Source organism: Veillonella sp. LMAG:90 (assembly GCF_008679445.1).
GTDB lineage: Bacteria > Bacillota > Negativicutes > Veillonellales > Veillonellaceae > Veillonella_A.
The window spans coordinates 807,401-865,071 of the sequence record NZ_NAND01000001.1; the positions used below are offsets into that span (position 1 = coordinate 807,401).

The following is a 57,671-nucleotide window of genomic DNA, read 5'->3' on the forward strand; positions in this document are numbered from 1 at the left end:
ATAAAGAAGGCGGTTTGATTGTAGATTACGTTGGTATTGCATCGGCATTAAAAGCGGCCATGAAAGAATATACTAAGCGTGATCAGTCTAAATATGGCGATATGGATATTGCTAAAGAAGCATATCCAAAATTCCAAGAGAAGTTGCAAGTATGTAAAGACTTATTGCATGGATTTGACTTTAGTGATTTTATTAATGGCTCACCACTTGTGAAAGCCAGACTTATATCTGGTGGTGTAAATTTTGTCCTAGATCCACATGAACCTGAGAGAGTAGATTTATTTTTGAAAGAAGCTTTGTTACTGAAACAAGCACATTCGCTTTGCTCCAGTATGACTCTTGAAAGGGAACGCGCAGAGGCTGCATATATGGAAGCCATTCGTTCGACTGTAATTAAAATTAAGCATGGTGGGGATGGCGGAAGAACATTGTCACTTAATGAAATTAATGCACAAATCAATGAATTGTTAAAGGCAGCCATTCAATGTAATGGAGTTATTAGTTTGTTTGATAGTAGCAAGGCTAAAGGTGAGATTTTTAGCCTGTTTGATCCGAAAGTTTTGGATGAGATTTCAAAAATGAAGGAGAAAAATATAGCTGTTGAAATGTTGAAAAAGTTGATGTTGGATCAAGTTAGTGTTTATAAGTCAACTAACGTTGTACAGTCTGAAAAATTCTCTGAAAAAATCACTAAATTAATGAATTCTTATTATAATGGCTTAATTACTAATGAAGAAGTTATAAAAGAACTTTTGAAAACAGCCGAGGAAATTAAGAATCTTTATAAAAATGGTGAGAAATTGGACCTTTCACAGGAAGAACTTGCTTTCTATGATGCGTTAACTAAACCGGAAAATATTAAAGATTTTTATGAAAATGACGAATTAGTAGCTTTGACTAAAGAGCTTACTGAGCAGCTGCGTAAGAATAGAACAATTGATTGGCAAAAGAAAGAAACAGCAAGGGCTTCTATGAGAAAAATGGTTAAGCGATTGTTAAAGAAATACAAATATCCTCCAGAGGACTATGATTTTGCCATTAGTACGGTAATCAGCCAATGTGAACTCTGGACTGATAAATCAGAAATATCACAACAGAGTAATGTTTTAGCATATCCAATGAATAATGATGGGTTACAAGCAGTTGCGGATAGAACAAATCAATTCCCGAAACACTAGGGCATAATATTTGTAACATAAAGAGAAAATTAGTTTAATACAAGGAGCCCCCCATGCACCCACGTGACCTATCCAAATTCATCGACTCCTGCTACACGTTCTCAGACTATATTCTCCGCATCAAGCAACTCAATCTTGATGGCGAACTGAAAGAAAAATTTGCCAATGCGATGAATCGATTTGCCTATGTCTATCACTTAATCATAGAAGATGCGATTCAAACTCAAACGAGATTGGTTCAGTCGGTTGAAGCAGAACTTTTAGAAATCGGCTTTAACATGTCCGAAGAGGCTCGTGAGCTAAATGCTCTTGAGAGTCAGGAGCGAATCATCAAAGATACACAGCTCTATATCTATTTCTTTTTTCCGGAAATTGACATTGAAACACTCGATTTGGCGACTTTTTGCCAACGAGGAAAGAGCCGCTACTCCTAGCTATCTAGTTGTCAGGGCAGCTGATTGTCAGGTTGTTAGGTTGTTAGGTCGTTAAATCATCAAGTCATCAGGTCGTTAGAGCATTAAGTCATCAGATTGTTAGCATTTGAAAGATGCGCTCCAAAATGATAAATAAGTAAATATTGTCTCTGATGCAAATAGAGCCGGCTACAAACAAGCCGGCTCTATTTTTACCTGAAATTCAATTAAATCAATCATAATGTATACAAAATACCTAGGAATTATGACTTGAAATCTGCATATTATTGACGTAATATAAGTATATAGAAAACATTAGATGTTTTCTGATAAGCATTATTCGTTAATAACTCGATAATTATAAGGAGGTAGGATTATGTCATTGAACTTAAAGAAGGAATACGGTTTATTTATTAATAATAAATGGGTACCGGCCAGTGATGGTGGCACCTATGAAGTACATAGTCCGGCCAACGGTGAATTGTTGGCTATAGCGGCGGAAGCGACTAAAGAAGACGTTGACGCAGCAGTAACCGCAGCAAGTGTTGCTTTTGAAACTTGGAAAAAAACAAGTCCTCAGGAACGTTCAGAATATTTATTAAAAATTGCAGATAAATTAGAAGCACAGGCAGAGCATTTTGCCATGGTTGAGTCCTACGATAATGGGAAACCGATTCGTGAAACGCGCGCTGTGGATGTGCCGTTCGCAGTTGATCATTTCCGTTATTTTGCCGGTGCTATTCGTGCCGAAGAAGGCTCGGCCAATATGCTGGATGAAAACACCTTAGCCCTTATTTTAAATGAACCAATCGGCGTGGTAGGCCAGGTTATTCCTTGGAACTTCCCGTTCCTCATGGCTGCTTGGAAAATTGCGCCGGCTTTGGCTGCAGGCTGTACGATTGTTATCAAACCATCCAATCATACATCCCTTAGTCTCTTGGAATTTGCCAATATTTTCCAAGAAATCCTACCACCGGGGGTAGTTAATATTATCACCGGTAAAGGCTCTAAATCGGGTCAATATATTTTGGATCATCCGGGCTTTAGCAAATTGGCCTTCACCGGTTCTACGGAAGTGGGTCTCAATGTATATAAAGCCGCCTCGGAACGTCTCATTCCGGCAACTTTGGAATTGGGCGGTAAATCGGCCAACATTTTCTTTGAAGATGCCAAATGGGATATGGCCTTAGATGGCGCTTTGCTCGGTATTTTGTTCAATCAGGGCCAGGTATGTTGTGCCGGCGCCCGTATTTTTGTCCAAGATACCATCTATGATAAATTTGTTGCCGACTTGGCCAAACTTTTTGACAAAGTTAAGGTCGGTATGCCTTGGGATGACACCACCGAATTGGGCGCTCAGATTTACGAAGAACAAGTTAAAAAGATTCTTGATTATGTGGAAATCGCGAAAGAGGAAGGGGCTCGCATTGCGGCCGGTGGTGTTCGCATAGTGGATGGTGAGTTTGCCAAAGGCTGCTTTGTTCGGCCAACTTTGATTGTGGATGCTACTAATGATATGCGCGTAGCACGGGAAGAAATTTTCGGACCGGTAGCCGTTGTGATTAAATTCCACAGCGAAGAAGAAGTAATTAAGATGGCCAACGACAGCATTTATGGTCTCGGCGGCGGTGTTTGGACACGCGATATCAACCGTGCCGTGCGTGTTGCACGAGCTATTGAAACCGGCCGTATGTGGGTGAATACATATAACGCGATTCCGGCAGGCGCACCGTTTGGTGGCTACAAACAATCCGGTATCGGCCGTGAAACCCATAAAGTTATCTTGGATCACTACAGCCAGAAGAAGAGTATTATCATTAACCTGGGTGAAAAGCCATCGGGTCTTTATAACTTAGATACTAAATAAAAGTCCATAGGATAGTCAATGAATATAATTTGAAAGTGAACCCTATTAACAATCGTCAAGTGGTTGTTAATAGGGTTCTTTTACGTCTTGAAAAAAATAAATGGTTAATTATCAGGGTAGATTGTATAATTAAATGAAGAGTATGATGTTCTATAAATTGTGAGTACGATGTTCCATACATTGTGTGTTTAAATATATTCCTGAACTAACAAGAAGCGATTCTTTATTTAATTCAAGTGAGGCCTTATGTTAACCAAAAACGAACTTTTAGAGTTGTTGCATAAAGATGTAGTACCGGCGCTTGGTTGTACGGAGCCGGTCTGCGTGGCTCTTTGTGCCGCTACAGCAAGTGCTGAATTAACGGACCCGATAGTACGGATTGAGGTAGAAGTCAGTCCCGGCCTTTATAAGAACGGCATGTCAGCCGGTATCCCGAATTGTGAGCACGTAGGCTTGCAGTATGCCGCGGCTCTTGGGGCTTTTTTAAAAAATCCGAATAAACGCATGGAATTATTTGAGGATATTACGCCGGATGTATTAAACGAGGTAGACGAACTCTGTAATAATGATGGTGTAATCGTTCAAATTAATTCGGAAGAAAGCGGTATATTTTTAAAATGCACTGTTTGGACTGCAGCGGAGCAAGCAACGTGTATTATTAAAAATGCTCATACGAATATTGTTTTTTTGCAAAAAAATAATGAAACAATCTTAGATTGTCGAGGCGGTCAACGTCTAAAACAAGACGATATATTGGTTGAAAAGCTAAAAGCCATGACCATTGCCCAAATGAGAAATTTGGTTGACACCGTGTCCGAAGATGAGTTGTTATTTTTGCTGGACGGCGTTGTGATGAATGAAACGCTGGCGGCCTATTCCAAATCCAATAAGATTGGTGTAGGCTTAGCAGATTCTATGCGAACAGGGGCAGGCCAAAAGTTGTTGTCAAATGATATAATGTCACGAATTATGGTGAAAGTTACCTCGGCAGCGGAAAGCCGTTTGGATGGCTGTTCTATGCCGACTATGAGTAGTTCGGGGGCCGGCACCAAAGGCTTGGTGGTTATTTACCGGTGAACGAAATGGCTGATGAATTGCAAGTTTCCGTATTAAAACGCGTGCGTGCCCTGGCGTTGGCGCATTTGGTAAATCGGTATATTAATGCTCAGATTGGTAAATTATCACCCATGTGTGCTTGTGTATTGGCATCGGCTACGGCCGCGTCAGTGGGAATGACATATTTACTGGAGGGTACGAATGAAGAGCTCGGCTATGCTGTACGCAATATGACGGGAACTGTCACCGGCATGATTTGCGATGGCGGCAAGGTTGGTTGTGCCTTGAAGGTAGCCAGTGGTTCAGTGGCGGCCTTTATGAGTACTATGGCTGCGATTAATGAGGCCCCGTTGCGAGTGAGTGACGGTATATGTGCCGAAACGCCGGAGGATTGTATTCGCAATATGGCACGTATTGGGCAGGAGGGCATGAACCGAGTCGATGCGACCATTTTAGATATTATGAGAGAAAAATAGAGTAACGATAGGAATTTTTTTCAAAAGAAGGAAAAAGCCCCCTTTTTGCCGAATCTGTTGAATATAATTGTATTGTATGGGTAAAGGAGTTTGGGATGAAAAAAGTATTAGTTGTTTCCGCGCATGATACCGTAGTAGATTCAGTAGCGAATAAGTATATTTTGGAAGATTTGAAGGCAAATTGCCGAATGCTGTGTTTGATGATTTAGATGCACAGTACGCCGATTTTAATTTTGATATTAAAGCGGAACAGGCTAAATTGGAAGCCGCTGATATCATCGTGTTGCAGTACCCGTTCTATTGGTACTCTATGCCGGGGTTAATGCATCGTTGGATGGAACAGGTTTTCCAACACGGTTGGTCTCACGGTACATCCGGCCACGCGTTGGAAGGTAAAACATGGATTGCATCGTTTACAACCGGCGCGCCTGCTTTTGCCTATAGCCGTGAGGGCATGATGCGTTTTGAACTGGAAGATTATTTGGCACCATTTAAATCTATGTGTATTTTGACCGGTATGCACTGGGGCGGCTTTGTGGCGACGACCGGCGTGTCTTATGGCGACCGCAAACCGGAAAATGAAGCGGCTACGCGTGCTAAATTGGCGTCTCACACTGAAAAGTTGATGGCTTTATTGGCTAAAGCGTAGGTAGAATAATTACATGTCCTATCACCCAATTATATCTTTTGAATATAGAGGCAACGTGGCAACATGTGCCTCTTTTTTCTTGGGATATAAGAGTTTTCTTCTATAACCCTGTGCATTATTTAATCCAAAGTAAAATCTGTTTTCGTAGGAGAAGAAAAAAATTTTGCTTGAGTGGACAAATTTTGTCAATTTTTGTTTGAAGTTGGCCTTAATTCTTATTATAATATATTTATGAGATAGAAATTATTTCCGGTACATTTCATGTTAGCCGGAAGGGATGCCGTAATTCTAGTATAATCATGTAAAGCGAGGGATTATTATGCATGATGCAGAACATTTGATACAACTGTTAAAAACTAGACGGAGTGTTCGTAGTTTTAAGTCGGATGCGGTGCCTGCGGAATTAATAGATCAGATTATTGAAGCAGGTTTGTATGCGCCTAGTAGTATGGGGAAACAATCGGCCATTATTGTGGCTGTAACGAATAAAGAAGTTCGGGACCGCTTATCGGCGATGAATGCCAAGATTTTCGGTACCGAAAGTGATCCGTTTTACAATGCACCGGTAGTGCTGGTGGTTTTGGCGTCAAAAGAACGGCCACCTTATGTATGTGACGGTTCGCTGGTTATGCAAAACCTCATGCTCGCTGCTCATGCGTTAGGTCTCGGCAGTTGCTGGATTCATCGTGCCAAAGAAGAGTTTGAGTCACCGGAGGGGAAGGAACTTTTGAAGTCGCTTGGGATTGAAGGGGATTACGAAGGCATCGGTCATTGTGTCCTCGGTTACATTGACGGTGACACGCCAAAAGCGGCACCACGCAGAGAAAATCGGGTATATTACGTAAAATAAAGTTAAAGGATAAAATATATGGAATTTTTAGAGTTAGCTACATGGATTATGATTGGCAAAATTATCGTGGTCGATGTTTTGCTGGCCGGCGATAATGCCGTGGTTATTGGCATGGCCGTAAGTAAGTTGGAAGATAAGTATCGTGAAAAAGCCATCATGTGGGGCACCTTCGGGGCCATTGCGATGCGTCTTATTTTTGCCACCCTCTTGGTAGAGGCGTTGGAATACATTCCGGGTCTCCATTTCGTAGGTGGTCTCGTGCTCTTGTGGATTGCATTCCATCTCCTTGTCGGCGATGATGAAGCTGAGAACATTGAAAGTAAGGACTCCCTGCGCGGTGCTATTATTACGATTATCGTAGCCGATGCGATGATGAGTATCGACAATGTTATCGGCGTTGTCGGTGCCGCCAAAGGCCATTTGGAACTCGTTATCGTAGGGATGTTAATTACCGTTCCGCTTTTGATTTATGGTTCCCGTTTGTTGGCGCGTATCATCAACAAATATCCGATTATCTTGTGGGCCGGCGGCAGCTTGCTCGCGTGGGTAGCCGCTGAAATGGTAACGGCTGAACCATTGTTACAGCCTTATATCACAGGGTATGAACGGTTGATTGAAATTGCCGGCGTTATCTTGGTTGTGGCTGCGGCACTTATTTGGAAACGTCGTCGTAAAGCAACGGCTCCGGATGAAGAAGCATAAAGACCTTAATTGCTGAAGAAGAGCAACGGTTTTTCTATTGAAAGGCGTAAAAAATAATAATTGCCCCTGAGGGGAAGAAGGATGAATTCGGTTATGCCGGGTTCATCTTTTTTTGTTCTCATAGGGTTGGTAATACCGCTGAAAACCGCGTAAAGATAGGCGTTTCCGGATTAGAGAAAATGATTTGGCGAAGACGATTCAACGACTTTACAAAAAATTTTCAAAAATTTAAAGTGTAATGCTTGACATTACAACTAAAAGGTTGTAACATGAACATGTAAGGAAAAATATTACAAGAAAGTCATTAAGAATTAAGTTTTAAAAGTTAGGCATTAAGTATTAAGAATTCAGTATTAAAGAGTTCAGTATTAAAGCATTCAGTATTACAGAGTTCAGCGTTACGTATTAAGCATTAAGGATTCAAAAGTTAAATTTTTAACAGTCATTTATTCCCGGTGCGGGAGAAAGTAGAGGTTCAATTATGAAAATTGCAGTTGTAAGTTCGAATGGTAAAGTAGGTCGTTTGGTAGTAGCAGAAGCATTTCGTCGTGGTTTTGACGTAACCGGTTTTGCCCGTAGCGAAAATAAATCGGACACTACTAAATTTGTTCAAAAAGATATTATGGATATCACGAAAGAAGATTTGGCCGGTTTTGATGCAGTAGTTGATGCATTTGGTACATTTGCGCCGGATACCTTGGATCTTCACACTAAACCGTTGATGCATTTGTCCGATGCCGTAGCCAATACGGATACTCGTTTATTGGTTGTAGGTGGTGCCGGCAGCTTGTTCGTAGATAAAGAACATACGACACAGCTTCTCGATACACCGGAATTTCCAAAAGAATTCTATGCCTCGCTAAAGCTCAGGCTGATGAATTGGCAGAACTTCGCAAACGCAATGATGTAAAATGGACCTTCGTAAGCCCTGCTGCGATTTTTGATCCGGAAGGTGCTCGTACCGGTGAATACATTTTGGCCGGTGAAGAATTCACTGTTAACGACCGTGGTGAAAGTGTGGTAAGTTATGCCGACTACGCCCTTGCTATGGTGGATGAAATCGAAAAAGGTAACCACATTCAGCAGCGTATCAGCGTGGTGGGTAAATAATTATACATCTTTATTTTGGGCGTCGTTATAGTAAAAACGGTGGATTCGTGATATAATCTGTAATGTAATAGTGTATATTACAATTTATTAGGAGGCATGCCCATGCAAATATCCAGTCGTTTTACTATAGCGGTTCATATTTTTACTTGTATCGCTATTGCAGAAAAGAAATATAAAGTAACCAGCAAGTTTTTGGCCGGTAGTATCAACGTAAATCCGGTTATTATTCGTAACATCGTGCTCATGTTGAAGGCTCATGGTCTGATTGATTCTCGTCAGGGCACGTCCGGCATCAAGATTGCCAAATGTCCGTCGGACATCACCTTGTTAGATATTTTCAACGCCGTGGAATCCCTCGATAACGGTCAGCTGTTCAGTTTTCATGAAAACCCGGCTCAGGATTGTCCGGTCGGCAGTCACATTCATTGTGTGCTGGATGGCCGTTTGGAGCAGATTCAGAGTGCCCTTGAAAAAGAGTTGCAAAGTATTACGTTAGCATCGATTATTGAAGATGCGGAAACGCAAATTGCTAACGATGAAGCCGCGGCCAATGCCGATTGTTCGGCGCTGGTATAAAAACTATGCTCGGAGCTGGTATAAAAAACTAAATAGTTGAAATGAGAACCCCCTGTCTCGGTTATGTAAGAGCTTATCCTTGAGGAAAGTTACGTATCATGACCAAGCGGGGTTCTTTTATATTGGCACTGATGTTTTTCAAAAGTTTATTGACTAAATTTAATTAAATAATCGTAAAATTTTTGAAAAATATCGATGTTGTATTGCGGTCTTTTGGAGGCAGTGTGATATAATTAAATATATGAGACAGATATTCAAGATTATTTATTTTTCAAAAATATTGATAGCGAACTAATAAGGAGGTAAAAGATGAAATCGTATGACGTAATTGTGATTGGTTTCGGTAAAGCCGGCAAAACTTTGGCCGGTAAATTAGCAAAATCCGGCAAAAAAGTAGCGTTAATTGAAAAAGACGCTTTTATGTATGGCGGTACTTGTATTAATGTAGGTTGTATTCCTTCAAAACGTTTGATTACAGATGCGGCGTTGTCCCCTGATGCATCTTTTGAAGAAAAAGCGGCTTATTTTAAAAAATCTATTGAAGGTAAACGTCAATTGACCGCTGCGTTAAATCAGGCCAACTATAATAAAGTAGCTCAAGCAGGTGCTGAAATTATTGATGGCGTAGCATCCTTTGTTGATGCTAAGACTATCAACGTTAAAACTGCTGATGGCGATTTGACGTTGACCGCGGAACAGTTCTTGATTAACACCGGTTCCACGCCGGTAATTCCTAATATTGAAGGCGTACGTGATCCAGCGACCGGTGAACTTCAGGCAGGCAATAAACTTTACACATCCCAGACGCTCATGGATTTGGATGAACTTCCTGAACGCCTTACTATCGTAGGCGGCGGCTATATCGGTTTGGAATTCGCGTCCATGTTTGCCGAATTCGGCAGCAAAGTTACGATTATTCAAGATTCGGATGTATTTTTACCGCGTGAAGACGAAGACATTGTCGAAGTAATTCGCGAAGTTATCAGCGCTAAAGGCGTTGAAGTGATTACCGGTGCGGCTATTAGCGCTATTAAAGACGGCGTAGTAACTTACACAGCTGACGGCGCTACTAAAGAATTAGCCGGCGATGCTGTTTTGATTGCTACCGGTCGTCGTCCAAACACCGACGAGCTTCAAGCTGAAAAAGCGGGTATCAAAATGACGAACCGTGGCGCTGTTGAAACAGATGAACACTTACGCACCAGCGTGCCTAACATCTGGGCTGCCGGCGACGTTGTTGGTAAATTGCAGTTCACCTACATTTCCTTAGATGATTACCGCATCGTTTTGGATGACATGATGGGCAACCGTCAACGTACCACTGAAAACCGTGGTGCTTTCGCATACTCCGTATTCATTGAACCTCCGTTCTCTCGCGTTGGTTTGAATGAAAAAGAAGCTAAAGCTCAAGGCCTCGAATATCGTGTTCTTAAAATGCCGGCTAACGCCATTCCAAAAGCTAAAGTACTTCGCGAAACTGAAGGCGTGTTAAAAGCTTTGGTAGCTCCAAACGGCAAAATCTTGGGTGCACAACTCTTCTGTGCCGAATCCCATGAAATGATTAATATGATTAAACTCGCTATGGATCATGACTTGGGCTATGAAGTACTCCGCGACTTCATCTATAACCACCCAACCATGTCTGAAAGCTTGAACGATTTGTTTGCGTTATAAGATGCTCTTTATGAATAGTATCGAATTATAAACATAATGTAATAAAACAGCAAAACTCCTTAATATATCAATGTATTATCGATATATTAAGGAGTTTTTTGTAATTTATACATGTTAGAAGAAAATTTGACAATTTTAAGACCTTACAGGAATAAAATAACTACAATATATCAAGTGTGTAGTTAAGCAAGGTATAAATACGGAGGAAAGGAGACAGGAAGGTTGATGGATTCATGATTTAACAATCAAGTGGAGAGGTGAGAGGTATGAATAAGTACTCCATCGAGAGTAAGTTACAGTTCATTATTTACAGTATTTTAGGCATTATTATATTCTTTGTACCGGTTACAATTGGCGGAAAATCGACGATTCCGCTGGATCACATTGTTACGTATATTTTAAAAATCCCGTACTTCCAGCCGGTATATGGTGCTTTGTTTGTTATTCTAGGGGCGGTCTTGCCGTTTATCAACAAGACGTGGAATAAGAATACGACAACAACTGTGTTCTCTTTGCTGAATATATTGGGGATTCCATTTATTATTATGGCTCTCATGAATGTGGGACCGGAATTTTTAATGAATAAGAGTACGATTCCGTTTATTTATTCTAAAATCGTAGTGCCGGTTATTACGATCGTGCCGATTGGGGCTGTATTCTTGGCTTTGCTTATTAACTATGGTCTCATGGAATTCGTCGGAGTTTTCATGCGTCCTGTTATGAGACCACTGTGGCAAACGCCGGGGCGCTCCGCTATTGATGCGGTAGCATCCTTTGTAGGCAGTTACTCGGTAGCCCTTTTAATTACGAACCGTGTTTTCAAAGAAGGTCGTTATACTATTAAAGAAGCCGTTGTTATTGCCACCGGTTTCTCCACGGTATCAGCTACCTTTATGATTATTGTGGCCAAAACTCTTAATTTATTGGATGTATGGAACTTATATTTCTGGGCCACCGTTGTTGTTACCTTCCTTGTTACGGCTGTGACGGCGCGTATTTATCCAATCAGTAAAAAGCCGGATACTTATTACAACGATGTACAGGGGGAAGTGGAACGCGTTGTTGTGCATGATAAATTCAAAGTCGCTTTTGAAGAAGCCATGGAAGCCAGTTCCAAAGCGGACGGTATTGTGACCGGTACCTTTCATCATCTCCGTGACGGCCTCGTGTTGGCCTTAAAAATTGCACCGTCCCTCATGTCGATTGGTGTACTGGGTATTGTTATCGCCAATAATACGCCGGTGTTTAACATTTTGGCCTATACATTGTATCCGTTTACCTGGATTACGGGCTTTGAAGAACCGTTTTTAGTAGCTAAAGCGTTATCCCTCGGTATTGCGGAAATGTTCCTGCCCGCCGTTTTGGTTACGAAATTGAGCTTTGAAGTTCGTATGTTGGTTGCTATTACCTGCGTTTCCGAGGTATTGTTCTTCTCCGCATCCATTCCATGTATGATGGCTACGGAAATCCCGATTAAACTCAAAGATTATTTCATTATTTGGTTTGAACGTGTGGTCTTATCTATTTTGATTTCTGTACCAGTTATTTATGCGATTAAGTGGTTAATGTAGTGTTCCGTAATTATTTCTGATGATACGTAAATAATGCAGTAGTGTTGCATTTGGAGCGGTCAGACGGCTATAAGCGTCCTGTGAATTCAAATTGTGAATTATCGAAATAGATTAACAAACAAAATTAATAAATATTCCCTGATAAATTATATATCAGAAATCATAAGATAATATTCCTGTTGGTTGCCTAATAGATAACTCCTTGAACTTTTTGGGAGTTATCTTTTTTTGTTCCTTAAAACATTTAGTATAGTAACTTTGGTCACTGAAACCTACTGAGGTTGCAATTTCGGCGATAGATAAATTGGTATCTCTGATTAAGTCGATACTTTTGTTTATCCGATAGAGTATTAAGTAATTGAACAACGATTCTCCGGTGACTTTTTTAAAAAAGCGACTACATTCGCTTTTGCTGATGGAAACAGATTTTGCAATTTCCTCCAGCGTTATTTTTTCTTGAAAGTGATTTTGTATAAAGGAAAGAATTTGTTTTAACCGATCATTTTCATAGTAGCTTTGCGGGACTTCATCGCTGTCTTGTGAATTAGATTTTAGCAATAAATATGTTTCTTTAAAAATTTCCAATATATCAATTTCTACATCAACTTCAAATAGTTCCGGTGTTTCTTTTATTAATTGCTGAATGTTAATTATTTTATTTAGGATATTTTTTGAGTTGGACTCATTACCGGATAATTTTAAGGCTGCTGGAATAGGTGACTTAAGAATCGGGTTTATATATCGAGAATAAATTCGTCCGTGATTATCGTGGGCGATAAAAGATGGTGGAATATCTAAACAGATGTAAGACGCGGTTGAAACACTTTTATTTTGTTTAATGAGATGTATCTGCTGATAGTTAATAAAAAAACCGTCTCCTTTTTTTATTGAATATGTCTGTCGGGGAAGTTTTATATCAATGATACCTTCTGTTACATAACAATATTGAAATGCTTGATGCCAATGCCAATTAATGAACTCATAGGTATGGGGCGAAAATGTAGTTGTAAAAATTGAAATATTAAAACCGGGGAAAATAGGTTTTATTAATTCTTGTTTTGAATGATCAAAGGTAATTTTTTTCTCTTTCATTCTTACGACCTCAATATTTTTATAAAATTAAGATTTTTAGTGATATAACCATAAATTAATAAATGGTATAGTGAGTATAACAATAAATCATTGAAAAGGGAAGTGATGAGATGCGTATTTTTAGCAATGATGTTATGGAAGTGCTGATTAATAAGGGTTTAAGAGAATTTAGAAGTGATGGTTGTTTTGACTATAATGAAGCTTTAGCGGCTAAAAAATCACATGAGTCATTAGAGGCTTATCAAAAAACACCTTTGGTTCACCTTGATGGATTAGCAAAAAAATTACAAATTTCCAATATCATGGTTAAAGATGAATCGAAACGATTCAGTCTTAATGCATTTAAAGGTTTAGGTGGCAGTTATGCTATGTTTCGTATTATCTGTGAAGTTCTAGGTTTAGATTATCAAACAGCACAACTTAAAGATTTATTACAAGATAAATTTAAAGCGACCTTACAAGCGATTGAGTTTGTTACGGCAACTGATGGGAATCATGGTAAAGGTGTTTCATGGGCAGCCGGAATTTTTGGTTGTAAAGCACATGTCTATATGCCAGCCGGTTCTCAGGAAGTTCGGGCCGAGGCCATTAGAAATGCGGGCCCTGCCGATGTTGAGATTACAAAGTTTAATTATGATGATACTGTTAGATTTGCAAAGAGCCAAAGTGAAGCAAACGGTTGGTATCTTATTCAAGATACTGCTTGGGACGGTTATGAAAAAATCCCAACTTGGATTATACAAGGTTATTTAACTATGATTCTTGAAACGGTTGAAGAGTTGGGAACTAAAAAAATTAAACCAACCCATGTTTTTTTACAAGCCGGGGTCGGGGCTATGGCTGGCGGTGTAGTAGGCTTTTTAAGTGATTATTATAAAACAGATAAACCGATAATTGTAATCGTCGAACCGCAAGTAGCTGACTGTATTTATAGATCTAAGCTGATTGATGATGGCGCGATGCATTCTATTGAAGGCTCGCCTTTTACGATTATGGCCGGCTTGAACTGCGGTACACCGTGCAAAGTAACCTGGGGTGAACTAAGTAATCTGCCTGACTTTTACGTATCTTGTGCTGATAGTGTAGCAGCTTGTGGAATGAGAACATACCATAAACCGCTTTCCGGTGATGCTCAAATTATTTCAGGCGAATCAGGAGCAGTAACAATGGGGGTTGTAAAAACTATTTTAGCGGATGAACGTTACAAGTCATTGAAGGAAAGTATGCAATTAAATTCGGATTCTAAAATTTTACTCATAAATACTGAAGGTGATACGGATCCAGAGAATTATGAGGCTATTATTTCCGGAAAATTATTCAAAGAAAACTGTTAGATCTTCTTATAATAGGTTGGTTAATAGATAGAGGGATAGGTATGAATACGATGAAACGGGAGTTGACTTTTTCGTATGCCGCATTTGTAATGGGCGTATGTTTTGCTTTCATTATGATTCCGGCTGCTGTGTTTGGAGTTAAAATTCATGTTATGTTTGTACTATCGTGGCTAATTGCGATTCCACTTTGTATGAGATTGGGCTATACCTATAAAGAGTTACAAAGTGGGATGTTGGACTTTATTCCTAAATGCATTATGCCGGTTCTTTTAATATTAATTATTGGTGGATTAATTGGTGCTTGGTGTGCCAGTGGTACCATTGCTTATATTACGGCTCTAGGGTTAAAAATGATAAATCCTCAATATTTTTTAGCAACAGCGTTTGCGATTACCTTTATTTGTGCTTGTTTTACGGGTACAAGTTTCGGTACCTGTGGGACAATTGGGGTGGCCCTTATGGGGGTTGCGGCCGGCATGGGAATTGATACCTATTGGGCCGCCAGTGCTATTCTTTGTGCTGCCGTTATTGGTGATGGATTGTCACCTTTATCTGATACTCCTAATGTTATTGCCGGTGCAACGAATGTAGATGTTTTTAAAAGTGTAATTTTTCAGTTGCCTATGACAATTCCGGTTATTCTTATATCCTTCGCATTTTATGCGTTTATGGGGGTGTTTGGGGATGTACCGATGGCTGATACATCGACTATAAGCAATTTAGTTATTGCCATCGAAGATAGCTACAATTTAGGTGTATGGTGTCTTATACCGGTGATTTTGGTGTTTGGCTTGTTGATTTTTGAATTTCCGGCGATACCGGCCATTTTAATTGGTATTCTAAGTGCTATAGGTGTGGCTGTAGTATTTCAAGGGCAAAGTATCGTAAATACTGTTAGTGCGGTATGGGGCGGCTATCACTTAGTTTCGGATAATAAATTAATTGAAACTTTATTCAGTCGAGGCGGCATTTCGAGTATGACGGGAACAGCAGTTTTAATTATCTTCTCATTTGGTTTATTTGGAATACTAAAGCTATGTAATGTACTGGATGTATTGGTAGTTCCACTAACTAAGAAAATTAAATGTCGTTTAAGTGGAGTTGTATGCGTAATTGTATTGGGATTTTTGGCAAATTTCTCATCTTCGGCCAGTTTCTCTGAAGTTTTTACAGGCAATATTATGACAACTGTTTATGATAAAGCAGGTTTGAATCGCTTGGATTTAACACGGGCTGCCACTGTTGGATGTTTAGTGTTCTCTATGTTCGTACCGTTTACAGTAATGTGTGCTACCGTTACCGGCTTTTTAGGTGTAGATCCGGTTGCGATGTTTAAATATTATGTCAGTATGCCACTTTATTTAATCGTTATATTGTTGATTACAGGGTTTAATTTGGATAAATCTTTATTGGCTAAGATGAGTAAAAGTTAGGTATAGCAACAGGTATTAATTTCGATTGGGTATTTGACAGTCTGTTCTTGGGAGGTAATTTATCATGGAAAATCAATTAGCGAAAATCTTTACATTTATTGATGAACATAAGGAAGACATGGTACAGGATTTAAGAACGTTTGCTGATTTAGAGGGGCACTTTGAAGAAAAAGATAATGTATTAAAAGCCAGAACGTGGTTGCAACAGCAGTTGGAAAAAGAAGGTTTTGCGTGTAGATTCAGAGAGGTTGCCGATGACCGTTGTGGTATTATGATTGCCGAGTTAGGGATGGATCGACCGGGGAAACCGATTATATTTTCCGGCCATTGTGATACAGTACATTATACCGGTAGCTTTGGCGGTGAAAATCCGACTGTCATTAAAGACGGGAAAATTTTTGGACCCGGTGTGCTTGATATGAAAGGCGGTTTAATTATTGCATTATATGTTGCAAAAGCGTTAAACTTTATACAGTATAAGGAGCACCCGATTAAACTTATTGTTGTAGGTGAAGAAGAATCCGATCATGTCGGTAATGACGGCAATAAAATACTAACGGCTGAATCAAAAGGGGCACTCTGTTGTTTTAACATGGAAACCGGTCAAATGAATAATAGTTTATGTACTCAGAAGAAAAGTCAATTTACCTATTATTTGAGTGTTGACGGGGTAGGTGGTCATGCCGGTAATGATTTTTTGAAAGGTCGTAATGCAATTAATGAAGCCGTGTATAAGATTCAGAAAATTATTGAACTCACTGACTTATCCGTAGGAACTACGGTTACAACGGCAGTTATAAAGGGTGGTGGGCACACCAGTGGCATTGCAGATCATTGTGAAGTCGTGTTCGATGTGCGAGTGACAAATGAAAATGAAGCAAAACGTATTATGGACTCTATGTATGAAATTACTGATGAAACGTTTATTGAAGGAACAAAGTCAAAGTTAACGTATTACCGCGCTAAATTATTGCCACTTCAAGAAACCAAAGAAGCGATTCGTTTACTAGACTTTGTTAATACAGTTGCCAAAGATAACGGTTTTGATGAATTTGGGAAAGTGCATTTAGGCGGAGCATCCGATGCCGGAAATATGGCGGCAGCCGGTATTCCGGTTTTAGATAACTGCGGTATCATCGGTCAATATGCACATAATAAAAAAGAATATGGCATAATTGATTCCTTATACTCTAGAGCTAAAATATTTGCAGGCACTGTTTTGAAAATTAAGGAGTTGTAGTTGTGGAACTTTCAACGGATATACGTTTTTGGTTACCGGCGTTAGTACCCATTGTATTTCTTTTAGTAGCGATTATTAAACTGCGGTGGCGGATTGCGAAGGCGTCGGTAGTCAGTATGAGCTTGGCATTGCTGATTGCCGGGTTGCTTTTCGGATCATCACCGTTAGCTTTATTATTTGAAACCGGTAAGGGCGTTTGGAACGCTGCCACCATATTGCTCGTGATTTGGCCGGCTATTTATTTATATGAAATAACTTGTGAAGTTAAGGCGGTTGAGGCGATTCGTACAGGTATTCAACGGATTACAAAACACGAACTATTGCAGATTTTAATATTAGGATGGGTGTTCCCCAGTTTCTTACAGGGGATAACCGGCTTTGGTGTTGCTGTGGCGGTGGGAGCGCCGCTGTTATTGAGTATTGGCGTAAGGCCGCTGTACAGTATTGTCATTGTACTGCTGGGCCATTCTTGGGGCGCTACGTTTGGGACCTTGGCGCTTGCTTGGGAGGCCTTGGTTCAGCAATCCTCGATGAATGGCAACGAACAAGTGTATGCCGCCTTTTTGGCGGCGGCTATGATTTGGATTTTTAACTTTTTAGCGGTGCTATATATTTGTTGGTTATATGGACGAATGAGGGCAATACAATCTGTTTGGCCGGTAGTAGTTGGCTTGTCGCTTGTCATGGGTGGTGGCGAATTATGGCTTGCCACCATTAATCCAACAATTTCCTGCTTTTTACCAACCGCTATCGGTATGGGCTTAGTGTTTGTGGTGAGTAAAATTCCAAAGTATAAGCAACGATGGTATAATACGGACAGTCCAATTATGATGCGGCTTAATCAAACTGAAAGAGCACCGTTGAATGACACGCCGGCAAAGGTCACTTCCGGACGTACCATGTCGTTTAATCAAGCTTTTTTGCCATACTATCTGTTGATTGGCATTACCGTATTATGCTTGTTAGTGCCACCGATTTACAATGCTCTCAGTGTCTGGAAAGTGGCGCTCACGTTTCCTGAGACGGCGACTGCTTTTGGCTATATGACTAAGGCGGAGCCTTATTTCAGCCCTGTGCAACCCTTAACGTATGCAGGTACGTTCTTACTTTTGTCAGCGCTAAGTAGTCTTTGGTACTATGAAAAAAAGAAATTTTTACCTAAATCAGCGGTAACGGCTATTAATAAACGTACTTTTGAAAAATGTAAGGCGCCTACCATAGCGATTACCTGTTTGATTGTCATGGCTAAATATATGGGCAGTAGCGGGCAAATTTATGTGCTTTCAACGGGGATTGTTGAATTGCTCGGTATTTACTATGTTATCGTATCGCCGTTACTGGGCATGATCGGGTCCTTTTTGACGGGCAGTAATATGTCGTCCAATATATTATTCGGCAATTTACAAATGCTGGCGGCTAAGGCGCTGGGCATAAATCCGGCTATTACGGCAGCGTTGCAAACTACCGGCGGCGTGCTTGGCAATTCCTTTTCGCCGGGCTGTGTGATTATGGGTATTGTCACAACCGGTTTTAACGAAGGTGAAGATAAAATATTGAAACTTATGATGCCGTTTACTATTGCGCTGGCTGTTATATTTGGTTTGTTAGGCTTTATGCAGTTATTGTTGTAAGTTTTGTCCTATAACCCTATAACCCTATAATCCTATAATCCTAAGCTTTGGATTCAGATAACACAAACCCCCTCTCCGTGCGGATGCACAGAGAGGGGGTTTGCTTATTATGCAGCTGATTTTCCTAGAGAGAGTAGTTATTTTTAATGATTAATTGCACACATTGGTCACATGAAACGCGAATATATTAATCATTTAAATTGGAAAAATCAACTGTAATACCGAGTGCCTTGGCTACGCCTTCGCCGTAAGCCGGATCACATTGGTAACAATGTTTAGCATGGCGTTCTTGAATTTCTTTAGAAACGCCGTTCATAGCACGTGCTGTATTTTCAAATAAAAGTTGTTGTTTTTCCGGAGTCATGAGACGGAACAATTTGCCCGGTTGGGTGTAGAAATCGGAATCGTCTTCATAGAAATCGTATTGGTAAGCAGGGCCCGTAATATCGAGCGGTGGTTCTTTGAATTCCGGTTGGTTGAGCCATTCGCCTTTAGTGTTTGGCGCATAGCCGATGGTAGCGCCGTGGTTACCGTCAACACGGCCGAGACCGTCGCGATGGTACATGTTAACAGGGCATTTAGCGGCGTTAACAGGAATCTGATGGTAGTTAGTGCCTAAGCGGTAACGCTGTGCGTCAGCATAGGAGAATAAACGACCTTGTAACATTCTGTCAGGGGAGAATCCGATGCCCGGAATTATGGTGGACGGAGCAAAGGCAGCTTGTTCAACGTCTTGGAAGTAGTTTTCAGGATTGCGGTTCAATTCCATGACACCAACTTCGATGAGCGGGAATTCGCTGTGATACCAAACTTTAGTGAGGTCGAACGGATTGTATGGCATTTCTTTAGCCTTTTCTTCCGTCATAACCTGGATGCACAATTTCCATTTCGGGAAGTCGCCTTTTTCAATGGCGTCGAATAAATCCCGTTGATGGCTTTCGCGGTCGCCGGCTACCACTTCGGCTGCTTCTTGGTCGCTCAAGTTTTCAATCGGTTGTTGGCAAACCCAGTGGAATTTAACCCAAACGCGTTCGTTATTGGCGTTGATTAAGCTGTACGTATGGCTACCGAAACCATGCATATGGCGGTAGGAGGAAGGGATACCACGGTCACTCATAACGATAGTAATCTGGTGGATGGCTTCCGGTAAGCTGGTCCAGAAGTCCCAGTTAGCTTCGGCATCACGCAAGTTTGTTTTTGGATTACGTTTTACGGCACGGTTCAAATCAGGGAATTGCAATGGATCGCGAATGAAGAATACCGGGGTGTTGTTACCAACGAGGTCCCAGTTGCCTTCTTCGGTGTAGAATTTAACGGCAAAACCGCGAATATCGCGTTCGGCGTCAGCTGCACCGCGTTCCCCGGCTACTGTGGAGAAACGAACGAATAAATCGGTTTTTTTGCCAACTTCTGAAAAAAGTTTAGCTTTAGTGTATTTAGTGATGTCATTAGTTACAGTAAAAGTACCGAATGCACCGGAACCTTTAGCATGCATACGTCTTTCAGGAATTACTTCACGAGCAAAATGGCCTAGTTTTTCCATGAGCCATACGTCTTGCATAAGGACAGGACCACGTTTGCCGGCCGTCATAGAGTTATTATTGTCCGGTACGGGTGCACCAAATGCGGTAGTCAATTTCTTTTTGTCACTCATTTTCCTATTTCCTCCTTAGTACCTACTAACTTTTCGATTGTTTTGAATGTTAACGGATAATTATTATCCATTTATACTATTATTATAACGTTAAATTTCGAAATACACAAGATTTTTTTTATTAAAAATATTATTAAATTTGATGAGATAATAGCTGTAAATGCAGCTATTATCTGTAATGATTAAGCTATGTAATATAAAAGATACTTTACAATTTTTTGATATATTAATATGAAGTGAAGATGCTATATGATTGTTTCACGCATATATTTTGGACTAAATGGAGCTTTTCGGTAATATCTATCATAAGCGGAGACGTATCGCGGTTGATAATAAGTAGCTGACAATAAACGGCACATAATATACTTTATTAATGAACGGACGGTTCCTTTTCTTATTGAATTTTATATGATACTCTATACTTATAATATGCTTGTAGTATGAACATATCATTATTGACAGTGTATTTATTAGCTGGTTTGACGGAGACTTTATAAGGAAGTTTTAAAAGGAAATTACTACGAATTTCAAGCAAGAATTCCTACTAGAGATTTTTACCAAGAATTTTCTCGGAAATTAATAGATGTTTAAAAAGAAACGGAAGATTACTCATATGAAATATATACTGAAAAAAATGACGGTACTCATGGTGCTGGTGGGCTTTATCAGCTTTATGACGGCTGTGTCATTTAACGGTGTTGAGGCTAAATCGGAAAGACTTATGATTCAAGGTGACCACGGCGCCTTGTCGGCTGTGTTGCAAACACCGGACAAGGTTCAGAGTTATCCCTTGGTTATTTTGATGCACGGTTTTTCCGCGAGCAAAGATTATAAATTACTGGAATTGACGGCGGAATATTTAGAAAAAGCGGGGATTGCTTCCATTCGCTTTGATTTTAACGGGCACGGTGACAGTGAAGGCCGTTTTCAAGACATGACGGTGCCGAATGAAATTGAAGATGCGAAGAAGGTCTATGCGTACGCCAAAGCGTTACCGGGCGTTACGAATATTTTACTGGTCGGCCATTCGCAAGGTGGTGTGGTAGCCAGCATGTTGGCCGGCGAGTTAACGGAGCAATATGGCAATGATGCGGTGAAAGGGTTGGTTTTATTGGCTCCGGCCGCTAATATCGTAGATAAAACGATTGGGGGAGCCTTCTTTGGTGTACAGTTCGACACGGATACTATGCCGGAATACATTGAGTTGCCTAGCGGTTTACACGTAGGCCGTGATTATTTTAAAACGGCTTATAGTCTGCCTTTGTATGATACGGCCAAGCTGTATACGGGGCCGGTGACTATCATTCAGGGAAAGGAGGATACGGTAGTGCCGCCACGGTATGCGCAGCGTTTTGTTGAAATTTATAAGCATAGCACGCTTGAAATCGTGGAGGGCTATGATCATGAGTTTTCACAAAATATGCCTGCCATAGCGCGCGGGATAGTGCAGTCCGTGCAGCAAGATGTAAATCGTACGGATGATACGGATCTGAAGATTAATAGTTATCTCAACGAAATTCGGTTGTTTTTTGAAAAGATTATTGAAGTGCTCGATAAGGTGAAAGCATTTTTAGCGGGGTTAAGCTAAGTGTAGACATGTGAGAAAAGAGCTGTTTTTCTTCTGTTGTTAACTATTATTCCTATAATTTTAATGGTATAATATATCTATTACACAAAAACAAATGTTTAACAGACGCCGGGGGATGAAAGTGCACTTATATAAACGTTGTTTTGGTGCAATGAGAGATTAGAGAATTTTTTTCAAAAGAAAAGAGGAGAGAGTATGAGTTTAAGATTGTGGGAACAGGTGGCGGCTTGGAAGTCGCCGAAGTATCGCTTTGTGGATTTGACGCATGAACTAAGTCCGGAAACACCGCATTGGTGGGGTTTTAAGCCGCTAAAAGAAACGACTTTGTATGATTATCCCGAAAATAAAAAAGACGGTGACACTTGGACGGAAGCGCCTATGCAGATTAAGGAATACACTGTCGTAGGTCAGTACGGTACGCATGTGGATGCACCGATTCATTTTGATCCGAAGGGGCGTACGCAAGAGCAGCTTCGTGTTGATGAAATGGTATATCCATTGGTTGTTATCGATAAATCCAAAGAAGTAGCTGAAAATCCGGATTATGAATTATCCGTTGAAGATGTGTTGGCCTTTGAAGAACAGTACGGCCGTATTCCGGAAGGTGCGTTTGTTGCCTTTAGAACCGATTGGTATAAACAGCCGGCCGATGATTTTCAGAAAAAGGATGCCGACGGCAATCCTCATACGCCGGGCTGGACGATTCCCACATTGGAGTTTTTGGTAAAAGAACGTAATATCGGCGCCATCGGTCATGAAACGGCCGATACGGATGCGGCGATTCGAGCATTCCAACCGGATTCCCATCCGTTGCCGGCTGAGCAGTATATTTTGTCGCAGGATAGAATTCAGGTGGAAGTGTTGGCTCACTTGGATGAGTTACCACCGGTAGGAGCCGTTATCTTTGTAACTTTCCCTAAATTGAAAGGCGGTACCGGCTTTGCGGCGCGTTGCTTCGCCTTGGTAGAAAACGAATAAAATCAGATTGGGTTCTTACATCTTAATAAATGAAAAGAAGGGGGCTGTAACGAAATACACCCCTAAAAACAAGAATGCGGTTTGAAGATACGAAAGTGTCTTCAAGCCGCATTCTTGCTATATTTGTATAAGAAAAAAGGCCCCGAAGGGCCTTCTTTGTTGGTATAATTAATTTATGAACAGAAACCATATCCAACAAGGCAATTATACTAAACTTTCTGGCTTTCGCCAAGTAGTTTTATCATTGGATTATGGCTTTCAGATCGGACCAAAAGAACCGGTGAGATTACTGGATGCTGTATTGGAGGAACTGGACTATACAAGGTTGCAGCATTTATATTCTTCAAAAGGAAGAAAATCTTTAGTACCTCCCCATCTTTTGTTTAAAGTCTATGTGTTAGCTATGACCGAAGGCATTGTATCTGTTCGCAAAATTGCTGAGCAATGCACTAAAAATATCCATTACATGTGGCTCTTACAGGGCTATCCGACTCCGTCTCATATGGTATTTCATCGATTCTTTCAACGCTTAACTGTTGATGTACTTAGAGATTTGTTATCTCAATTTATTCAAGCATTAAGTGAATTTGACAGCTTAGATTTTTCTGAAGTATTCATCGACGGAACTAAATGGGAAGCCTATGCAAATAAATACACCTTTGTGTGGAAAAAGGCAATTCTTAAGCACTATGCTAAGTTACCGGATAAATTGTTAGTTCTTCAATATGAAATACAAAATCTTTTGGACATAGACGTCTCAGATATGACTGAAGATGAACTATTGGTTTTGCTGGAGCAATCCATACGCGAAAAGCAAATTGAGTTTGTACACGGTACCGGTAAACGAAAACATCCATTGCAAAGAGCTTTTGAATCCTGTTTAGCCTTGCGTGACAAGCGAAATGAATATGATGAAAAGTTAGCTATTCTAGGCTTTCGCAACAGTTACTCTAAAACTGATCATGATGCTACGTTTATGCGACTAAAAGAAGATCATATGTTAAACGGCCAATTAAAACCGGCCTACAATGTTCAACTAGCTGTTCATAGTGAATATATTATGGGCGTTGGCGTATTTCCAAATCCTACAGATACGAACACCTTAATTCCATTTATGCAACAATTAGAAGGACAATACAAACAACACTTTCAATATGTGGTAGCTGATGCCGGTTATGACAGCAACGAAAATCTGGCATGGTTATGGGCTCATGATTACAAAACTTGTATTAAACCAAGTACATATGAATTGAGTAAAACGAAAAAGTATAAGAAAGATATTGGTCGAGCGGATAACATGGTATATGATGAGGCGACCGATACATTTACTTGTGCCAAAGGCCGTACATTACGATTCCAATACATACGCAGAAACAAAAGTAAGACCGGTTTCATTAAGCAAAACCGAGTATACCGGTGTGAAAACTGCAATTATTGTGGCTTACGTAAGGAATGCCAAAAACTTAAGTTCGGAAAACTTCCTAAGGGGAATAAGACGATATATATTGCTACTGATTACCGCGAATTATTAGCCAAAAACAAGGCTGTATTTGATAGTGACTATGGCTTACAGCTTCGAGTAAACCGTTCTATTCAGGTGGAAGGTGCTTTTGGCATAACAAAAGAAGATTTTGAATACACCAGGTTCAGGCACCGAGGCAAAGTTAACGTAGAAAAAGATTTATTACTATTAGCTTTTGGATACAATTTACTGAAGCTGCATAACCGAATACAGAAGAAGCGATTAGGTCAACGGTTGTTCGAAACTAATTCTGCTGCGTAATTAAAAGCCAAAAGCTAAAGGCTTATTTAAGTGCGCTAAAAAACAAAAAAACAAGGATATTTTCAGAATTGTTGATTTTGGAAATATCCTTGTTTTAATTGAAAAGGGAGCTGTAACTGAAATGTGAGTTAAAAAACTCAATTTCGTTACAGCCCCCTTAAATAATTTAGAGGATTTACTTCACATAATGAATTCGCTCTTCAAAGAATCGGTTCTGTTGTTTTCTTGTTTCGGCGGGATAGCCCAAAGGAAAGAGTGAGAATGGATGTAGGCCTTCCGGTAAGTTTAACACTTTGCGTACGTACTCCATGCGATCTTCAAATGGTGCGATGCCTATCCATACACCGCCGAGTCCGAGGGCATCTGTTTGAAGCCAAATGTTTTCTTGCGCAATAGCCATATCGAGCGGAGCCATTGATGGTACCGGAATTCCATCAACTTTATAGACCGGCACGATAACAACCGGGGCATCGGCTACGCAGTGCGAATATTGGGAAACCCGGGATAAGTTTTCAATCACTTCTCGATTGGTTACCACATAGAATTCCCAAGGCTGTTGGTTAACCGCAGACGGTGCTTGCATACCGGCATGAAGAATTTCTGTGATTTTTTCCGGTTCAACCGGGCGATCTTGATATTTGCGGATACTGGTTCTGTGGAAAATGCTGTTCATGATGAGTCCTCCTAACAATTATACTGTTTAATAGTTAATGCTAACTTTTGTAAACCGACGCTCCTATATTAATCTCTTGCGCTTGCAAGGCATTGTTGTTGTTTAACCTTTAATATATTTACATACTTAAATGTGTTACTTAATTTCATTATATACTTTATGTCAAGTTCAGTCCCGCAGGGAATAGGGGGCATAGCAATACGAAGAAGAATAACACAAAAAGAGGCAGTAACCTCCGAGTCGGTTCGGATGGTTACTGCCTCTTTGATATGAATAGACCAATGCATACGGCTGTTACGCTTGGGCTATTGTTTGTCGGCTTAATAAGTACAACTGAGAGAGAATAGTTATGTTACAAGGCGAAATATAAATTAATAAATGCCTTAGTACGTAATACTTATTATTTATTATTTACTATTTAATTTATTATTTTGCAGGTTTCTGAGCTTCAGTGTCAGTTTTGTCGATGATGATATCGGTTTTCTGAGCTTCTAAGTTGCTCTGAGCCTGTGCGTTCTGCCAAGTAGCAGCGATTTTAGCGTCTTCTACTTTTTTCTGTTGAGCTTCGGCCGGAGTAATAGCGATGTCCGGTTTGTTTTTCAACTGGTAGTCGCGGTTAACAAGGTTAGCTACTACAGTTTCTAAAGCAGCGTCAGCTGTGTTAGGCTGGATAGCATGGCCTGCACCGTTAGCGTTGGAAGTGCTCTGAACGTTTTCAGAGTTGTTAGGGTATACGTCTTTCTGGTAAGCGTATAATGTGTTGTTAGCGAAGTCTAATTTGTAGTTTACTACATCGGTAAGACCTGTGTTAGGGTTTACGGCAGCTGCCTGGAAATCAGCTGTATCTGTATTTACATCGTAGTTAACGGAAGGAACGTTAACACGAGTTGTGTAGTCAGCGTCGGAATGTACCCAGTACCATTGATCGGCCGGTAAAGTTTTAGCGGAAGCTACGCCCGCAACTGTTGTTAATGCTAAACCTAATATTAATAATTTTTGTAATTTCATAATATATAATCTCCCTTCGAATATCAATAAATTTTGAATATCGATTTTTTTCTATATCATTATTATAGCACAATAAAAACAAAGAGTTCAAGGGAGTGGACTAAAAAAATCGAAATTTTTAGTAATTCAATCATCGAAAGTTAGAGATTTGACCTATATTGCCAAGGGTTTTACGTATTTATTGAGGTGGCTAAAATTTTTGCATTAAGTCATTTGAACTACTCATTTATAGGCAAAGCAGCATAAGTTTAATACGATAATAATAGCTTTTTAGACAGTTGTTTAGGAGGCTATTTTTTACTGTTAAAACTAATGACTTAGGTAAAGGGGAGGTAATTATGGTGACTGAAACACACAAAAGTCAGATGCCGAACAAAGAAGTAGCAACGAAAAGGCAGCAGGCTAAACTGTTGGCAACGCGCGATAGAATGCTGATAGAAGGCAATGATTGGGGCGATACTTTCTGGGGTATGGTCGATGGCGAAGGGGAGAATAACTTGGGTAAAATACTGATGCGCGTTCGCGAGGAAATAAAGACTGATTTAAAGGGGAAATTTGAACAAGAAAATTGAGCAAGAAAATTAATATAACTAATGAAGGGCAATGCATTGCTTAAAGATGAAAAAGGTTAGGAATTTATGTAATTGCATATTCTGTGTGGACAAAGTGCCACGAAATACCCGCTGGGAATGCTCACATTACAACGAGATTCACTAAACGCATAATACCTATGATTTATTTGATATTAACACTAGCGCATAATGTTTTTTACTGTTATTATAAGATGTAGTAGATTATCTAAATTTTTGATTAAAATAGAAATAATTAAGATGAATTTAGTGTGAAGAATAGTAAGCAGAAAGAAACGACGGACATTAACACTGTTCGGCAGGAAGGATGTGTATTATGCGAGAATTTCGTTGTGATTCAGAGGCTATGAGAAAAGGGTATTTGGCATTGGCGGCTCAAGTGAGCAAGGCGCTTGAAAAAGGCACATTGTCTGTGCATGATACACTGCAATTAGTTGTGATTGACGACGTAGTAGTTAATTGGTATGGCAAGGATGCATTCGATGGTCGTTATGCTGAAAAGCCGGATGATGTATTGTTACAGATGGTAGCGCAAGCGCGCTATGAATTTGAAAAGCCATATTTTGAAGAGCATAGTATTGCTACGTTAGCGGCGTTGGCCAATAAAAAGCCGGTTGTGAAAACGCCTAAGTCGGTGGTAGAGCAAGTATTTACGGACAGTGAAGCGGCCAAAATTTGGGAAGTTGGTTTGACGGCTGTTATTAAAGCGTGTCAAGGGGGCGGCCTCAATCGTTTTAACGAAAGAGAATGTCGCAACAGTGACGGCACGTTCCTCATCAGCGAAGCGGGCATGAATCGTCTCTTCGGTGAACGTTTGGATGATCAGGGGATGAGTATTGTCTTCATGCATATCGGTTCGGAAGAAGCCATGTTGGTTCGCTCCAAATTGCGCAAGATTTTTGAAGCACGCGGCGTTGCCGATGTAGAAGGGGCTTTGCATGAACGTTTGGGTCAAGTGATTACGTCTTGCGTGAAAGCGATTGCCAACGGTCATACCGTAGAGCTTTTGAAGACGATTGAAGATGTGGCCAAAGATGTGGGCATTGTGTCGAAGGTGGTCAAGGTTGTTACTGATTTCAGACGCTATAACCGCATCGTGTGGGCGTACCTCTATTTATTGGTTGATAGTGATGAACTGGAAACTTGGCGCATGGTGGCCGAAGGCACGGATATTAAAGCGCTCATGGCGGCTGTGGCTAAGAAATAACCAATTACATGCGTATTTTACTTATATTAAATGAGCACTTTGCTTAATTGTTTAATATATGTTTTTGGATAATACTTAATTAAGAAATTAACTAATTTACTTAAAATTTGAATAAAAAATTATAAAAAACAGACTTAAGAGGTTGTAAGACTGCAGTAATAATGCGGTTTTATGACCTCTTTTTGAGTTTAGTAAAATGTATGTCAAATAGGTATGAGTTTTTGTAAAATTTTACTTGAAAAAATAGCAATCATGAGCGAAAATATATTTGTAATATATTTTCTTAAGTAGTTTATTAAATGTGAGGAGCGGAGATTATGTCAGAACTAAGATGGAATCCATTGCTCGGCACATGGACGATGGTAGCGTCAAACCGTAAATTACGTCCCACTATGCCAAAAGATTGGTGCCCGTTTTGCCCGGGAGAAGGGAAAAAGGTACCATCCGAATTTACCGTGTATGCCTATGATAATGATTTTCCGGCTCTAACCCAACATCCGGAAGCACCGTTTGTGGATGAAACAGGTTTTTACAAGAGCGCAGAAAATCATGGTAAGTGCGAAGTTATCTTGTACTCGCCGCGTCATTCGGTTAAATTCTATGAATTGTCCGTAGGCCATATTATCGACCTGTTGGAATTAATTTCGGATCGTTGTACGGCTCTTGCAGCGGATAAGAAGATTAAGTATGTCTATCCGTTTGAAAATAAAGGGGAAGCCGTAGGCGTAACGATGCCGCATCCTCACGGACAGATTTACGGATATCCGTTCGTGCCGCAGAAGATTGAAACGGAACTTAAGAACTGTAAGGACCATTATGAAGAAACACAGCGTTGCTTGCTCTGTCAGATGAACCAAGCGGAACAAAAATCGGATTTGCGTATTGTAGCCGAAAATGACAGTTTCTTAGCGTATATTCCGTTCTTTACGGATTATCCGTACGGCGTATTCGTTGTGCCGAAACGTCATTTCAGCATGCTTTCCGAATGTACGGCCAAAGAAAAAGAAGATTTGGCTCGTATGTTAAAAGTGGTTACCCACGCATTCGACGAATTATTTAATGCACCGTTCCCGTACATGATGGTTTACCATCAACGGCCGGTTAACTCGCCGGAATATGATGATGCTAACGATTATTATCATTTCCATATTGAATTTTATCCGCCATTTAGAGAAGCTAATAAGATTAAATACTATGCTTCCTCGGAAATGGGCGCTTGGGCCGCAGCCAATACGAGCGCAGTTGAAGAAACGGCACCGGTTTTGCGTAAGCTGGTGACGAAGATTATAGAAAGGGAAGAAAGTAATGACTAAAGAGGAACTGATAGCTAAATTTATTGAGCAATTCGGCGATACCGGAGAACCCATTGATTGCTATTTTGCCCCGGGGCGTGTGAACATCATTGGTGAACATCAGGATTACAATGGCGGTCATGTGTTTCCGGCCGCTCTGACTTGCGGGATTTGGGGCGCTATGCGCCTGCGGGACGATTCTAAAGTTCGTCTTTATTCTGAAAATATGGAAGCCACAATTGTGGTAGATATTAATGATGATTTCGTTTACGATGAAGCTCATGATTGGGCCAACTATCCGCTTGGCATCATTGAATATTTGAAAAAAGATGGTTACACCTTACAGGGGATGGATTTATTCTACAGTGGTAATTTACCGGCCGGTGCGGGGCTTTCATCCTCTGCTTGTATTCTCGATTTAACGGGTTACATGTTGTGGACACATCTTGGCAAGACGCCGATTGACCGCACGAAGTTGGCAGAAATGGCACAGCAGGTTGAATACAATTTCGTAGGCGTTAAAGTGGGTATCATGGACCAATTCGCCATCAGCCACGGCAAAGAAGGACACGGCGTGCTCCTCGACTGTACGGCTATGGAGTTTGAACATGTACCACTTAACTGGGGCGATTACCACCTCATCATTATGAACACCAATAAAAAACGCGGCTTAGTTGATTCCAAATTTAACGAGCGTAAAGGTGAATGTGATGCGGCTTTGGCAGAAATCCAAAAACATCATCCTCTATCGGGCCTATCCCTGGGTACCTTAGAGGACTTGGATCTCATCGAAGATGATGTATTGCGTCGCCGTGCTCGTCATGCGATCACTGAAAACCTACGCGTTATGGCCTTCATGGATGCCCTTCGTGAAGGCAATACGGCAAAGATTGCCGAAATTATTACGGCTTCTCATGAATCCTTACGTTATGACTATGAAGTAAGCGGTTTGGAATTGGATACGATGGTAGAGATTGCGCGTAAGCAACCGGGCTGTTTGGCATCGCGTATGACAGGCGCCGGTTTTGGGGGCTGTGCGATTGCTTTGGTAGCAAGCGATAAGGTAGAGGCTTTTAAAGAAGCTGTACCAAAACTTTATGAAGAGGCTATTGGCACTGTACCGACCTTATATGATGCTGAGATAGGCGATGGCGTATATAATTTATAGGCTTTCGGGAAGGGGACAAGATGCAAACTAAACAGGCACTCAATAATGACGAAATAATTTTAAATTATATACGTCGTAACGGCTCTGTTTCAAAAGCAATTATTGCTCGTAATACGGGCATTACACCACCGACGGTAACCAATATTTGCAGTACGTTGGCTGAAAAAGGTCTTATTTATGAAGATCGACAGGAGCGCAGTGCATTGGGGCGGCCGTCGATGCTGTTGAAATTTAATGAGCAAAAAGAAATGATGCTGATGGTTCACGTACGTACTCATAATGTATTTTGTTATGTAGTGCAATCGGGGGGCATTATTTTATATCAGATGCAACAGTCGATTATCGGCCTTTCATCAGAAGAAATATTAAATACGATTTATCATTGTATCGAAGATATCATTGAGGATATGCGTTGGACGATTGCTGCTATCGGCCTCATCTTACGCGGCCCCGTGGATTCGCAAAAAGGAATTTCCATTTTTTCACCAAACGGTAAATGGTCCAATATTCCGTTCAAGTACATTTTGGAAGAACGGTTCCAATTACCGGCTTATGTGGAAAATGATGTGCGCTGCTTAGCTACCGGCGAATATTATTACGGCAGCGGCAAAGGCATTGAAAACCTCTTGGTTTTGAAATTCAGCTACGGTCTCGGCGCCTCTTTGATTTATCACGGCTCGCTTTATCGTGGTTACAATGATTATGCCGGCGAAATCGGTTACTCCGTCATCGATATTGATGAAACAAAAGAGGATTCCTTCACACGTTTAGAAGAAGTGGCATCGGAAACAGCCATTCGGGAGTATGTGTTGACGGAAATCAAAAAAGGTCGCTTATCCAAAGTAACTGACAATGGAGCCATTATAAATGATGCATTCCGGGTAGAACCTATTTATGAGGCTGCCGTGGAAGGCGATGAAATTTGTTTGGAAGCCTTGAATCGGGTAGGCAAATACTTAGGCATTACCTTAGCTAATTTATATAACATGATTAACCCGCAGCGCATTGTCGTAAGTAGCGCTATGGGCAATGCGGTGGGGACCATGGATCCGATATTACGTACCGTATTGGAAAAGAATTTACATCGGGCACAATCCGTCGATTTGGTTTACTCCGGCAACGGTAGTTATTACACATTGCTGGGCATGGTGGATATTGTCAGCAGCCGCAGAGCCGGTGAAGTATGGCTCAATGGGCGTTAAACGAACAGTTGGTAGATACGCTAGAAGAAAGCGAATTATAGAGTCTACATTTTCGTCTCAAAGGAGGAATTTCTCGTGAAAAAGGCATGGAAAGCAGCAATGTTGGCTACCTTCGCAGTAGGTACCTTAGTAGTGGCAGGTTGTGGCAGTGATTCCACATCCGGCAGTGGTGATTTACCACAAGTAGGTGTGGCTATTTACAAGTTTGATGATACCTTTATGAGCGGTGTACGTGCGCGTATCGATGCTGATGCTAAAGGCAAAGCTAAAGTTGATATCGTAGACAGCCAGAACTCGCAGCCTACACAAAATGAAAAAGTTGACTTGTTCCTTAACAAGAAATACAAAGCCATCGGGGTTAACATTGTTGACCGTCCGGCAGCCGGCGGGATTATCGACAAAGCTAAAGCAGCTAATGTTCCTTTAGTATTCCTTAACCGTGAACCATTAAAAGAAGACATGGCTAAATGGGATAAAGTTTACTATGTAGGCGCTAAAGCTGAACAAAGCGGCGAAATGCAGGGTAAAATCTTAGCTGATTACTTCAAGAAACATCCGGAAGCATATAAGAGCAACGATAATGTATTACACTATGTACTTATCAAAGGTGAACCGGGCCATCAGGATGCAGAACTTCGCTCTAAATATGTAATTGAATCCCTCAAAAAAGAAGGTATTCAGGTACAAGAAGTGGCACAAGATACAGCTATGTGGGACCGCGTTAAAGGTCAAGAAAAAATGGCTGCTTTCTTATCCAGCTACGGTGATAAGATTGACGCAGTTATCGCAAATAATGACGACATGGCTTTAGGTGCTATCGAAGCATTGAAAGCTGCCGGTTACTTCCAGAACGGTAAATATATGCCGGTTGTAGGCGTGGATGCTACGGCTCCTGCAGTACAGGCTCTTAAAGACGGCACTTTATTAGGTACTGTTCTTAACAATGCGAAAAAACAAGGCGATGCTGTATTCAACTTGATGCTCGTATTGGCTAAAGGGGAAGCTCCAACTAAAGAAAATACAGGCTTTGAAATTGTTGACAAACAATATATTTGGGTTCCTTACGAAATCGTAACGAAAGAAAATGCAGATCAAATCTTAGGTGATAAGTAGTCATTGCAGTAGGTAGGGAGGCTTGTTGCAGGCCTCCCTCACTTACTGAACCGGTAGGAGGGCAAGCATGAGTGAATATATTTTAGAGATGCAACATATATCAAAGTCATTTCCCGGCGTTAAAGCATTGAATGATGTATCTCTGCGGCTCCGTCCAGGTTCGGTACACGCGCTTATGGGCGAAAATGGAGCTGGGAAATCGACCTTGATGAAATGTTTATTCGGCATCTACAAGCAAGATGAAGGACAAATTATTCTGGACGGTGAAAAGGTAGACATTACCGATTCCCGTACCGCATTAGGCCTTGGTATTTCTATGATTCACCAAGAGCTCTATCCTGTATTACAACAGACTGTTATGGAAAACTTATGGCTTGGCCGTTTTCCGCTTAAAAGTTATGGTCCGTTGAAACTCGTTGACCATAAAAAAATGAAGGCCGACACAGAGGCTCTTTTTAAGGAAATAGATGTTGATATTGACCCGTTGGAATTGGCTGGGAACTTATCCGTATCCAAACTTCAAAGTATTGAAATTGCTAAAGCGGTGTCGCATCACTCTCGCATTATCGTAATGGACGAACCAACTTCTTCTTTGACCAGTGATGAAGTAGAGCATTTATTTAAAATCATAAACGGGCTCAAAGCAAAAGGGGTTGCCATTATTTATATATCTCATAAAATGGAAGAAATCCTCCGCATATCCGACGAAGTAACGATTATGCGTGATGGTAATTATATAGGCACTTGGCCGTCAGACGAATTGACCACGGACCTCATTATTAAACGCATGGTTGGCCGTGAAATGACGCAACTTTTCCCTGAGAAAACCAATGTACCGGGGGAAGAAGTATTGCGCGTAGAAAATATGACATCCATTCGTGACCATTCCTTCAAAGGTGTAAATTTCTCCCTTCGTAAAGGTGAGGTTCTCGGTATCGGTGGTCTCGTAGGGGCGCAGCGAACCGAGGTTATTGAAGCTCTGTTCGGACTTCGTCACTTGGCGGATGGTAAAATTTTTATCCACGGCAAGGAAGTTAAAATCCGTAGTCCGCGCGATGCGAAGAAACATCATATCGCGCTCCTCACCGAAGAACGACGGGCTACCGGTATTTTCCCGATGCTTAATATTGTCGATAATAATACGATGGCTTGCATGCCGAAGTATCGCAATAAAGTAGGTCTCTTAAATGACAGATTGCGTGAAATCGACACGGAGGAAGGCGTAAGCTCCTTGCGTATCAAGACGCCGGATACGCAGACCCGCATTCAATCCTTATCGGGCGGGAATCAGCAAAAGGTATTGATTTCTCGCTGGTTAAATACGAATCCGGAAATCCTCTTACTTGATGAACCGACTCGTGGTATCGACGTAGGGGCCAAATATGAAATCTACACGATTATCAATCGCTTGGCTACCCAAGGCAAAAGCGTAATCATGATTTCGTCGGAAATGTCCGAATTGCTCGGCATGAGTGACCGCATCATGGTTATGAGTAACGGTAAAATGGAAGGGATTCTGGATGCGAAAGACGCAACGGAAGAGAAAATCATGGAACTTGCTACGGCAGGTTTATTATAGGAGGATATGACTTATGAGTGGATCTCGCGTTAGCAAGTTTATGACACAAAATGCTATCTACATCGTACTCGTTGTATTGGTAGCTGCTATATCAATTTATAGCCCTAATTTCTTATCAATGACCAGTTTTCGGGATATTTTAATTCAGTCGTCACCGCGTGTTATTATTGCCCTTGGTTCAGCTATGATTCTGATAACCGCAGGCTGTGACTTGTCAGCCGGTCGTGTTGTTGGTTTAACCGCGGTTGTTTCGGCGTCTTTATCACAGTTGCCAAGTTATCCGCATCCGTTCTTTGAACAGGCGCCAAATTTACCGACTTTCTTACCGATTATTATCGCCATTGCCGTAGGCGCTTGCGTTGGTTTGGTGTCCGGTTTAATCGTAGCGTACTTGCGTATCGTACCGTTCATCGCAACCTTGGGTACTATGGTTATGACCTATGGTGTTTGTTCCTTGTACTTTGACATGGAGCCAAACAACTCTCAGCCAATCGGCGGTTTACGTCCTGAATTTACCGTATTCGGTTCCGGAGCTATGGATTTAGGCTTCATGACGATTCCTTATATCGTTATTATTGCTGCAGTTATCTCCTTTATTATGTGGATTGTGTATAACAAAACAGTACTTGGTAAAAACATGTTTGCCATCGGTGGCAACGCTCAGGCAGCTGTTGTATCCGGTATCAACGTAGGTGCTACCTTAATTGCCATTTATGTAATTGCCGGCGCCCTTTATGGTGTAGGCGGTATTTTGGAAGCCGCTCGTACCGGTGGTGCAACAAACAACTATGGTAACATGTACGAATTGGATGCCATCGCCGCAGCCGTTGTAGGTGGTGTATCCATTACCGGTGGTGTTGGTACGGTACCGGGCATCATTGCCGGCGTACTTATCTTTACGGTAATCAACTATGGCCTCACTTTCGTAGGCATGGGCCCATACTGGCAGCTCATCATTAAAGGCTTAATCATCGTTATCGCCGTAGCTGTTGACGTACGTAAATACTTGGCCCGTAAATAATTGACGACAGATTAGGTAGTCAATCGAAATGATTCTGTACGTATATATGTACACCCTGTGAGTATATATACGCAGATGCCAACATGATTACATATTGTAATTTTTGAAAATATGAATTAATTAAGATGTTTAAAAAAGCGCCGTTAATGAATGAATTTTTCATTTATTAACGGCGCTTTCTGTCTTTGTATAAATGTGTTGCACTATTTGATAATCAAGATTTTAGAGCGATTAGGAATGACTATTGATTGTGGAAAGTAGCATTATTTGATTGTAAAATTTGATTATAAATATTGCACGATATATTATTTATGTTATATAATATAAAAAGGTTATTTGAAGAAGTCGTGAAGCGAAAGTTGAGAACCGCTTTAAAAATATATGTATTGCTTTGCGTTAAGTATGCATATTTATAAATTAGGTATAGGGAAACAATGATGCGTATGCCAGTAACAATACTTGTACCGGTATATGTATCGAGCTTGCATAAGCCTTGGCAGATTAATTATGGGCGAGTGTATGCTTTTGACAAGAGAATCAAAATACATTAATAGAGCTATAGCCATGGGAATCGGCTATAGCATATTAGTGTTTTTTGTGTTTGTGTGGTGATTTTGGTACGTGTAATACTAGAAAGTTGAGTAATATGCAATGAAGCGTACGGGATTTGTGGTAGCCGTCTTCTTAATAGGAATCATAGTGATTCTTGGAGGCTGGCTTTTAGGGATAATCGGGAGAGATGACGGGCGCACTTTGGGGGAACGGCTTGATGCAGCTTATCACGCCTATATGCCTATGTCGGGAACGAAGCCACTATATATCAGGCAATTAGTGGGGCCGGATATGGGCACGAAACGAACTATTTTATGGGAAACAACTGAATTTGAAGCAAATGCTGTGGTTGTCTATAAATTAAAAGGTGAGGCTGATAGCGAGGCTAAAACTTTGTGGGCGACGACGGACAAGATTAGAGAAAATCAGACGACTCGCTATGTATACCGTGTTGATTTGTGCGATTTAGAGCCCAATCAAGAGTATGTTTTCCAGGTGGGGAAGCAAGGTCATACCGATGGTGAATGGCACTCCTTTAGTACGCATAAGATGGATAAAATGTCATTTCTTGAAACAAATAAGCCGCAATCTTGGGTTATCCCTAAGACAAGCGGTTCGGTGCAGATTGTAGGGGTCAAGAAATACGATACCCATTTTTGTTTGCATGGACCGAATCATGATTGTCCGGATGTTCATCCGAATACGCTGATTTGTTATGATATTTAATATTTTTTTCCATATTCTTCTTGACTTGAAGTTAACTTCAAACTATATAATGACTATATAAGATATTGAAGATATTCGATGAGCTGTTTGGTTGTATACAGTTTGTGAGATAACGTGTGAGATAACATGTATGAGATATCATGTGGGATCACATGTATGAGATAAGAGGAGTAACGATATATGGAAGAAAAAAAGAGAAGTAAAAGTTGGTTTACGTGGGTAAGTGCAATGGCGGTGCTGATTGTTGTCATGGGGGTCATTATCAGCTCAACTGCTTGGGGCTCCGGTATGTTGCGCCAAGGGCGGACATTGTATTATGAATTGATGCCGCAGGCGGGGACTGAGGCTATGTATGTACGGCAATTAATTACGCCGGACATGACGCACTCTCGCATTATCATGTGGGAAACGCACGCACCGGAAGCCGATCCGGTGGTACTTTATAAAATAGCCGGCGCATCGGATAGTACGATTGAGACTGTACCGGCTACGATGGAACGCTTTGAAGAAGATAAGACGGTGCGCTATATATACCGGGCGGAGCTTACCGGTTTGACGCCGAATTCAACCTATGAATATCAGGTGGGCAAAAATGTGATTACCAAAGGTTGGCATACCTTGCATACGATGGACGAAAGCAGTTTTACCGCCTTGATTTTTCCGGACTCCCAGTCCTCGGACTATAGCGGGTGGCAAAGCTTGGTAAACACGGCCTATAAAGAAAATCCGGAAGCCACGTTTTTTGTCAACATGGGTGACCTTGTAGATAATGGTGAATCGGCTTATCAGTGGGACGCTTGGTTTGGCGCGGTGGAGCCTATGATTGCGAATATTCCTTTTGTCGGCGTTAGCGGCAATCATGAGTACTATTCGCTGGATTGGCAGATAAAAGAGCCGACTGCGTATGACCATTTCTTTAAATTTGATGCACCAAAGGCTGAGCCCTATAGCGAGGCTGCCGGCGATTCTTCCCGACGTGCTTTTTATTCCTACGATTATGGCGATGTTCACTTCGTGGTGCTGAATACGCAGTTTAACGAGATGAATGAAAGCTATCGCGATGAAGTGCGTAATGAACAAATGGCATGGCTTGAAGAAGATTTGGCGGCTACGACTAAGCCTTGGAAAGTAGTACTCATGCACCGTGATACCTTCAGCTATCCGAATACGAAGGTGGCACGCATGACGGCCGGATTCAGTGATATAGGTGAATTATTCATGCCGGTTTTTGAAAAATACAATGTGGACATGGTATTGTCGGCTCATTATCACATGTATCGTCGTCGCGGCCATGTGGAAAACTTCCAACGCAGTGAAAACGGACCGTACTATATCATTACCGGTGTAGCGGGTGATGTGAAATATGCCGAGATTTGGAAGGACCATCCGCTGGATGAGTATGTGTCACCTTATCTTGACGGGGATAATTACTTAGTCCTTCGTAAGGATAATAATAGTTTGACCGTTGATGCGTACTTGGCTGACGGCACGAAGTTTGACTCGATTACGTTGCGTAAATAAAGCAAGTAACATTATAAGTGCCTAATTTCGCAATAACATAATAATTGGATAGTTCCGCAATAGCATTATAATTGCTTGATTTCGTAATAGGATTATAATTACATAATTTCGCATATAGCGACGTCATATAAAGTAAAAAGGAAGTAACGACTTCATCAATGAAATCGTTACTTCCTTTTGTATTAGCTGTTATAGTGATTCCGATTATAGTTTACCCAACGCTTCAGCCAAGGTATCGGCTACATACCACAATTCTTCTTTAGTATGGTCCGCCGATACGGTTAGGCGCAAGCGGCTTTCGCCGGGCGCCACGGTCGGTGGGCGAATGGCCGTCAAGATAATGCCTTTTTCGAATAATTGATCTTGAACCGCCAAGGCTTTTTCATCAGACCCTACGATGATGGGGAAGATCGGAATGGCATTGTGAGCCACCGGGATGTTGTGACGCTCTAAATATTTTGACATATCGTGTACGTTTGCACGCAACTGAGCGATATGATACGGTTCTTTTTCTAAAAGAGCCAACGCAGCTTTAGCGGCCCCTACGGCAGCCGGCACTAAAGCGGTGGAGAAGATAAAACTGCGGCTGTGATTAATTAAGGTATTGATGATTACCTCGTTGGCGCATACATAGCCGCCTTCACTGCCGAGGGCTTTACTGAGGGTGCCCAGTTGAATATCTACGTCATCGCTTAAGCCAAAGTGATGAGCTACCCCTTTGCCTTCGCCGATAATACCGGTCGCATGGGCATCGTCAACCATAACTAAAGCACCGTGCTCTTTGGCTAAATTTACAATGGCCGGGAGATGGCAAATGTCACCATCCATGCTGAAAACGCCGTCTGTCACAATGAGTCGTTTGCCCGTTGCCGGTAAGTCCGCAAGCAGCTCGTCTAAGTGTTTCATGTCGCTGTGACGATATACATGCACGTTGGCGTCGCTGAGACGGCAACCATCGATGATGCTGGCGTGATTTAATTCATCGCTGAGGATGTGATCGCCCGGTTTCATGAGACCGGAAATGGTGCCCACATTGGCCATGTAACCTGTGTTGAAAACCAATGCTTTGGTAGTGCCTTTAAAAAAGGCCAAATCTTCTTCCAGTTCCGTAATCATCGGATTAGTGCCGGACGTGAGGCGAGCGCCGCCGGATCCGGTGCCGTAAGTTTCAATGGCTTTTTGGGCAGCCGCCATGACATCCGCATTATGGGTAAAGCCCAAATAATTGTTTGAGGCCATCATTAAATACTTTTTGCCGTCCAACTCGATATGCGTACTATCGATAGGCGTATAGGCGACACATTGACGAAAACGATGTTCTTCTTTGAGCACTTCCAGCTCTTGATTCATTTGTTCCCAGATGGCTTTTCTAAACATAGTAACTCCCCGCTTATAATTAATAATCTACGATAAAAAACGTTTTTAATTATAATAATCTCTCTGAAATTTCCTACCTTTATTATAACAAAATTTGCTAAATCGTTTCAATTGTTACCAAAACGGTAGTTTCTTCCAAGTAATGGCGCAAGGAGTCGAGGTCAGTGTCAGGTTTTACAAAAAAGATGCGACCGCCTCGTTGATCGCCCAGCTCTTTGACCGGCGTTAAGCGGTGATAGGTGTGGCCGTAACTTACATAACCTACGGCGTAGTCCGGGTCGTCGGAGACGCAAAATTCGCCGAGAATATCCGGGTAACCTAATACTTTGGAGGCCAGTACCAACGCTTCTTCGAAGTGAACACCGGTATGACCTTGTTTTTCAAAGTGAGGGATAGCGTCGGCCGGATCGGCAAAGGCCATGCGGCTGACACGCACGCCGCGCAGGCCCAAATCGTCCATCCGTTCACCGGTTTCGGCGTTGCAGATTAAAGCACCGCGCATGTTTTCCGGTTGACTGCGAAGGGTAAAGAGGGCTTTTTGAATGGCTTCGCGATTAATGCCGGAGGTTTCGAGGAGACGGTACGCAGCTTCGAGACCTTCCGCTACGGAGTCGGCTTTGGTGATGGCAACGTCTAAAGCCGGTTTATATACGATGTCGTCATCTTCGATGGCATCGATGGTGATGCGGATAAAGTCGGCACAGCCTTTGCTGTGAGTTAACGCTCTGGTTACGAGTTCAGAGGCTGTTTGCGCTAACTCTTCTTTACTTAAAATTCGTTCGGCCCCGGAAATATGGTGGCCGCCGTTTTCATGGGCACCGCCTTTAGCCGAACGCATACGAATACTATAAAGCATTGGCCTTATCACCTCCGGAGAGTGCCGGAACAGAGCGACGAACGCGGGACAACACTTTGACTAAGAGTGGGGAGAAGATGGCGGTAAAAATATAGCCCGGTACGGCCATAAGAATCATTGCCATAGCTAATTTACCGAAGAAGAGACCCAAGGTGAGGCGGGCAATGATAGAAGCAATCGGACCGGCAATTACCTGGGACCAGACGGCTCGGTGACCTAAATAGAGAACGGCCCCGGCAATAACGCGGAATTGCATCTGAATCGCTACATTTAATAAGTTGTGGGTGCCCAACATGAGGGAAATGGCACTGGCTAAGCAACCGGCAATGATATAGCGTTTAAAGCCGAATACACAGCAGATGGCAACGGCGAGTGGCGCGGATAGCTGGAATTCTATGCCGGGAATCACATTCGGTAATTTAATAGCGCCTGTAATCCCAATCATGGCGGCCAAGATGGCGATTTCGCAAATGAAACGAATGTTAGAATTTTTCATACGTAAACCCCTTTTCTAAAAATAATACCCCTAATACCTATTGTTAACCTTTATGTAAACCTATTGCGGATAAAATGGTTAACATTTGAGAATATTATACCCCAGTCGGTGTATACTGTAAATGAGAATTTTAAGAAATTTTTGTACAAATTTTTTCAGGAATATCATAGAGAAAATGTAGGAAAATAAAGTTATATCAGCGTTTATGTTAAAAAGTACAAGTAGTTTGACAGGAGAGATTTTTATCAACTAGATGATAAAACGTATCCCTGCAGATTAAAGCGTAGAATTAGCAATTGACCTATCTCTAAAAGTCATATCAATTTACAAAAAGTAATATGACATGAGCCCCTTTAATCTCTGTTGCAGATTTGATATAATAAAATAGTATAAAAGGTCCGTTGAAGGGGACCGTTCACAGTCAAGGAGGACGATATTGTGGAATTAGTACAAAACTTAAAAGCAAAAGTAAAACCATTAGGCAAGAAAATTGTATTACCTGAATACAAAGATGCTCGTGTATTAGAAGCTACTGAATTAATTCTTAAAGAAGGTTTTGCCACCCCTGTATTGGTTGGTAACCCTGAAGAAGTTAAAGCATTGGCTCAAAAAGAAGGCTTCAACGTTGACGGTGCTGAAATCATCAACCCTGAAACTTATGATCGTTTACCTGAAATGATCGACATTTTCGTAGAAAAACGCGCTAAAAAAGGTATGACTCCTGAAAAAGCAAAAGCCACTATGCTTGGCGATTGCTTATTCTTCGGTGCTATGTTGGTACACCTCGGTGTAGTTGACGGCATGGTAGCCGGTTCTGCCAGCCCTACGGCTAATGTATTGCGTGCCGCTTTACAGGTTGTAGGTACTAAACCTGGTCTTAAAACCGTATCCAGCTCCATGTTTGTTTTCTCTGACAAAAAACAATATGGCGACGACGGTATGCTCGTATTCTCCGATTGCGGCGTTATCCCTAACCCAACTTCCGAACAATTGGCTGACATCGCTATGTCTTCCGTTGAAAAAGCTCGCAAAGTTGGCAATATGGCTAACCCTCGCGTATCCTTCTTATCTTTCTCCACTAAAGGTTCTGCGTCCTCTCCTGAAGTAGATAAAGTAGTTGCAGCAGTTGAAATGTTGAAAGAACGCAATGTAGATTTCGACTTCGACGGCGAATTACAGCTTGATGCTTCTATCGAACCATCTGTTGCCGAACGCAAAGCTCCTGGCAGCAAAGTAGCTGGTAAAGCTAACATCTTGATTTTCCCTGACCTTCAGGCAGCTAACATCGGTTACAAATTGGTACAACGTTTTGCCGGTGCTACCGCTCTTGGACCATTGATTCAAGGTTTGGCAGCTCCTATTCATGACTTATCCCGCGGTTGCTTCGCTACTGATATCGTTGATGTTGTAGCTATTGCCGCAGCTGAAAGTGTTGAATAAGAATTTCATATAGCGAATGAATAATAAACTCCGTTATTGTAGTAGGTTTTTGAAAAACTCTGACAATAACGGAGTTTTTTAGCTTGTGTTTTATGGTATAATAAAAGTTGTTAGTAATAATATTATCAATAAGGCGATTCTTAAGACCTGTTTTGGCTAAGATATTTTGCTTACTATAATCTATGACTCTTAAGTAGAGGTGATACTATGAAACTATATTATTTAGAACACAGCGGTTTTATGCTTGATGCCGGTGATACCTGCTATATCTTTGATTATTGGAAAGATGAAGCGCAGGTTGTCAAAAAAGCGCAAGCGGCAGGTAAAGTATTGTGGTTCTTCGTGACCCATTGGCATGGCGATCATTATTCGCCGGCTATTTTAGATTTTAACAGCCCTACAACGCGTTACATCGTGCATACCGACGTGCCACATAAAGATATGCCTAAAGAACGAACTACGGTTATGGCCGTAGGGGATACGACGTACGTTGAAGACCTTAAAGTTACCATGTACGGCTCCACCGATGAAGGCGGGTCCTTCTTAATCGATACCGGTGATGCTACGATTTTCCATGCCGGCGATTTGAACTGGTGGCATTGGCTCGGTGATACGCCGGAAAATATCGACTTTGCTCGTGATTTTGCGGCCAAGGAATTTAAACGTATTGCCGGCATCACGCCGGATCTTGCCATGTTCCCGGTAGACGATCGCTTGGAAGCGGCCCGTGAATGGGGCGCCTTTGAGTTCTTACATGCAGTAGGACGTTTGCCAAAACTATTTGTACCGATGCATCGTCACGGTCCGGTTTGGGAACCTTCGTTATACTTTAAATCCTTGTATGAACATATGCCGGTTTGGAGTCCGAAACATACGGGCGACAGCGTTGAATTAGAAGAGTATGGGATTGAATAATTCGATTGAGTTTGGTGAGTAGAGTATTGAATAGTTCGAAAGGATTGAGTATGAAACGACGAACGGATTGGCCGATTGCCACCGGCTTATTGTTTTGTATGATGATTATATTTTTAGGCGTCTATCCGTTTCGCCAAGAGCCCTTATTCGGCTTTTTGACTCATGTAAGCGGTGCCGCCATGATCGGCGGCCTGGCTGACTGGTATGCGGTGACCGCATTATTTAAAAAGCCTTTAGGCATTTCGTATAAAACGGCCCTTATACCGCGCAGTAAGGCCCGCTTGGTGGAAACGGCTCGTTATATGATGGTGGAAGAACTCCTCAGAGTTCAGCCGGTATATACGATTATTAAAAAAGAACAGTTGCCGAAGCGCATTCTCATGTACTTTTTGAGCGATGACGGGCGTAAACAATTAAATCAATTCATCGAAGAAGTAGGTTCACAGTTAGGCAATCGCTTTGACGGAGCACCCCTTCGCAAGGAAGTGACAGGCGCTATTAAGCAGGGCGTGGAGCACTGGGAAGTGGTACCACTCCTCATTCGTTTTGGTCATCTTTTGATGAAATATGAAACGGCGGAGACGTTGTGGCTCTACCTTAATCGCATGGCGCAGCGACTCATTGGTTCTGAAGGTATCCAGCCGTATATTACGGGTATCGTGGCAGCGATGATGAGCCGTTATGCGGAAAACTCCTTTTGGCGAGAGCTGGCGTTAGCCCTCGGCAGTGACAGTTTTTCACCGGAACGGGTGGCTGAATTAATTCAGCGCAAAGCAACGGAGTTTTTACGCTCGCAAGAATCGATTTATTCCCCCATGGGGCAGTATGTGTACAATAAGGTGCTTTGGCTCTTATCTGAGCTGGAGCGCAATAAAGAGTGGCGCGCGTACATAGAAACCAAAAAGAATACATGGCTTATGGATGCCTTGGAAGATGTAGATATGGCCGGCGATACTAAAGCTTGGCAGGGAATTTTCAAACGGGCTCAAGAAGAAGCCGAATCTTATGCGCGCAGTTTATTGCAGGATAAGGCCAAAATGCAGAGTTTGGAACGTTTACTTTTGTATCAACTGGTTCCGTTACTTCGTAAATTGCGGCCGTTTGTAGATACATCGGTAGTGCGTGAATTAAATTCCTATTCGCCGGAACGCTTGGCCGATTTGATCAAAGGTAAGTTATATCACGATTTGCAGATGATTCGTATTAACGGCTCCTTGGTAGGTGCTGTGTTGGGCGGTCTCTTCTATGTGGCGGCGCAACTCGTGCAAGGAGGTGTTAGCTTATGATTGGTGGTGTACCGTATCGCGTATGGGCTAATCGGATATTAGCTGGCTCCGCCGTTTTATACGCCCTGGTTTTTGTGGGGCAGTTCTACATTACCGCTACCTGGTATGAAGCTTTATATTGGCTCGTTCAATCGGCGCTTATCGGTTCCGTGGCGGACTGGTTTGCCGTGACTGCCTTATTCCGTAAACCGCTGGGCTTCCCGTATCATACGGCGCTCATTCCGCGCAATAAAGAGCGCATGATTTCCGGTTTGGTTAACCTCATTGAAACCCGTCTTTTGACTTTGGACCAGTGCCAGCGGGCTTTGAAGTCGGTGAAATTCGTGCCTTATATTGACGGTTATATCAAGAGTGATAAGGGCCGTCAGTACATTCGTAAGGCATTGCGCAGTTTGCTCCATGTAGTGTGGCATAGTCGCAGTGAAAGGGAGTGGGCTGCTTGGGGTGCTGAGAAACTTCGTTATTTCTTGTATCGCCAGTCGATTACGGGACCTTTACAGCAGTTTTTAACGGATGTTTGTAAAACCAATAAGCACGAAACTACGATTATTAAGGGCATCAGGCTGCTGCAGGAAGCTCTCGATAAACCGCAAGTTTTGTTCTGGCTTACGAATACGATTGATCGTGAGATTCAGGCTCGTAAGGAAAATATTCTGTCCGCCATTCTTATTGGTGCTTCGGAAACCTTTGACATTATTAATGCCCGCGATATGGCCATGGCCATGTTGCGCGAGCTCTACATGATATTGGAGCGGTGGAAACAGCCAGGCAGCACGGAGCGTCTTGTGTGGATGCAGCAGTGGCTTGGTCCTTTGCAGGAATTGGCCTATAACAGCACCGTCGGTAAAGCTATCGACGATGTGTGGCAACGCTGGATTGACGAACAAGATTGGGAAGCTGTTTTGGAAAGTTATGTGTGTCCGTACATTCATAATGTAATCCACATGTCGGATAAAGAAGATACCTTTGAAGAAGGTACACCGGTTAATGTATTGGAACAGTCGTTACAGGAGTTGTGGGCTGTTTACAGTAAAAATCCGGAATTGGAAGCTAAATTGGAAAACATGTGTCAGCACATGGCCGGTTATGTGTTATTGCGCAGTCATGCGCTACTGGGCGTCATTGTGCGACAGGTACTGGGCTCACTCAGCACAGAGAAGTTTATCTATTTCATCGAATCGAAAGTAGAGGATGACTTGAGCTGGATCCGTATTAACGGTGCTTTGGTAGGTGCTGTATGCGGCCTCGGCGCTTGGAGTTTCTTACACTTTATCTATGAACCGCTTTTGGCTTTGTGGGGATTATAAGAATATTTTGTAGTGAAAAAATAAACGGTCTTACTTCGCGAGTTATAGGACAAAAAGTGTGTGTAAAAAGTGATGTAAACCTAGATAGATACTGGGTTTATAGCACTTTTATCTTTTTTTGACAAAGATAAAGGGTGGACAAAAAGTGTGTGTAAAAACATGCGTGAACCCACATAACTACTGACTAAAATGGTATTATATCTTCCTAAATAAAAACATATATAGGAGGATGATTAATATTAAACAAGTAGTTTGCCCTGATTGTGGTCGAAAATGTATAAAACACGGTATATTGAAATCCGGTTCTCAGCGATGGTTTTGTAAGCACTGTAAAGTCGCTTTCACTAACAAAATTAACACCGATAGTCATAATCTAAAGCTGTTTTTGAAATGGTTATTTAGTAAACAGATGCAGCAGGATATGCCTGGAGGCGGGCGTACATTTAGACGTAAAACCGCTAAATTTTGGTCCATATGGTGCCTTCCACCAAAGATTGAGGAAGTATATGATGTGCTTTACTTTGACGGCATATACCTAACGCGTAAGCTCTGTGTACTTATTTGTTGTAGTAAGGACCATGTGTTAGGCTGGTATGTATGTAGATATGAGAACTCTAGAGCTTGGCAAGCATTAATGGACCGTATTGCTCCTCCGCGTGTTGTTATCTCAGATGGCGGATCCGGATTTGCTAAGGCCTTGGCAAAGAGGTGGCCGACAAGTAACCATCAACGCTGCTTATTTCATGTTTTTGCACAAGTAAGAAGGTATACAACTTCTGCACCAAAAACAGTAGCCGGCAAGGCCTTATATGAACTAGCAAAGCGTTTATTTAAGATTCAATCGATAGATGATGCCTATACTTGGATTGATGGATTATTGCTTGGAGAGAAGAGTTTGATGACTTCTTACGTGAAATGACAGTTGACGAAAATGGGAATAAAAGGGCTACTCATGAACGCCTCTTAAAAGCTGAGGCAGGACTTTTACGATTAATTAGAGATGACACTCTATTTACCTACCTGACGTTTGTAGATATTACCGTACCTACAACGAACAATCGACTGGAAGGAGGCGTTAATGCGCAACTTAGGGGGATGTTACGAGACCACAGAGGATTATCCTTAGAAAGACGATTAAAAGCGGTCTATTGGTGGTGTTACGAGCACTCACCTAGACCGCTTCCTGTTGCTGAAATATTAAAATGTATGCCTACAGATAAAACAATCGCTGCTACTTACCGTAGGATAATGCGGAATAACCGTGTGGATAATATCTTGCCGCAATGGGGGGATGCCATTGTTTGGAATGAGTTCCATATGTCCACGGAATTTCCAATTTATTGGGATTAATTTAAAAAAGCCACACACACTTTTTGTCCTATAAGCCTACTTAGGAGTGAGACCGTTTTTGTTAATCTAAAAAGGACCCTGTGAAGGGTCCTTTTTAGGTTGTAATATTGTAGCGTGTTTGAAGAAAGTTAATGAAAAATTTTTTATAAACATTCATTGCCGGAGATGAAGTTAGTTGTCAGCTTGTCACTGATGAAGTGGGGTGGCAAACTGTTGTGATGAAGTTGCCGGCAATGAAGTGTTAACGAATTAAGCCTGAGTCTGAATAGGTTGAGGCGCGGTGCGTTCCAAATGCAAGTCTTCAATCATCTGTAAGTCTTGGAGTGGGGAACGACCATCGGTGGTTAAGTAACCGCCTACCATGATACCGTTGAGACCGCCGGATAATGCTAAGGCCTGTAAGTCGCGGAGGTTAACTTCACGACCGCCGGCTGTACGAATCTGTGCATGTGGCAATACGAAACGGAACATGGCGAAAGTACGTAAAATTTCCAATGGAGGCAATGGTTTGTTGTGTTCAAATGGAGTGCCTTTGATTGGATTCAAAATATTGAGCGGCACGGAATCGATGCCGAGACGTTTTAATTCATAAGCCATTTCAACGCGTTGTTCCAAGGTTTCATTGAGACCGAGGATACCGCCGGAGCATACGCGGATGCCTGCTTTTTTAGCGTTTTCAATGGTGGACATTTTGTCAGCAAAGTTGTGAGTGCTGCAAATGTTAGGGAAGTTGCTTGGTGCCGTTTCGATATTGGAATGGTAACGAGTTACACCGATAGCTTTCAACTGAACAGCCTGTTCGTAAGTAAGAAGACCTAAGGAACAGCAAATTTCAAGACCTGTTTCTTCGTGAATACGACGAAGAGCACTCAAAATCTGTTCAAATTCTTTAGGATTGTTGGTGTTACGACCGCTGGTTACGATGGAGAAGCGGATAGCACCGGCTTCTTTTGCTTTACGAGCGTGTTCAACGATATCTTCTTCGCTCATAAACGGATATACGGTAACGCCTGTTTCGTGATGAGCCGATTGGGCGCAGAATTTACAGTTTTCAGGGCATTTGCCGGAACGTGCGTTAACAATCGCACAAAGGTCAACTTCGTTGCCGCTGAATTTTTGACGAATTTTATCGGCCATAGCCAATAAAATCATTGTATCTTCGTCGGAAACATGAATTAATTCTTCAGCTTCCTTTGGCGTGATTTCACCACCATCTAAGATGCGTTGGGCGTACGCAATAATTTCTTCATAGCCAATAGTTTGTTTTGTTGTCATGAACCTACACCTCTGTATTTCTTTAGTTTATCCCGCTCTACCTGGGAGCTTCGGCTGTGGGTCTACTTGATATTAACCATTAGCCGTTGCCTATATTATACGAACATGATTTAAGATAGTCAACCATGAATTTTTAATCATAGTTAACAATAACCGAAAATTATAAATATGGTTAACAATTGTAATGTCAGTTTGTAAAAAATTTACAAAAAATGGATAGGACAGATTACCATTTTCAAGAGGCTGTGATAAAATAAGAAGTAATGTAGTAAGTATTGTTTTACACGGCTTAAAAGTCGGTGAGGGGGCGAGGCATCTGTTAACAATTGAACGTAAAAGTGTCACGCCTTTATATGAACAGATTTATCAATACCTTAAATCTCGAATTGAGCACGGACAATATGCGGCCGGTTCCCGTTTACCGTCGGTTCGTTCCTTAGCCGGTGAAGTGGGAGTAAGCAAGATTACGGTGGAACAGGCCTATTTGCAGTTGGCCGCGGAAGGCTATATTAAGGCTCATGATCGCTCGCCCTATGAAGTGTTGCCTTTGCCGATTTTATTGGACAACGGCTCTCATTTTGCAAAGAGCCATGAATTGAGTGGCACCGATGCCGAGGTTGACAATATTTTGAATGAAAAGGCAGCCGAAGCGGACATAAGCGGTGTGAGTCAAAACGGAACTCGGATGGAGCTTACAAGGTTAGCCAATCAAAGGGAACTAACTGCTAAAGCAACACAGGCCGTGCCCATTCGCTATAATTTTGCTACCGGTGCCATGGATCCGGAGGGTTTTGACTATACGCGGTGGAAGCGATATATCGGTTATATCTTGCGTGAACCGGAACGGCTTTTGGCCTACGGCCACCCGCAAGGGGAACCGGAACTGCGGGCTGAGCTGGCGAAGTATTTGAATAATGCCCGCGCTGTGCGTACCACGGTGGATCATATTATTATCGGCAGCGGTACGCAGGCTATGGTCATGATGCTGGCAGCCCTTTTAAAACGTGCCGGCCTCACCACGGTGGCCGTTGATGCCAGTGTTATCATCGGGGTAACGCATATTTTTAACGATTACGGATTTACCGTTATCACCGTGGACCAGCATAGTGAGACCTTGTTGGCAGACCTGCGTAAAGCCGGTGTGGAAGCCTTGTACTGCACGCCGTCTCATGGCGATAGGCAAGGCCGAGTCATGAGTGTAGGCCGACGCAAGGAATTGTTACACTGGGCGGCGGAGCAAAACAGTTATCTCATTGAAGATGATTATGACAGCGAACTTCGCTATTACGGACGGCCCATTTCGTCCTTGCAGGGGATGGCCACGACGGAGCGGGTTATCTATTTGGGGACCCCGTCAAAAGTGTTGCCCCCATCTATTCGCATTAGTTACATGGTTTTGCCACCGGTGCTGTGGAGCGATTTTTTAACCTATCGCACATCGTATCGGCAAAGCGCCGGTGTGATGGAGCAGCTCGTATGGGCGCGTTATATTAAGGATGGCGAGTGGTCCAAACAAATTCGTCGTTTGCGTAAGCACTATGCGGATAAAAGTAAGGTTTTAGCGGCACAGTTGCAGCAAACATTTGGCGATGCCGTTAAAGTATATCTGCCGGAAGGCGGTGTTTATATAGGTCTTACGATTTTTACGGATAAGGGAGCGGACGCTCTTTTGCAAAAAGCCCGTGAGGCCGGTTGTGATGTACGCATTGAAGCAGACGGCGACGACGAAGTACGTTGTCTGTTATCATTCAGTGCGATTCCGACCAACGAATTGGAAGCGGCCGTAAAAGAATTGGGCAACGCTTGGAAAGGAATGTGAGATGATACCATTTCGCTTTATACAATGCGGAGACCTTCACTTGGGGACTCCTTTTAAATATTTGAAATCATTAGGCAAGCAAGTGGACGAAGCAGTCAATCGTGCTACCTATCAGTCGTTTACGAATATTGTGGATTTTGCCATCGAACAGCAGGTGCACGCCGTGCTGATTACGGGCGATATTTATGATAGTGAAAAACATAATTTGGAAGCACAGGTGCGTTTTGCCTATGAATGCGAACGCCTTAGTGAGCATAAGATTCCCGTATTTTTAGTACAGGGCAATCATGACCCGGCGGAAAGTTGGGCGGCCAAAATCAGCTTGCCAAGTTCCGTGTATGTGTTCAGCTCTACACAGAGTGAGCGTCAACCTTTATATGTGAAAAACAAGGTGGCTGCGTATATTTACGGCATCAGTACGAGTAATCAAAACCGAGCCGACAATGTGGCGCAGCAATTGAAACCTTGGTCGGACGACCCGTTCTCCATCGGGATTTTTCACGGTACCGTAGGCTCAGCCGGTGAGCACGAAACGGTGGGACCCACTACACTGGGGGAATTGACGGCGTCGCCTATGAACTATTGGGCTATCGGCCATATTCATAAACGGCAGGTGTTAAATGAAACGCCTTATGTGGTGTATGCCGGTAATATTCAAGGCCTTCATAAAAAAGAATTGGGACCTAAAGGTTGCTACTTGGTTGATGTGAACGCCAAAGGTCGTGTGACTCTGCAGTTTCACGAAACGGCGCCCATTCGCTTTGAGCAGGTAACCATCGATATTGGCGCGCTGGGCAGTACCGGCGATATGGTGGAAATGATTCGCCATAAGAAGGAAATGCTGCGTAAATTGAAAAAGCAGGTGCTCCTCGAAATTGTGCTCACCGGCGAAGGGGCCTTGTATGAACTTTGCAGTCAAGACGAAGTGCGCCAAACTTGGCTTGAAATGGCGCAGGCGGAAGAACGTAATAAGTTTAATTTCGTCATGCCTTTCAGTATTGTGGACCGCACCCGGGGCGTAACGGACTGGACGGCGCGTCGTGAAATGGAAGATATGGTGGGCGACTATTTGCGCAGTTATGATACAATCGCCAAACTGCCGGCCGTAGAGCGCGCTTCCACGATTCGCAATCTCATTGCGGAACGGCCGGAAAGTAAAAGGCTCGGTATGTATCAGGAACTGTTGACAGATGATGTTTTATTAGACGCATTGCGACGAGCGGAAGCGGAAGGTGCTCGTTGCCTCATGGGAGATACGGATGAGGATTAAGGAAATATATATTAAGGAATTTGGCCCTTATCACGAATGGTCGTTCACACCGGCCGGTGAAGGGGTACAAGTTATTTACGGCCCCAACGAAAGCGGCAAGACTTCCTTATTGGAAGCCCTTCGCTTTTTGTTGTTTGGTAAAAAAAGTAAAACGTACGGCTACGGCTCGGGCTATCTTGTGGTAGAACGGGAGGGCGTGTCCTATCATATCGGCCGAGACGGAAAAAAGCTTAATTTCTATCCCTTAGGCAAAGGGCCGATTTCGGAAGAACCGGCGGCTCTATGGTGGCATGGTCTCGACAAAAAGACCTATGATAGAATTTTTGCCATTACCGTTGATGAATTGCAAGGGGCGGATGTGCTGGCCGAAGTGGAAGTGCGAGCTCGCTTCTTCGGCGGCGAGGGCGGTGAGCGCCTCAGCACGGCCGTGAAGGATATTGAAAAAGCCTCCTCCGATTTACTGGTTGCTTCGGCGAACGGGAAGCGAAAAATCAATGTGCTTATGGAGCGGTTGAAACAGCTCCGTGAAAAGATGGCGGACCTCGGCAAGAATGAAGAGGCGTATACGGCGTACCAACAGGAGTTGGACGGCATCGCCACGACGGAAAAGGAATTGCAGGAGCGCCTTAAAGAATGGCAAGATTATGGCAAGGACGTGGACCTTGTATTGCGTGCCTGGGATGTATATAAACGGGCGGAACATGCGAAAGAGCAGATGAATACCTATGCGGTTACAGATTTGCTTGAAAAAGACGCTTTCTATGAACTGGACGAAAAGATTACGGAATGTCGTAATAATATGAAGCTCTGGAGTGGTAAAGAAGCGGGTCTCGTGCCGGAAAACTTTGCTCCCGATTCTTTGGTAGGCGTTTACAGTCAAGAGATTGAAAACCTGTTCCAAGAATTGGGCCAGTGGACGCAACTTCAAAAAGATTGCGAACAAGGGCGTAACTATTTAAAACGAGTTAAAGAACAGTTGGATTTGTCCCGTACTTTGCATAATGCTTGGCGGGCGGATGCACAAATGCCGGAAAAAGTGGACTGGGCAACCGGTGAAAAACTGGCCCGTGAACTTCGCAGCGCCCAAGATAATTATTTGAATTGGCAAGGTCGTAAACCGGTTGAGCCGGCAGACATTGCCAACTCCACGGTGAAAGACGAAGAAAATTCCCTGAAGGAATTGGAAGCCGGCATGGCCCAATTGAAACAGGCCTTTACGGAGTATGAAAACAGCATAGCTAAGGAAAATGAACTCAACCAAAGTGGCCCGTCACCTTTATATCGCTATGGCGCCATCGCACTCATTGTTATTGGCATTGTCCTCATGATGGTGCTTCCCGATATAGGCCTTTGGGCAGGCATTCTTTGCTTCCTTTTAGCAGCGGGTGCTTTTGGCTATGGTTGGCAGCAAGGCCGCAAATTTACGGGCCTTCGCGAAGCAGCTTTGCACCAGCGTGAACGCTGGGACGAGCTGGTAAAAGCCATGGCTCGTGATTTGGAATTACCGGAACCCAAAACAGCGGCCGATATTAAGGATTTGGAAGATTCGGTAGCGGCTAAACGGGCGGCTTTCAGTAATCAGAATTTAATCTTGGCTAAAATTCACAGCTATGAACAGGTACATAATCAGTGGCTGGAAGAAGGTAAAAAATTGGAAGCCGCCGGTAATGCGGCCATGGAAGCTTGGCAACGTTGGTTACCGGAAGGGGCCAGCCGTGTTTTGACGGACAATCAATTCTTTGCCCTCAAACAGGAATACGATACGTATATGGAAGATTTCAACCAGTATAAAGATTATGAAAAACGCTTGGCAGAACATGAGGCAACCCTTAAGGATATTGAATCTCGTTGCGCGGCTTTGTGGGAAAAATTGGAACTGGATATTCCGGTTACGCCGATTGAATTGCGTCGTGTTTATAATCTTTTGAAATCCCATCGTCAAAACCAGGTCCGTTGGGAACAAAAAGAATCACAGCGTCGCAATTATCATGAAGAATATGAGCAGTGGAGCCGCCAAGAAAAGGCACTGTTGTTGGAACAGCAAGAGTTTTTACAAAAGACCGGGGTCGCTACGGCCGGCGAATATCGTCAGCGTTTATTGTTGCAAGATCAATATGTGCAGTGGCAAAAAGTGTACGAACAGAGCCGTGATCAATTGGCCTTGTTTGCTCCGAAGAAAGACGGTCAGGAAGCTTTGTATCGTCGTTTGAAATCGGGCAATAAAGAAAAGTGGCAGACCGAAGCGGAACGAAGCCATTCGGAAATGGCGGCCTTGCAAAAACGTTTAGCTGCTTTGTATGAAAAACGCGGCCAGATTCAGGAAGCAATGCGCACCTTATCACAGGATAAGGCTCTGTCCTTGGCGCTGCAGGAAGAACAACAGTTGGAAGGGGAATTGCAGGAAGCGTTGACAGCCTGGGCGACCCAAGTTTTGGTAAGCCATTTCATGGAACTGGCACAGATGGACTATGAAAAAGACCGTCAGCCGGAAGCTATGGCGAAGGCTTCGAAATATTTGTCTTTGATGACAGACGGCAAATATACTTTACAATTGGGGGACAGCACGGCCAATGTGGAAGCGGTGCTCACATCCGATGAAGTGGTACCGACGGAGCGTTGGAGCAGCGGCATGGGCGATCAGGTATACCTCGCCTTGCGCCTCAGCTTGGCCAGCGTGTTTGCACAGCGCGTGGAATCATTGCCGATTATTTTGGATGACATTTTGTTGCGCTTCGATGAAGGTCGACAAAATGCGGCCTTGAAGCTATTGGCTCATATTGGCCAAAGTGAACAAATTTTGATCTTTACCTGTCAGCAGGGCACGGCGGAACGCAGTGCGCAGCTCGATGGCGTGAGCGTGTACGACTTGTCGACCCGCGAAGCCATGTAGGTGAATAGAACAAAATGTAAATTTATAAACTGAAATAGATTAAAAATACAGGAAGTTATCATTTGACGAGCTGTATGGAAAATCTGAAAACCTCTCTGAAAATAATTCAGAGAGGTTTTTTGTATTTAAAAGTACCTTGTATACATGAGATTAATGCACAGTATGTATGGCATATTGCTATATGATTTTTTTTGACAATAGGTATATAATAGAAACAATCTATTTTCTATAGAATGGATATAAGGCGTATAATCATAGATTGTTAGACGTTGGTACAGGCTAATAGCGATTCCCGGCGGAGCTATTTGATATAGCTTTGGGGAGGCTGTGGGCATGAACTCGTTGGACGAAAGTGATTGTCTTAATATAGAAATAGCAATTGCCCGTGCTAGGGCAGCTAAAGAGAGAGTATAGGGTTTGGAAGGAGCAAGGGCTTATGGGACAAGCACATCAAGGGACATATCAAAAATCAGGAAGCGTACACCAACAAGGAAAAATGCAAATTGAAATTCAGCAGCAGGAACAGGCGCAATGGCAAAAGCAGGGCTTATATGATGCGGCCTATGAAAAAGACGCCTGCGGCATGGGTTTTGTAGTCGATATTAAAGGCCGTAAATCCCATGATATTATCGATGACGGTTTGCGTATTTTGGAACGTTTGGAACACCGTGGCGCGCGTGGCGCCGATGCTTCATCCGGTGACGGCGCCGGTATTTTGGTGCAAATTCCGCACGACTTTTTCCGTCGTGAATGTGAAGTGTTGGGATTTTCCTTGCCACCGGTTGGGAGTTACGGTGTAGGCATGGTATTTGCCCATCGTTATGAAACCCTTCGCAATAAGCAGAAGGCGATTTTGGAAAACATTGTTCGCGAAGAAGGTCAAGTCGTACTCGGTTGGCGTGAAGTGCCGGTCGATTCCCATGCCGTGGGCGCCGAAGCGGCAGCCATTCGACCTTGGCTCATCCAGATTTTTATCGGTAAAGGCGATAATATCATGAACGATGAAGAGTTTGAACGCAAACTGTATGTAATTCGTAAAGAAGCGGAAAAACAGATTATTCCTCTCAGCAAAGCGGAAAGCGGCGATTTCTACATTGCTTCGTTGTCCGCCAAAACCATCGTTTATAAAGGGATGCTCACACCAAAGCAGCTCCGAGAATTTTATCTTGATTTAGTGGATTTGGATTTCACGTCGGCCTTAGCCATGGTGCACTCCCGTTTCAGTACCAATACATTCCCAAGCTGGGCGCGGGCTCATCCGAATCGCTTCATTGTCCATAATGGGGAAATTAATACCATTCGCGGCAATATTAACTGGATTAATGCCCGCGAAGGCAAAGCCGATTCGGAATATTTTCCGCAAATTAAAAAAGTATTCCCCGTTGTTGACGATACCGGTTCCGATTCGGCCATGTTCGACAACACGCTTGAGTTCTTATATATGACGGGCCGCAGTTTGCCGCATGCCATGATGATGATGATTCCGGAACCTTGGGAAAACAACGAGCTCATGAGTCAGGAGAAAAAAGACTTTTACGAGTTTAACAGCTTCATGATGGAACCTTGGGATGGTCCTGCTGCTATGGGCTTTACGGACGGTACCGTTATCGGCGGTGTGTTGGACCGCAACGGTTTGCGCCCGTCCCGTTACTATATTACGGGCAATGATCGCCTCATTATGGCGTCCGAAGTAGGCGTTGTCAATGAAGCGGCTGAAAACATTCGCTATAAAGGTCGTTTGGAACCGGGCAAAATGCTCCTCGTTGATACGAAGGAACAGCGTATTGTATCGGATGAAGAAATTAAACATCGTATTGCTACTGAAAAACCGTACGGGGAATGGGTGAAAGAACATATCATTCACTTGGACAGCATTGAGCAGGCGACGGATGATGAAATTCCGACAGTGTCCAACTTGAAAGAATTGCAGCAAGCTTTCGGCTATACTCAGGAAGATTTGGTGCGTATGTTACAGCCTATGGCTAAAGATGGCAAAGATCCGGTAGGCGCCATGGGGGCTGATGCACCGTTGGCCATTTTATCGGATAAACCGCAGTTGTTGTACAGTTATTTTAAACAATTATTTGCACAAGTAACGAATCCGCCAATCGATGCGATTCGTGAAAAAATGGTAACCTCCACCGGCGTAATGTTCGGTAACAGCGGTAACATGATGGATCCGCACAAAAGCGGCACTTATTGTGTGTACTTGGATAGCCCGATTTTGACAAATAAAGAATTTGCCGCCATTCGTAAATTAGATTGTCGCCGCATGAAGAGCACCGTTTTATCCATTCTCTTTGACCCGGCCGAAGGCACGCAAGGAATGCGCAAAGCCTTACAGGCTCTTTGTGAAAAAGCGGAAGAAGCGGCGCGCTCCGACCATAATGTGTTGGTTTTATCCGACCGTGGCGTTGATGCCAATCATGTAGCTATTCCGGCACTCCTCGCTGTAGCAGCAGTGCACAATCATTTAATTAAAAAAGTACTCCGCACCGATATCGGTTTGGTCCTCGAATCGGGGGAACCGCGTGAAGTTCATCATTTCTGTACCTTGATCGGCTATGGGGTAACGGCTATTAATCCATATGTTGCCCTTGAAACGGTAGCGGATTTACAAAAACAGGGCCGCTTAGGCGATGTTACGCCGGAACAGGCTGAACAAAACTATATTAAAGCAGCGGTAAACGGTATTTTAAAAGTCATGTCCAAAATGGGGATCTCCACGGTGCGCAGTTACCAAGGGGCTCAGATTTTTGAAGCCGTAGGCCTTAACAGCGATTTCATCGGTAAATATTTTGTGAATACACCGACTCGTATCGGCGGTATCGGTACTGATGGGGTAGCGTTGGAAGCATTGAGCCGTCATCATCGTGCCTTCGA

Annotated in this window: 46 protein-coding genes and 1 pseudogene (2 of these 47 running past the window's edge); 39 read left to right on the forward strand and 8 right to left on the reverse strand. The window is 42.6% G+C overall.

The window, feature by feature from the left end; genetic code table 11:
• From CCC71_RS03555 to CCC71_RS03615, 13 genes are all read left to right on the forward strand, one after another.
• Positions 1–1,178: the 3' portion of a type I restriction endonuclease subunit R gene (locus tag CCC71_RS03555; RefSeq protein ID WP_156705816.1), read on the forward strand. The gene continues 1,981 nt to the left of window position 1, outside the view; 1,178 of the gene's 3,159 nt are visible here — the last part of the coding sequence; the start codon falls outside the window, past its left edge; it ends in the stop codon at positions 1,176–1,178.
• A 53-nt stretch (positions 1,179–1,231) separates the two neighbouring features.
• A complete protein-coding gene (locus tag CCC71_RS03560; protein WP_156705814.1) occupies positions 1,232–1,612 on the forward strand; it encodes a hypothetical protein in 381 nt (126 codons plus the stop codon).
• 355 nt (positions 1,613–1,967) lie between these two features.
• Positions 1,968–3,458, forward strand: a complete 1,491-nt coding sequence (locus CCC71_RS03565; RefSeq protein WP_156705812.1) for an aldehyde dehydrogenase family protein — start codon at positions 1,968–1,970, stop codon at positions 3,456–3,458.
• A gap of 246 nt (positions 3,459–3,704) precedes the next feature.
• Positions 3,705–4,535, forward strand: a complete 831-nt coding sequence (locus CCC71_RS03570) for a hypothetical protein (protein WP_296332985.1) — start codon at positions 3,705–3,707, stop codon at positions 4,533–4,535.
• 5 nt (positions 4,536–4,540) lie between these two features.
• Positions 4,541–4,990: an L-serine ammonia-lyase, iron-sulfur-dependent, subunit alpha gene (locus CCC71_RS03575; protein ID WP_296333600.1), complete on the forward strand. Its 450-nt coding sequence runs from the start codon at positions 4,541–4,543 to the stop codon at positions 4,988–4,990.
• Positions 4,991–5,183: 193 nt separating this feature from the next.
• Positions 5,184–5,639 (forward strand): NAD(P)H-dependent oxidoreductase, encoded by a 456-nt coding sequence (locus CCC71_RS03580; RefSeq protein WP_296332989.1) that lies wholly within the window; start codon positions 5,184–5,186, stop codon positions 5,637–5,639.
• Between the two features lie 319 nt (positions 5,640–5,958).
• The gene (locus CCC71_RS03585) at positions 5,959–6,489 is read left to right on the forward strand and encodes a nitroreductase (protein ID WP_021842663.1); all 531 of its coding nucleotides are present in this window, start codon (positions 5,959–5,961) and stop codon (positions 6,487–6,489) included.
• 18 nt (positions 6,490–6,507) lie between these two features.
• Positions 6,508–7,191 (forward strand): TerC family protein, encoded by a 684-nt coding sequence (locus tag CCC71_RS03590; RefSeq protein WP_296332992.1) that lies wholly within the window; start codon positions 6,508–6,510, stop codon positions 7,189–7,191.
• Positions 7,192–7,672: 481 nt separating this feature from the next.
• Positions 7,673–8,101, forward strand: coding sequence for an NAD(P)H-binding protein (locus tag CCC71_RS03595; RefSeq protein WP_296332994.1), 429 nt, complete (start codon positions 7,673–7,675; stop codon positions 8,099–8,101).
• A complete protein-coding gene (locus CCC71_RS03600) occupies positions 8,071–8,301 on the forward strand; it encodes an NAD(P)-dependent oxidoreductase (protein WP_296332997.1) in 231 nt (76 codons plus the stop codon). The genes CCC71_RS03595 and CCC71_RS03600 overlap by 31 nt, the downstream gene beginning before the upstream one ends.
• A gap of 102 nt (positions 8,302–8,403) precedes the next feature.
• Complete coding sequence (locus tag CCC71_RS03605; protein WP_156704690.1) at positions 8,404–8,877, forward strand: Rrf2 family transcriptional regulator; 474 nt, start codon at positions 8,404–8,406, stop codon at positions 8,875–8,877.
• A gap of 309 nt (positions 8,878–9,186) precedes the next feature.
• Positions 9,187–10,551 carry an FAD-dependent oxidoreductase gene (locus CCC71_RS03610; protein ID WP_021842659.1) on the forward strand — a complete coding sequence of 455 codons (1,365 nt, stop codon included), beginning with the start codon at positions 9,187–9,189 and terminating at the stop codon, positions 10,549–10,551.
• Between the two features lie 266 nt (positions 10,552–10,817).
• Positions 10,818–12,122: a YjiH family protein gene (locus tag CCC71_RS03615; protein ID WP_156704685.1), complete on the forward strand. Its 1,305-nt coding sequence runs from the start codon at positions 10,818–10,820 to the stop codon at positions 12,120–12,122.
• Positions 12,123–12,275: 153 nt separating this feature from the next.
• On the opposite strand, the gene CCC71_RS03620 is transcribed toward CCC71_RS03615, so the two are convergent.
• A complete protein-coding gene (locus CCC71_RS03620) occupies positions 12,276–13,214 on the reverse strand; it encodes an AraC family transcriptional regulator (RefSeq protein WP_021842657.1) in 939 nt (312 codons plus the stop codon).
• 110 nt (positions 13,215–13,324) lie between these two features.
• On the opposite strand from CCC71_RS03620, the gene CCC71_RS03625 reads away from it, so the two are divergent.
• From CCC71_RS03625 to CCC71_RS03640, 4 genes are all read left to right on the forward strand, one after another.
• A complete protein-coding gene (locus tag CCC71_RS03625; protein WP_021842656.1) occupies positions 13,325–14,548 on the forward strand; it encodes a diaminopropionate ammonia-lyase in 1,224 nt (407 codons plus the stop codon).
• Positions 14,549–14,589: 41 nt separating this feature from the next.
• Positions 14,590–15,981: a Na+/H+ antiporter NhaC family protein gene (locus tag CCC71_RS03630; RefSeq protein WP_226974447.1), complete on the forward strand. Its 1,392-nt coding sequence runs from the start codon at positions 14,590–14,592 to the stop codon at positions 15,979–15,981.
• A 64-nt stretch (positions 15,982–16,045) separates the two neighbouring features.
• Positions 16,046–17,221: a M20/M25/M40 family metallo-hydrolase gene (locus CCC71_RS03635; protein WP_296333000.1), complete on the forward strand. Its 1,176-nt coding sequence runs from the start codon at positions 16,046–16,048 to the stop codon at positions 17,219–17,221.
• A gap of 2 nt (positions 17,222–17,223) precedes the next feature.
• Positions 17,224–18,852, forward strand: coding sequence for an L-lactate permease (locus CCC71_RS03640; RefSeq protein WP_021842669.1), 1,629 nt, complete (start codon positions 17,224–17,226; stop codon positions 18,850–18,852).
• Between the two features lie 187 nt (positions 18,853–19,039).
• On the opposite strand, the gene CCC71_RS03645 is transcribed toward CCC71_RS03640, so the two are convergent.
• Positions 19,040–20,506, reverse strand: a complete 1,467-nt coding sequence (locus CCC71_RS03645) for a catalase (protein WP_021842670.1) — start codon at positions 20,504–20,506, stop codon at positions 19,040–19,042.
• 613 nt (positions 20,507–21,119) lie between these two features.
• Here CCC71_RS03645 and CCC71_RS03650 point away from each other — a divergent pair.
• The 3 genes from CCC71_RS03650 to CCC71_RS03660 all read left to right on the forward strand — a co-directional run bounded on the left by CCC71_RS03650 (position 21,120) and on the right by CCC71_RS03660 (position 24,855).
• The gene (locus CCC71_RS03650; protein WP_021842671.1) at positions 21,120–22,094 is read left to right on the forward strand and encodes an alpha/beta hydrolase family protein; all 975 of its coding nucleotides are present in this window, start codon (positions 21,120–21,122) and stop codon (positions 22,092–22,094) included.
• A 195-nt stretch (positions 22,095–22,289) separates the two neighbouring features.
• Positions 22,290–23,072 carry a cyclase family protein gene (locus CCC71_RS03655; RefSeq protein WP_021842672.1) on the forward strand — a complete coding sequence of 261 codons (783 nt, stop codon included), beginning with the start codon at positions 22,290–22,292 and terminating at the stop codon, positions 23,070–23,072.
• 175 nt (positions 23,073–23,247) lie between these two features.
• Entirely contained in the window at positions 23,248–24,855 is a 1,608-nt protein-coding gene (locus tag CCC71_RS03660; RefSeq protein ID WP_296333003.1) for an IS1182 family transposase, read from the forward strand.
• Between the two features lie 175 nt (positions 24,856–25,030).
• Here CCC71_RS03660 and CCC71_RS03665 read toward each other — a convergent pair whose 3' ends face one another.
• The gene (locus CCC71_RS03665; RefSeq protein WP_021840806.1) at positions 25,031–25,528 is read right to left on the reverse strand and encodes a nitroreductase family protein; all 498 of its coding nucleotides are present in this window, start codon (positions 25,526–25,528) and stop codon (positions 25,031–25,033) included.
• 426 nt (positions 25,529–25,954) lie between these two features.
• Complete coding sequence (locus tag CCC71_RS03670; RefSeq protein ID WP_021840807.1) at positions 25,955–26,536, reverse strand: hypothetical protein; 582 nt, start codon at positions 26,534–26,536, stop codon at positions 25,955–25,957.
• Between the two features lie 338 nt (positions 26,537–26,874).
• Between CCC71_RS03670 and CCC71_RS03675 the strand changes: the two genes are divergently transcribed.
• The 10 genes from CCC71_RS03675 (at position 26,875) to CCC71_RS03720 (ending at position 38,507) form a co-directional block, all read left to right on the forward strand.
• Entirely contained in the window at positions 26,875–27,108 is a 234-nt protein-coding gene (locus CCC71_RS03675) for an NADAR family protein (protein WP_021840808.1), read from the forward strand.
• A 334-nt stretch (positions 27,109–27,442) separates the two neighbouring features.
• Positions 27,443–28,333 (forward strand): helix-turn-helix domain-containing protein, encoded by an 891-nt coding sequence (locus CCC71_RS03680; protein ID WP_021840809.1) that lies wholly within the window; start codon positions 27,443–27,445, stop codon positions 28,331–28,333.
• 317 nt (positions 28,334–28,650) lie between these two features.
• Positions 28,651–29,646 carry a galactose-1-phosphate uridylyltransferase gene (gene galT / locus CCC71_RS03685; RefSeq protein ID WP_021840810.1) on the forward strand — a complete coding sequence of 332 codons (996 nt, stop codon included), beginning with the start codon at positions 28,651–28,653 and terminating at the stop codon, positions 29,644–29,646.
• Positions 29,639–30,793 carry a galactokinase gene (locus tag CCC71_RS03690; RefSeq protein WP_021840811.1) on the forward strand — a complete coding sequence of 385 codons (1,155 nt, stop codon included), beginning with the start codon at positions 29,639–29,641 and terminating at the stop codon, positions 30,791–30,793. Before galT ends, CCC71_RS03690 begins: the two co-directional genes overlap by 8 nt.
• Before the next feature lie 20 nt (positions 30,794–30,813).
• On the forward strand, positions 30,814–31,995 hold the full coding sequence (locus CCC71_RS03695; protein ID WP_021840812.1) for an ROK family transcriptional regulator: 1,182 nt from the start codon (positions 30,814–30,816) through the stop codon (positions 31,993–31,995).
• A 75-nt stretch (positions 31,996–32,070) separates the two neighbouring features.
• Complete coding sequence (locus tag CCC71_RS03700; RefSeq protein ID WP_021840813.1) at positions 32,071–33,108, forward strand: galactose ABC transporter substrate-binding protein; 1,038 nt, start codon at positions 32,071–32,073, stop codon at positions 33,106–33,108.
• A 67-nt stretch (positions 33,109–33,175) separates the two neighbouring features.
• Positions 33,176–34,687, forward strand: a complete 1,512-nt coding sequence (locus CCC71_RS03705) for a sugar ABC transporter ATP-binding protein (RefSeq protein ID WP_021840814.1) — start codon at positions 33,176–33,178, stop codon at positions 34,685–34,687.
• Between the two features lie 13 nt (positions 34,688–34,700).
• Positions 34,701–35,708 (forward strand): galactose/methyl galactoside ABC transporter permease MglC, encoded by a 1,008-nt coding sequence (mglC, locus tag CCC71_RS03710; protein WP_021840815.1) that lies wholly within the window; start codon positions 34,701–34,703, stop codon positions 35,706–35,708.
• A gap of 651 nt (positions 35,709–36,359) precedes the next feature.
• Positions 36,360–36,986, forward strand: a complete 627-nt coding sequence (locus CCC71_RS03715; RefSeq protein ID WP_021840816.1) for a fibronectin type III domain-containing protein — start codon at positions 36,360–36,362, stop codon at positions 36,984–36,986.
• A 180-nt stretch (positions 36,987–37,166) separates the two neighbouring features.
• Complete coding sequence (locus CCC71_RS03720) at positions 37,167–38,507, forward strand: purple acid phosphatase family protein (protein WP_021840817.1); 1,341 nt, start codon at positions 37,167–37,169, stop codon at positions 38,505–38,507.
• A gap of 204 nt (positions 38,508–38,711) precedes the next feature.
• On the opposite strand, the gene bioF is transcribed toward CCC71_RS03720, so the two are convergent.
• The 3 genes from bioF to CCC71_RS03735 form a co-directional block, all read right to left on the reverse strand.
• A complete protein-coding gene (bioF, locus tag CCC71_RS03725; RefSeq protein ID WP_156704559.1) occupies positions 38,712–39,884 on the reverse strand; it encodes an 8-amino-7-oxononanoate synthase in 1,173 nt (390 codons plus the stop codon).
• 97 nt (positions 39,885–39,981) lie between these two features.
• A complete protein-coding gene (locus tag CCC71_RS03730; RefSeq protein ID WP_156704557.1) occupies positions 39,982–40,740 on the reverse strand; it encodes a 6-carboxyhexanoate--CoA ligase in 759 nt (252 codons plus the stop codon).
• Positions 40,730–41,236 (reverse strand): hypothetical protein, encoded by a 507-nt coding sequence (locus CCC71_RS03735; protein ID WP_021840820.1) that lies wholly within the window; start codon positions 41,234–41,236, stop codon positions 40,730–40,732. Before CCC71_RS03735 ends, CCC71_RS03730 begins: the two co-directional genes overlap by 11 nt.
• Positions 41,237–41,674: 438 nt before the next feature.
• Here CCC71_RS03735 and pta point away from each other — a divergent pair, with 438 nt between their 5' ends.
• The 5 genes and pseudogenes from pta to CCC71_RS03760 all read left to right on the forward strand — a co-directional run bounded on the left by pta (position 41,675) and on the right by CCC71_RS03760 (position 47,534).
• Positions 41,675–42,676, forward strand: coding sequence for a phosphate acetyltransferase (pta, locus tag CCC71_RS03740; protein ID WP_021840821.1), 1,002 nt, complete (start codon positions 41,675–41,677; stop codon positions 42,674–42,676).
• Between the two features lie 207 nt (positions 42,677–42,883).
• Positions 42,884–43,591 (forward strand): MBL fold metallo-hydrolase, encoded by a 708-nt coding sequence (locus tag CCC71_RS03745; RefSeq protein ID WP_021840822.1) that lies wholly within the window; start codon positions 42,884–42,886, stop codon positions 43,589–43,591.
• A gap of 50 nt (positions 43,592–43,641) precedes the next feature.
• Positions 43,642–44,877 carry a DUF445 family protein gene (locus CCC71_RS03750; protein ID WP_021840823.1) on the forward strand — a complete coding sequence of 412 codons (1,236 nt, stop codon included), beginning with the start codon at positions 43,642–43,644 and terminating at the stop codon, positions 44,875–44,877.
• On the forward strand, positions 44,874–46,184 hold the full coding sequence (locus CCC71_RS03755; protein ID WP_296333008.1) for a DUF445 domain-containing protein: 1,311 nt from the start codon (positions 44,874–44,876) through the stop codon (positions 46,182–46,184). The genes CCC71_RS03750 and CCC71_RS03755 overlap by 4 nt, the downstream gene beginning before the upstream one ends.
• A 238-nt stretch (positions 46,185–46,422) precedes the next feature.
• Positions 46,423–47,534: pseudogene (locus CCC71_RS03760) on the forward strand (IS1249 family transposase).
• Between the two features lie 249 nt (positions 47,535–47,783).
• Here the strand turns inward: CCC71_RS03760 and bioB are convergent.
• On the reverse strand, positions 47,784–48,809 hold the full coding sequence (gene bioB / locus CCC71_RS03765; RefSeq protein WP_021842376.1) for a biotin synthase BioB: 1,026 nt from the start codon (positions 48,807–48,809) through the stop codon (positions 47,784–47,786).
• A 385-nt stretch (positions 48,810–49,194) separates the two neighbouring features.
• Between bioB and pdxR the strand changes: the two genes are divergently transcribed.
• The 4 genes from pdxR to gltB all read left to right on the forward strand — a co-directional run.
• Positions 49,195–50,628, forward strand: coding sequence for a MocR-like pyridoxine biosynthesis transcription factor PdxR (pdxR, locus tag CCC71_RS03770; RefSeq protein ID WP_374041994.1), 1,434 nt, complete (start codon positions 49,195–49,197; stop codon positions 50,626–50,628).
• A gap of 1 nt (position 50,629) precedes the next feature.
• The gene (locus CCC71_RS03775) at positions 50,630–51,898 is read left to right on the forward strand and encodes a metallophosphoesterase family protein (protein WP_156705669.1); all 1,269 of its coding nucleotides are present in this window, start codon (positions 50,630–50,632) and stop codon (positions 51,896–51,898) included.
• Positions 51,888–54,788 (forward strand): ATP-binding protein, encoded by a 2,901-nt coding sequence (locus tag CCC71_RS03780; RefSeq protein ID WP_156705667.1) that lies wholly within the window; start codon positions 51,888–51,890, stop codon positions 54,786–54,788. Before CCC71_RS03775 ends, CCC71_RS03780 begins: the two co-directional genes overlap by 11 nt.
• A gap of 496 nt (positions 54,789–55,284) precedes the next feature.
• On the forward strand, positions 55,285–57,671 hold the 5' portion of the coding sequence (gltB, locus tag CCC71_RS03785; protein ID WP_296333602.1) for a glutamate synthase large subunit. It continues 2,188 nt past the right edge of the window; the window shows 2,387 of its 4,575 coding nt (coding positions 1–2,387); its start codon is at positions 55,285–55,287; the stop codon falls past the right edge of the window.

Excerpts from the sequence above, each read along its gene's own strand:
- CCC71_RS03605 (WP_156704690.1), top strand. The coding sequence starts at position 8,404 with ATGCAAATATCCAGTCGTTTTACTATAGCGGTTCATATTTTTACTTGT.
- mglC (WP_021840815.1), top strand. The coding sequence starts at position 34,701 with ATGAGTGGATCTCGCGTTAGCAAGTTTATGACACAAAATGCTATCTAC.
- CCC71_RS03695 (WP_021840812.1), top strand. The coding sequence starts at position 30,814 with ATGCAAACTAAACAGGCACTCAATAATGACGAAATAATTTTAAATTAT.
- CCC71_RS03750 (WP_021840823.1), top strand. The coding sequence starts at position 43,642 with ATGAAACGACGAACGGATTGGCCGATTGCCACCGGCTTATTGTTTTGT.
- CCC71_RS03755 (WP_296333008.1), top strand. The coding sequence starts at position 44,874 with ATGATTGGTGGTGTACCGTATCGCGTATGGGCTAATCGGATATTAGCT.
- CCC71_RS03570 (WP_296332985.1), top strand. The coding sequence starts at position 3,705 with ATGTTAACCAAAAACGAACTTTTAGAGTTGTTGCATAAAGATGTAGTA.
- CCC71_RS03650 (WP_021842671.1), top strand. The coding sequence starts at position 21,120 with ATGAAATATATACTGAAAAAAATGACGGTACTCATGGTGCTGGTGGGC.
- CCC71_RS03595 (WP_296332994.1), top strand. The coding sequence starts at position 7,673 with ATGAAAATTGCAGTTGTAAGTTCGAATGGTAAAGTAGGTCGTTTGGTA.
- CCC71_RS03645 (WP_021842670.1), bottom strand. The coding sequence starts at position 20,506 with ATGAGTGACAAAAAGAAATTGACTACCGCATTTGGTGCACCCGTACCG.
- CCC71_RS03620 (WP_021842657.1), bottom strand. The coding sequence starts at position 13,214 with ATGAAAGAGAAAAAAATTACCTTTGATCATTCAAAACAAGAATTAATA.
- CCC71_RS03745 (WP_021840822.1), top strand. The coding sequence starts at position 42,884 with ATGAAACTATATTATTTAGAACACAGCGGTTTTATGCTTGATGCCGGT.
- CCC71_RS03560 (WP_156705814.1), top strand. The coding sequence starts at position 1,232 with ATGCACCCACGTGACCTATCCAAATTCATCGACTCCTGCTACACGTTC.
- bioF (WP_156704559.1), bottom strand. The coding sequence starts at position 39,884 with ATGTTTAGAAAAGCCATCTGGGAACAAATGAATCAAGAGCTGGAAGTG.
- CCC71_RS03610 (WP_021842659.1), top strand. The coding sequence starts at position 9,187 with ATGAAATCGTATGACGTAATTGTGATTGGTTTCGGTAAAGCCGGCAAA.
- galT (WP_021840810.1), top strand. The coding sequence starts at position 28,651 with ATGTCAGAACTAAGATGGAATCCATTGCTCGGCACATGGACGATGGTA.
- CCC71_RS03675 (WP_021840808.1), top strand. The coding sequence starts at position 26,875 with ATGGTGACTGAAACACACAAAAGTCAGATGCCGAACAAAGAAGTAGCA.
- CCC71_RS03690 (WP_021840811.1), top strand. The coding sequence starts at position 29,639 with ATGACTAAAGAGGAACTGATAGCTAAATTTATTGAGCAATTCGGCGAT.
- CCC71_RS03780 (WP_156705667.1), top strand. The coding sequence starts at position 51,888 with ATGAGGATTAAGGAAATATATATTAAGGAATTTGGCCCTTATCACGAA.
- CCC71_RS03630 (WP_226974447.1), top strand. The coding sequence starts at position 14,590 with ATGAATACGATGAAACGGGAGTTGACTTTTTCGTATGCCGCATTTGTA.
- CCC71_RS03585 (WP_021842663.1), top strand. The coding sequence starts at position 5,959 with ATGCATGATGCAGAACATTTGATACAACTGTTAAAAACTAGACGGAGT.
- CCC71_RS03615 (WP_156704685.1), top strand. The coding sequence starts at position 10,818 with ATGAATAAGTACTCCATCGAGAGTAAGTTACAGTTCATTATTTACAGT.
- CCC71_RS03655 (WP_021842672.1), top strand. The coding sequence starts at position 22,290 with ATGAGTTTAAGATTGTGGGAACAGGTGGCGGCTTGGAAGTCGCCGAAG.
- CCC71_RS03635 (WP_296333000.1), top strand. The coding sequence starts at position 16,046 with ATGGAAAATCAATTAGCGAAAATCTTTACATTTATTGATGAACATAAG.
- CCC71_RS03665 (WP_021840806.1), bottom strand. The coding sequence starts at position 25,528 with ATGAACAGCATTTTCCACAGAACCAGTATCCGCAAATATCAAGATCGC.
- CCC71_RS03735 (WP_021840820.1), bottom strand. The coding sequence starts at position 41,236 with ATGAAAAATTCTAACATTCGTTTCATTTGCGAAATCGCCATCTTGGCC.
- CCC71_RS03575 (WP_296333600.1), top strand. The coding sequence starts at position 4,541 with ATGGCTGATGAATTGCAAGTTTCCGTATTAAAACGCGTGCGTGCCCTG.
- CCC71_RS03660 (WP_296333003.1), top strand. The coding sequence starts at position 23,248 with ATGAACAGAAACCATATCCAACAAGGCAATTATACTAAACTTTCTGGC.
- CCC71_RS03705 (WP_021840814.1), top strand. The coding sequence starts at position 33,176 with ATGAGTGAATATATTTTAGAGATGCAACATATATCAAAGTCATTTCCC.
- CCC71_RS03680 (WP_021840809.1), top strand. The coding sequence starts at position 27,443 with ATGCGAGAATTTCGTTGTGATTCAGAGGCTATGAGAAAAGGGTATTTG.
- CCC71_RS03625 (WP_021842656.1), top strand. The coding sequence starts at position 13,325 with ATGCGTATTTTTAGCAATGATGTTATGGAAGTGCTGATTAATAAGGGT.
- CCC71_RS03775 (WP_156705669.1), top strand. The coding sequence starts at position 50,630 with ATGATACCATTTCGCTTTATACAATGCGGAGACCTTCACTTGGGGACT.
- CCC71_RS03565 (WP_156705812.1), top strand. The coding sequence starts at position 1,968 with ATGTCATTGAACTTAAAGAAGGAATACGGTTTATTTATTAATAATAAA.
- CCC71_RS03670 (WP_021840807.1), bottom strand. The coding sequence starts at position 26,536 with ATGAAATTACAAAAATTATTAATATTAGGTTTAGCATTAACAACAGTT.
- CCC71_RS03590 (WP_296332992.1), top strand. The coding sequence starts at position 6,508 with ATGGAATTTTTAGAGTTAGCTACATGGATTATGATTGGCAAAATTATC.
- bioB (WP_021842376.1), bottom strand. The coding sequence starts at position 48,809 with ATGACAACAAAACAAACTATTGGCTATGAAGAAATTATTGCGTACGCC.
- CCC71_RS03730 (WP_156704557.1), bottom strand. The coding sequence starts at position 40,740 with ATGCTTTATAGTATTCGTATGCGTTCGGCTAAAGGCGGTGCCCATGAA.
- CCC71_RS03720 (WP_021840817.1), top strand. The coding sequence starts at position 37,167 with ATGGAAGAAAAAAAGAGAAGTAAAAGTTGGTTTACGTGGGTAAGTGCA.
- CCC71_RS03715 (WP_021840816.1), top strand. The coding sequence starts at position 36,360 with ATGAAGCGTACGGGATTTGTGGTAGCCGTCTTCTTAATAGGAATCATA.